At 60.3% G+C, this 56,760-nt stretch carries 53 protein-coding genes and 2 tRNA genes (1 of these 55 only partly in view); 35 read left to right on the forward strand and 20 right to left on the reverse strand.

Going from position 1 to position 56,760, the window contains the following annotated elements; all coding sequences use genetic code 11:
• The 7 genes from atpG to argH form a co-directional block, all read left to right on the forward strand.
• Nucleotides 1-776, forward strand: a 776-nt coding sequence (atpG, locus tag FN369_RS01865) for an ATP synthase F1 subunit gamma (RefSeq protein ID WP_142524516.1), incomplete at its 5' end; no start/stop codon positions are given.
• 28 nt (nt 777-804) lie between these two features.
• Complete coding sequence (gene atpD / locus FN369_RS01870) at nt 805-2,217, forward strand: F0F1 ATP synthase subunit beta (protein WP_142524517.1); 1,413 nt, start codon at nt 805-807, stop codon at nt 2,215-2,217.
• The gene (atpC, locus tag FN369_RS01875; protein WP_142524518.1) at nt 2,214-2,627 is read left to right on the forward strand and encodes an ATP synthase F1 subunit epsilon; all 414 of its coding nucleotides are present in this window, start codon (nt 2,214-2,216) and stop codon (nt 2,625-2,627) included. The genes atpD and atpC overlap by 4 nt, the downstream gene beginning before the upstream one ends.
• A gap of 5 nt (nt 2,628-2,632) precedes the next feature.
• Nucleotides 2,633-2,953 (forward strand): DUF971 domain-containing protein, encoded by a 321-nt coding sequence (locus tag FN369_RS01880; protein ID WP_246189481.1) that lies wholly within the window; start codon nt 2,633-2,635, stop codon nt 2,951-2,953.
• An 85-nt stretch (nt 2,954-3,038) separates the two neighbouring features.
• Nucleotides 3,039-4,007, forward strand: a complete 969-nt coding sequence (gene tilS, locus FN369_RS01885) for a tRNA lysidine(34) synthetase TilS (protein ID WP_178087607.1) — start codon at nt 3,039-3,041, stop codon at nt 4,005-4,007.
• Entirely contained in the window at nt 3,986-4,726 is a 741-nt protein-coding gene (locus tag FN369_RS01890; protein WP_142524520.1) for a pseudouridine synthase, read from the forward strand. The genes tilS and FN369_RS01890 overlap by 22 nt, the downstream gene beginning before the upstream one ends.
• Entirely contained in the window at nt 4,723-6,114 is a 1,392-nt protein-coding gene (argH, locus tag FN369_RS01895; RefSeq protein ID WP_142524521.1) for an argininosuccinate lyase, read from the forward strand. The genes FN369_RS01890 and argH overlap by 4 nt, the downstream gene beginning before the upstream one ends.
• A gap of 48 nt (nt 6,115-6,162) precedes the next feature.
• Here the strand turns inward: argH and FN369_RS01900 are convergent, their stop codons facing one another.
• The gene (locus tag FN369_RS01900; protein ID WP_246189482.1) at nt 6,163-7,893 is read right to left on the reverse strand and encodes a cytochrome c biogenesis protein; all 1,731 of its coding nucleotides are present in this window, start codon (nt 7,891-7,893) and stop codon (nt 6,163-6,165) included.
• A 166-nt stretch (nt 7,894-8,059) separates the two neighbouring features.
• On the opposite strand from FN369_RS01900, the gene FN369_RS01905 reads away from it, so the two are divergent.
• The 3 genes from FN369_RS01905 to FN369_RS11010 are packed head-to-tail and all read left to right on the forward strand — an operon-like array spanning nt 8,060 to nt 10,792.
• On the forward strand, nt 8,060-9,319 hold the full coding sequence (locus tag FN369_RS01905) for a bifunctional 3,4-dihydroxy-2-butanone-4-phosphate synthase/GTP cyclohydrolase II (RefSeq protein WP_142524523.1): 1,260 nt from the start codon (nt 8,060-8,062) through the stop codon (nt 9,317-9,319).
• Nucleotides 9,312-10,076 (forward strand): hypothetical protein, encoded by a 765-nt coding sequence (locus FN369_RS01910; RefSeq protein WP_142524524.1) that lies wholly within the window; start codon nt 9,312-9,314, stop codon nt 10,074-10,076. Before FN369_RS01905 ends, FN369_RS01910 begins: the two co-directional genes overlap by 8 nt.
• On the forward strand, nt 10,073-10,792 hold the full coding sequence (locus FN369_RS11010; RefSeq protein ID WP_178087608.1) for a hypothetical protein: 720 nt from the start codon (nt 10,073-10,075) through the stop codon (nt 10,790-10,792). The genes FN369_RS01910 and FN369_RS11010 overlap by 4 nt, the downstream gene beginning before the upstream one ends.
• Here the strand turns inward: FN369_RS11010 and FN369_RS01920 are convergent.
• From FN369_RS01920 to FN369_RS01940, 5 genes are all read right to left on the reverse strand, one after another.
• The gene (locus tag FN369_RS01920) at nt 10,768-11,298 is read right to left on the reverse strand and encodes a DUF1318 domain-containing protein (RefSeq protein WP_142524525.1); all 531 of its coding nucleotides are present in this window, start codon (nt 11,296-11,298) and stop codon (nt 10,768-10,770) included. The two genes, FN369_RS11010 and FN369_RS01920, sit on opposite strands and share 25 nt — an antisense overlap.
• Nucleotides 11,299-11,333: 35 nt before the next feature.
• A complete protein-coding gene (locus FN369_RS01925; RefSeq protein WP_142524526.1) occupies nt 11,334-11,861 on the reverse strand; it encodes an NUDIX hydrolase in 528 nt (175 codons plus the stop codon).
• Between the two features lie 123 nt (nt 11,862-11,984).
• The gene (locus FN369_RS01930; RefSeq protein ID WP_142524527.1) at nt 11,985-12,551 is read right to left on the reverse strand and encodes a hypothetical protein; all 567 of its coding nucleotides are present in this window, start codon (nt 12,549-12,551) and stop codon (nt 11,985-11,987) included.
• On the reverse strand, nt 12,548-13,540 hold the full coding sequence (locus tag FN369_RS01935) for a CHASE2 domain-containing protein (protein WP_142524528.1): 993 nt from the start codon (nt 13,538-13,540) through the stop codon (nt 12,548-12,550). Before FN369_RS01935 ends, FN369_RS01930 begins: the two co-directional genes overlap by 4 nt.
• A complete protein-coding gene (locus tag FN369_RS01940; RefSeq protein ID WP_142524529.1) occupies nt 13,509-14,372 on the reverse strand; it encodes a J domain-containing protein in 864 nt (287 codons plus the stop codon). The genes FN369_RS01935 and FN369_RS01940 overlap by 32 nt, the downstream gene beginning before the upstream one ends.
• 318 nt (nt 14,373-14,690) lie before the next feature.
• On the opposite strand from FN369_RS01940, the gene FN369_RS01945 reads away from it, so the two are divergent.
• From FN369_RS01945 to FN369_RS01980, 8 genes are all read left to right on the forward strand, one after another.
• Entirely contained in the window at nt 14,691-15,431 is a 741-nt protein-coding gene (locus tag FN369_RS01945; protein ID WP_142524530.1) for a MotA/TolQ/ExbB proton channel family protein, read from the forward strand.
• Entirely contained in the window at nt 15,428-15,865 is a 438-nt protein-coding gene (locus tag FN369_RS01950; RefSeq protein WP_142524531.1) for an ExbD/TolR family protein, read from the forward strand. Before FN369_RS01945 ends, FN369_RS01950 begins: the two co-directional genes overlap by 4 nt.
• Nucleotides 15,866-15,901: 36 nt before the next feature.
• Entirely contained in the window at nt 15,902-16,741 is an 840-nt protein-coding gene (locus FN369_RS01955; protein WP_150003885.1) for a TonB family protein, read from the forward strand.
• Nucleotides 16,742-16,835: 94 nt separating this feature from the next.
• Entirely contained in the window at nt 16,836-17,909 is a 1,074-nt protein-coding gene (locus FN369_RS01960) for a beta-propeller domain-containing protein (RefSeq protein WP_246189483.1), read from the forward strand.
• A 6-nt stretch (nt 17,910-17,915) separates the two neighbouring features.
• Nucleotides 17,916-18,461 carry an OmpA family protein gene (locus FN369_RS01965; protein ID WP_142524534.1) on the forward strand — a complete coding sequence of 182 codons (546 nt, stop codon included), beginning with the start codon at nt 17,916-17,918 and terminating at the stop codon, nt 18,459-18,461.
• Nucleotides 18,462-18,541: 80 nt separating this feature from the next.
• Entirely contained in the window at nt 18,542-19,906 is a 1,365-nt protein-coding gene (locus tag FN369_RS01970; protein ID WP_178087609.1) for a replication-associated recombination protein A, read from the forward strand.
• A 103-nt stretch (nt 19,907-20,009) separates the two neighbouring features.
• On the forward strand, nt 20,010-21,758 hold the full coding sequence (locus tag FN369_RS01975) for a VWA domain-containing protein (RefSeq protein WP_142524536.1): 1,749 nt from the start codon (nt 20,010-20,012) through the stop codon (nt 21,756-21,758).
• 2 nt (nt 21,759-21,760) lie between these two features.
• Nucleotides 21,761-24,313: a BatD family protein gene (locus FN369_RS01980; protein ID WP_178087610.1), complete on the forward strand. Its 2,553-nt coding sequence runs from the start codon at nt 21,761-21,763 to the stop codon at nt 24,311-24,313.
• Between the two features lie 245 nt (nt 24,314-24,558).
• On the opposite strand, the gene FN369_RS01985 is transcribed toward FN369_RS01980, so the two are convergent.
• Entirely contained in the window at nt 24,559-25,692 is a 1,134-nt protein-coding gene (locus FN369_RS01985) for a hypothetical protein (RefSeq protein WP_142524538.1), read from the reverse strand.
• Between the two features lie 90 nt (nt 25,693-25,782).
• On the opposite strand from FN369_RS01985, the gene FN369_RS01990 reads away from it, so the two are divergent.
• Nucleotides 25,783-26,634, forward strand: coding sequence for a L,D-transpeptidase family protein (locus tag FN369_RS01990; protein ID WP_142524539.1), 852 nt, complete (start codon nt 25,783-25,785; stop codon nt 26,632-26,634).
• A 130-nt stretch (nt 26,635-26,764) separates the two neighbouring features.
• A complete protein-coding gene (locus FN369_RS01995) occupies nt 26,765-26,917 on the forward strand; it encodes a small basic protein (RefSeq protein WP_142524540.1) in 153 nt (50 codons plus the stop codon).
• A gap of 237 nt (nt 26,918-27,154) precedes the next feature.
• Here FN369_RS01995 and FN369_RS02000 read toward each other — a convergent pair whose 3' ends face one another.
• The 3 genes from FN369_RS02000 to FN369_RS02010 form a co-directional block, all read right to left on the reverse strand.
• Nucleotides 27,155-28,297, reverse strand: coding sequence for a ChaN family lipoprotein (locus FN369_RS02000; RefSeq protein WP_142524541.1), 1,143 nt, complete (start codon nt 28,295-28,297; stop codon nt 27,155-27,157).
• Between the two features lie 7 nt (nt 28,298-28,304).
• The gene (locus tag FN369_RS02005) at nt 28,305-29,294 is read right to left on the reverse strand and encodes a hypothetical protein (RefSeq protein ID WP_246189485.1); all 990 of its coding nucleotides are present in this window, start codon (nt 29,292-29,294) and stop codon (nt 28,305-28,307) included.
• A gap of 220 nt (nt 29,295-29,514) precedes the next feature.
• Complete coding sequence (locus FN369_RS02010; RefSeq protein ID WP_142524542.1) at nt 29,515-30,603, reverse strand: acyl-CoA desaturase; 1,089 nt, start codon at nt 30,601-30,603, stop codon at nt 29,515-29,517.
• Between the two features lie 513 nt (nt 30,604-31,116).
• Here FN369_RS02010 and FN369_RS02015 point away from each other — a divergent pair.
• The 3 genes from FN369_RS02015 (at nt 31,117) to FN369_RS02025 (ending at nt 35,696) form a co-directional block, all read left to right on the forward strand.
• Nucleotides 31,117-34,344: an efflux RND transporter permease subunit gene (locus FN369_RS02015; RefSeq protein WP_142524543.1), complete on the forward strand. Its 3,228-nt coding sequence runs from the start codon at nt 31,117-31,119 to the stop codon at nt 34,342-34,344.
• Between the two features lie 14 nt (nt 34,345-34,358).
• Nucleotides 34,359-35,573, forward strand: a complete 1,215-nt coding sequence (locus FN369_RS02020) for an efflux RND transporter periplasmic adaptor subunit (RefSeq protein ID WP_246189486.1) — start codon at nt 34,359-34,361, stop codon at nt 35,571-35,573.
• A gap of 49 nt (nt 35,574-35,622) precedes the next feature.
• Nucleotides 35,623-35,696, forward strand: a tRNA-Ile gene (locus FN369_RS02025).
• Nucleotides 35,697-35,744: 48 nt separating this feature from the next.
• Here the strand turns inward: FN369_RS02025 and FN369_RS02030 are convergent.
• A complete protein-coding gene (locus FN369_RS02030) occupies nt 35,745-36,323 on the reverse strand; it encodes a BsuPI-related putative proteinase inhibitor (protein WP_142524569.1) in 579 nt (192 codons plus the stop codon).
• 109 nt (nt 36,324-36,432) lie between these two features.
• Between FN369_RS02030 and pgsA the strand changes: the two genes are divergently transcribed.
• The 3 genes from pgsA to FN369_RS02050 all read left to right on the forward strand — a co-directional run bounded on the left by pgsA (nt 36,433) and on the right by FN369_RS02050 (nt 38,135).
• The gene (pgsA, locus tag FN369_RS02035; RefSeq protein ID WP_178087612.1) at nt 36,433-37,098 is read left to right on the forward strand and encodes a CDP-diacylglycerol--glycerol-3-phosphate 3-phosphatidyltransferase; all 666 of its coding nucleotides are present in this window, start codon (nt 36,433-36,435) and stop codon (nt 37,096-37,098) included.
• Nucleotides 37,099-37,205: 107 nt separating this feature from the next.
• Nucleotides 37,206-37,628 (forward strand): DUF1802 family protein, encoded by a 423-nt coding sequence (locus FN369_RS02045; protein ID WP_142524570.1) that lies wholly within the window; start codon nt 37,206-37,208, stop codon nt 37,626-37,628.
• Nucleotides 37,629-37,772: 144 nt separating this feature from the next.
• Entirely contained in the window at nt 37,773-38,135 is a 363-nt protein-coding gene (locus tag FN369_RS02050; protein WP_142524545.1) for a lipid-A-disaccharide synthase N-terminal domain-containing protein, read from the forward strand.
• 38 nt (nt 38,136-38,173) lie between these two features.
• Here the strand turns inward: FN369_RS02050 and FN369_RS02055 are convergent, their stop codons facing one another.
• Entirely contained in the window at nt 38,174-39,193 is a 1,020-nt protein-coding gene (locus FN369_RS02055) for an aldo/keto reductase (protein WP_142524546.1), read from the reverse strand.
• Between the two features lie 83 nt (nt 39,194-39,276).
• Between FN369_RS02055 and FN369_RS02060 the strand changes: the two genes are divergently transcribed.
• From FN369_RS02060 to tal, 9 genes are all read left to right on the forward strand, one after another.
• A complete protein-coding gene (locus FN369_RS02060; protein WP_142524547.1) occupies nt 39,277-39,798 on the forward strand; it encodes a NuoI/complex I 23 kDa subunit family protein in 522 nt (173 codons plus the stop codon).
• A 97-nt stretch (nt 39,799-39,895) separates the two neighbouring features.
• On the forward strand, nt 39,896-40,387 hold the full coding sequence (locus FN369_RS02065; RefSeq protein ID WP_142524548.1) for an NADH-quinone oxidoreductase subunit J: 492 nt from the start codon (nt 39,896-39,898) through the stop codon (nt 40,385-40,387).
• A gap of 19 nt (nt 40,388-40,406) precedes the next feature.
• Nucleotides 40,407-40,715: an NADH-quinone oxidoreductase subunit NuoK gene (gene nuoK / locus FN369_RS02070; RefSeq protein WP_142524549.1), complete on the forward strand. Its 309-nt coding sequence runs from the start codon at nt 40,407-40,409 to the stop codon at nt 40,713-40,715.
• Nucleotides 40,716-40,721: 6 nt separating this feature from the next.
• Nucleotides 40,722-42,497, forward strand: a complete 1,776-nt coding sequence (nuoL, locus tag FN369_RS02075) for an NADH-quinone oxidoreductase subunit L (RefSeq protein WP_142524550.1) — start codon at nt 40,722-40,724, stop codon at nt 42,495-42,497.
• 50 nt (nt 42,498-42,547) lie between these two features.
• Complete coding sequence (locus tag FN369_RS02080; protein WP_142524551.1) at nt 42,548-44,011, forward strand: complex I subunit 4 family protein; 1,464 nt, start codon at nt 42,548-42,550, stop codon at nt 44,009-44,011.
• Nucleotides 44,012-44,062: 51 nt separating this feature from the next.
• Nucleotides 44,063-45,481 carry an NADH-quinone oxidoreductase subunit N gene (locus FN369_RS02085; protein ID WP_246189487.1) on the forward strand — a complete coding sequence of 473 codons (1,419 nt, stop codon included), beginning with the start codon at nt 44,063-44,065 and terminating at the stop codon, nt 45,479-45,481.
• Nucleotides 45,482-45,511: 30 nt separating this feature from the next.
• A tRNA-Val gene (locus FN369_RS02090) sits at nt 45,512-45,583 on the forward strand.
• A gap of 69 nt (nt 45,584-45,652) precedes the next feature.
• Nucleotides 45,653-47,704 (forward strand): sodium-translocating pyrophosphatase, encoded by a 2,052-nt coding sequence (locus FN369_RS02095; RefSeq protein ID WP_142524553.1) that lies wholly within the window; start codon nt 45,653-45,655, stop codon nt 47,702-47,704.
• Nucleotides 47,705-47,829: 125 nt separating this feature from the next.
• A complete protein-coding gene (gene tal / locus FN369_RS02100) occupies nt 47,830-48,915 on the forward strand; it encodes a transaldolase (protein WP_142524554.1) in 1,086 nt (361 codons plus the stop codon).
• A gap of 87 nt (nt 48,916-49,002) precedes the next feature.
• Here the strand turns inward: tal and FN369_RS02105 are convergent, their stop codons facing one another.
• The 8 genes from FN369_RS02105 to aceA all read right to left on the reverse strand — a co-directional run.
• Entirely contained in the window at nt 49,003-49,794 is a 792-nt protein-coding gene (locus FN369_RS02105; RefSeq protein WP_142524555.1) for an inositol monophosphatase family protein, read from the reverse strand.
• Nucleotides 49,795-50,132: 338 nt separating this feature from the next.
• On the reverse strand, nt 50,133-50,561 hold the full coding sequence (locus FN369_RS02110; protein WP_142524556.1) for a hypothetical protein: 429 nt from the start codon (nt 50,559-50,561) through the stop codon (nt 50,133-50,135).
• Nucleotides 50,562-50,740: 179 nt separating this feature from the next.
• Nucleotides 50,741-51,541, reverse strand: a complete 801-nt coding sequence (locus tag FN369_RS02115) for a hypothetical protein (protein WP_142524557.1) — start codon at nt 51,539-51,541, stop codon at nt 50,741-50,743.
• Between the two features lie 8 nt (nt 51,542-51,549).
• Entirely contained in the window at nt 51,550-52,329 is a 780-nt protein-coding gene (locus FN369_RS02120) for a TIGR00282 family metallophosphoesterase (protein ID WP_142524558.1), read from the reverse strand.
• An 81-nt stretch (nt 52,330-52,410) separates the two neighbouring features.
• Nucleotides 52,411-52,725 (reverse strand): RNA-binding regulator, encoded by a 315-nt coding sequence (gene rbp, locus FN369_RS02125; protein WP_142524559.1) that lies wholly within the window; start codon nt 52,723-52,725, stop codon nt 52,411-52,413.
• A gap of 212 nt (nt 52,726-52,937) precedes the next feature.
• Nucleotides 52,938-54,008, reverse strand: coding sequence for a glycolate oxidase subunit GlcE (glcE, locus tag FN369_RS02130; protein WP_142524560.1), 1,071 nt, complete (start codon nt 54,006-54,008; stop codon nt 52,938-52,940).
• Nucleotides 54,009-54,125: 117 nt separating this feature from the next.
• Complete coding sequence (locus FN369_RS02135; RefSeq protein WP_142524571.1) at nt 54,126-55,595, reverse strand: FAD-linked oxidase C-terminal domain-containing protein; 1,470 nt, start codon at nt 55,593-55,595, stop codon at nt 54,126-54,128.
• A 262-nt stretch (nt 55,596-55,857) separates the two neighbouring features.
• Nucleotides 55,858-56,760: the 3' portion of an isocitrate lyase gene (gene aceA / locus FN369_RS02140; RefSeq protein ID WP_142524561.1), read on the reverse strand. It continues 375 nt past the right edge of the window; only the last 903 of its 1,278 coding nucleotides appear in the window; the start codon falls outside the window, past its right edge; its stop codon occupies nt 55,858-55,860.

The raw sequence follows: 56,760 nt of genomic DNA on the forward strand, positions 1-56,760 counted from the left end.
TGCGGCGGGCTCAGCTACGTGCACTCGAAGGCAGGCCGTACCAGAAGCTGCTTGAGGAGATCACCCAGAGTCTCGTTCCACAGGCCGGCCAACTCCGCCATCCGCTTCTCAATCCGCGCCCCGTTTGCCGGCGCGGGGTGCTGGTCATTGCGACCGACAAGGGCCTTTGCGGGCCTTTGAACACCAATCTGTTTCGAGAGCTTTTCCGCCGGCACGGACCGGATCGGATTTATGTCAGCGTTGGTCGGAAGGCGAGGAGCTTTCTTGCCGGTTTGCCGAGCCCCTCGGGGGAAAGCCTCTTGGCAGCCGACTTCGAATTGCGCGACAACCTCACGTTTCGGGAGAGCAAGCGGATCAGTCGTTTCCTTTTGGACAAGTTTTCCTCCGGGGAGATCGACGCGATCGATATCGCCCATTCTCATTTCGTCAACGCCTTGGTGCAGACGGTCGTAATTCGCCCTCTCGTTCCCCTTGCGTCGGATGTTTTGGCGCAGAAGGAGTCGGCAGCCGCTCCAACCGTTCCGGACAATTTCGAGCCTTCTCCGGAGGAGCTGCTCGAGGCACTTTTGCCCTTTTTCGTCGATTGGAATGTTTATCAGGCGATTCTCGACAGCCTCGCGTCGGAGCACAGTGCGCGCATGATCGCGATGAAGAATGCCACCGAAAATGCCAAGCAGCTCGTCGCTGATTTGACTCTCGAATACAACAAGGCGCGTCAGGAGGGTATCACGCGTGAAATCCTGGAAATCGCCACGGCGCAAATTGCGCTCGAGTGAGCTTCTACGCAGATAGGAGAAATCGTTCATGAGCACAGGCAAAATCGTTCAAGTCATCGGTCCTGTCGTGGACCTGGAATTTCCGGAAGAAAGCGTTCCGGCGATTTATAACGCTTTGGTGGTTCGTTTCGAAAGAGAGGGGGCGCCCATCACGCTCACTCTCGAGACCCAGCAGCATCTCGGAGAGGGGTGGGTCCGCGCGGTGGCCATGTCGAGCACCGACGGGCTTCGGCGCGGCATGGAAGCGGAAGATACGGGTCAGCCGATTTCCGTCCCTGTCGGACCGGCTGTGCTTGGGCGGATTTTCAACGTCTTGGGGGAACCGGTCGACGAGCGCGGCCCGGTTGCCGCGACGAAGCGCTATCCCATCCACCGGAGAGCACCCGATCTCGCATCCCAGAGCACCAAGGCGGCGATCCTCGAAACGGGGATCAAAGTGATCGACTTGATCTGCCCCTTCCTCCGAGGAGGGAAAGCGGGCGCCTTCGGAGGCGCCGGCGTCGGCAAGACGGTTGTAATCATGGAGTTGATCAACAACATCGCCAAGGCGCACGGAGGGTTTTCCGTCTTTGCCGGCGTCGGCGAAAGAACTCGTGAAGGGAACGACCTATACAACGAGATGGCGGAGGCCAAGGTAATCAACCTCGAGAATCTCTCCGAATCGAAAGTCGCCTTGGTCTATGGACAGATGAACGAGCCGCCCGGGGCCCGGCTGCGCGTAGGCCTTTCCGCCCTGTCGATGGCGGAATATTTCCGGGACGAAATGAACCAAGACGTCCTGCTCTTCATCGATAACATCTTCCGTTTTTCCCAGGCCGGCTCAGAAGTGTCGGCTCTTTTGGGGCGCACTCCGAGTGCGGTCGGCTACCAGCCGACGCTCGCCTCGGAGATGGGGGCGCTTCAGGAGCGTATCACGTCGACCCGAACCGGCTCGATCACTTCTTTCCAGGCCGTCTACGTGCCCGCCGACGACCTCACCGATCCGGCCCCGGCGAACACCTTCGCGCACCTCGATTCTACGATCGTTCTGGAGCGCTCGATTGCCGAGCAGGGGATTTATCCGGCGGTCGATCCGCTGGCGTCAACTTCGAAGGCGCTTGCTGCGGATATCGTGGGAGAGGAGCATTACAACGTAGCCCGAGGGGTACAGCGCGTTCTTCAGCGGTACAAGGATCTGCAGGACATCATTGCGATTCTCGGAATGGATGAGCTCTCTCCGGAAGACAAGCAGACGGTCTATCGAGCGCGGAAGATTCAACGCTTCCTGAGCCAGCCGTTTCACGTTGCCGAAGTTTTCACCGGGACAAAAGGAGAGTATGTATCGGTTGCGGAAACGATTCGAGGATTCCGAGAAATTCTCGATGGGAAGCACGATGAGGTGCCCGAAGGGAACTTCTACATGAAGGGGACGATCGACCAGGTTGTCGCAGGCGGCAAATGAGCCAACTTCACGTTGACATCGTCACTCCCGAAGGGGTTCGCCTCGCGCAAGATGTGGATATGGTGACCCTTCCCGGGCAGGAAGGGGAAATGGGGGTCTTCCCCAACCACGAGCCCCTGATCACGCGGATCGTGCCGGGCGAGCTCATCCTGCAATCGGGAGGAGAGCGCAAGGTGCTGGCGGTAGGCGAAGGGTTTGTGAGGATTTCCGCCGAACGTGTCACGCTCCTTTCCGATATGGCCCTCTATGAGGAAGAGATCGAGGAGGCGAAAGTAGCGGAAGCCGTCGAGCGGGCGCAGCAGGCTCTGCGTCGAAAGGAGCTTGGCGAAGAGGAGCAGGCTGCCACGGCGGCTCTTCTGGCCCGATCTCTGGCTCAGCTCAAGGTGAAACGCCGGCACCGTTCGGCTTAGCGCCCGTGTCCGCCCCGCTCAGTCTGGTGGATGTACAGGTAATCGGAGCCGAATTGGCCATCCGTTGGAATGATGGAAGAGAGAGTTTCCTCCGGTTGGAGAACCTTCGGCGTAACTGCCCCTGCGCCCTTTGCCAGGGGGAAAGCAGTGCGACCAAAACGTATGCCCCGGCGCCGAAAGCCTTTTCTCCGGAGAGCTTCCTCGTCCGTTCCCTCCAGCCCGTCGGAGGATATGCGCTCCAAATCGTCTGGGGGGATGGTCATGCAACCGGCATCTATCCTTTTTCCTATCTCCTCTCCCTAGCGGAAGAACCGTCGCCCGGGTAGCCCGGCGCCTCGATGCTCTCCCGGGAGGGCTCGGGGCGAGCGCTTGCGCCCCTTCGCTACTCCTCCTATGCTTCTTGCGAAAGCCGTGCAACCGCCAGCCCCGCCTTCCCATCTTCTCCACGCGATTCTCTCGGTCGTGGAGGAGCTGCCCTCCCGACTTCTCGTCGGAGTTTCCGGAGGCCTCGACTCCTGCGTTCTCCTCGATGCACTGGTCCTGTCCGGGAAGCGGCCGATCGTTCTCCACTTCGATCACGGGTGGCGTCCCGAAAGCGGCGAAGATGCCGCCTTCGTCGGCCGCTTGGCGGCATCGTACGGATTGCCCTATCGGCAAGAGAAGGCGCCTTCGGCTGCTCGAGATTCCGAGGCAGCGGCAAGGAGAGAGCGGTACGATTTCTTCGCGCGAGCCTCCCGTTCCTTGGGTTGCTGCGACCTGGCATTGGCCCATCACGCGGACGATCAAGTGGAAACTCTTCTTTTGCAGCTTTTGCGCGGCGGCGGAACGCACGCACGGGGCATGCGCGAGTTCGAGCTGCGGAATGGCTTGCGCCTCCATCGACCTCTTCTCTGGATCGAACGAAAGGAGATGCGAGAATATGCAAAAGCTCGAAATCTCTCCTGGCGCGAAGACCGATCCAATCAGGATTGCCGCTATCTCCGGAACCGGGTCCGCCATGAATTGATTCCTTTTTTGGAGGAGCGTTTTTCTCGCCATGCGCGTCGTGCGCTGCTTCGCTTCTGCCGAGTCCGAATTGACGAAGAGGAATGGATGACCGGACTGGTTCGTCAAAGGGCCGAGGAGGAGGGACTTTCGGTCGTGGAGTTGCGAAATGCCCCGGTCGCCGAGCAGCGGCGGTGGATTCATCTATGGCTGCGTCGGCGGGGCGTACCCGACGTTTCCCTTGCCGACGTCGAATCGGTACGCTGGCTCGCTTCCGAGCCGCGGGGAGGCAAGCAGCTTTCCTTGGGCGGAGGGTGGAAAGCGATTCGGTCGGACGGAGCGATTTCTCTTAGACGGAAAGAGGAGGGAGAGCCATGCGTCTCAATCAATTCTTAGCTCGCTGCGGCCTCGGATCCCGCCGGGGGGTGGAACGACTGATCCTCGAGGGCAGAGTAACCGTCAACGGTTCGATACAAAATCGGCTGGCCAAGCATGTCGAGGAGGGAGACGCGGTTGCCCTCGACGGCCGCCCCGTACGCCCGTCGTCCAGCCTGACCGTTCTCCTGCACAAGCCGAGAGGGTTCCTCTGCACTTCCTTCGATCTTCGGGGGAGGCAAACCGTCTACGATCTATTGCCTCCGCGCTGGAGAAATTTGCGCTACGTCGGTCGTCTCGACCGGGATAGCGAAGGGCTTCTGCTCTTCACGAGCGACGGTAGCCTTATCCAACGACTGGCCCACCCGCGCCATCAGATACCGAAGGTCTACGAGGTAGAATGCAACGCTCCTGCCGATGTTTCCAGAATCGCGATCCTCCTTCGCGGATGCCGCTTGCAAGGACGTGTTGTCTCCCTGGATTCCTTCGAGCTCCTCGGCTCCCGGCGCGTTCGGGTCGTGGTCCATCAAGGGCTCAAGCGTCAAATCCGGCTCATGTTCCAATCCATCGGATACGAGGTAGTTCGGCTCGTGCGCGTCGGCTATGGCCCCCTCTCTCTCGGCTCGCTTGGCAGCGGGCGATACCGACTCCTCTCGGGAGCCGAGATTGCAGCCCTCCTGCAGCCCTCGTTCCCCGCTCGGCCGGAGAGCCGAGCGCGCCGCCGGAGCCATTCGGTATGAATGCCCCCACTCCCCCTTGGGGAGGGCGTTTCCAAGAGACGCCCGACGCCCTGCTTCGACGATTTTCCGAATCGGTCAGCTTCGACCGGCGTCTCTACCGGCACGATATACGCGGGAGCATTGCTCACGCGACGATGTTGCGGGAAGCGGGCCTACTCAGCGCCGAAGAAGAGGAAGAAATCGTGTCTGGACTACGGGCGATCGAGGAAGAGATCGCCACGGGGGTCTTCCGTTGGTCGACCGATTGGGAAGATCTTCACATGAACATCGAGCGCGCTCTGATCACGCGCACTCCCGCGGGAGCGAAATTGCATACGGGCCGCAGTCGCAATGATCAGATTGCCACGGCCTTACGGCTCTGGCTGAAGGAGGAGATCGATTCCGACCGGGAGGCGGTTCGGGCGCTTCAGCGGGCGCTCGTCGATTGGGCGGAGCGCGATTGCGACGTTCTGCTTCCCGGCTATACCCACCTCCAGCGGGCGCAGCCGGTCTTGCTCGCTCACCATCTGCTCGCCTACGTGGAAATGCTCTCCCGCGACTCGGATCGCCTTTTCGAGAGCCGGCGGAGGACAGATGTGCTTCCGCTCGGAAGCGGTGCGCTCGCCGGAAGCACTCTCCCGCTTGACCGTCGGCGCGTAGCGGAGCTGCTCGATTTCTCGGATGTAGCGCACAACTCCATGGATGCGGTGAGCGACCGCGACTTTGTCGTGGAGTATCTCTCCGCTCTTGCCCTATTGGGCGTCCACCTTTCCCGATTTGCCGAAGACTTGATTCTCTGGTCGACCAGCGAGTTTGGGTTTGTCTCGCTTCCGGAGGCGTTCACCACCGGCTCGAGCTTGATGCCACAAAAAAAGAACCCGGATTCCCTTGAGCTCGTCCGCGGGAAAGCGGCGCGCCTTTCCGGAAACCTTCTTTCGCTTCTAGTGCTCCTGAAGGGTCTCCCTCTTACCTACAACCGCGATTTGCAGGAAGATAAGGAGCCTCTTTTCGACAGTGCCGACACCATCCTAGGGTGTCTTCGGATCCTGGCGGCGCTGATCCCCGGGATTGTCGTCCACCGAGATCGATGCGAGCAAGCCGCGTCCGATCCCGGTCTCCTTGCCACCGATCTAGTCGACTGGCTCGTCGAGCATGGAATGCCCTTTCGTGAGGCGCATCATGCGGTCGGCCGATTGATTGCCTTCTCCGAATCGAAAAACGTCCCCCTTTCCCGATTATCTGCGGAAGAGATCGCCCCGGTCCATCCCGACCTTCCTGAAGCGTGGCCTCTCCTCTGGAACCCTCGGGCCGCCTTGGAGAGGAGACAGACCGAGGGCTCCTGCCGCCCGACTTTCGTTCGGAAAGAGATCGAAAGGTGGCGCAGGGAATTGCATTCGGAAGCTTCGTAGTCCTTACGGCGCCCGGCGTGCCCCGATGCTGAGGGATCGAAAAACCCCTCAGGAACGGCCGATCTCCGATGCCGAGATCGGAGCGGCCTCTCCTTTGCCATCGCCTCTTCGCTGCCACGCAGCCCATCCGCACCAGAGCACGAACAGGAATTGAGCTAGGGCAAAGGCCGCTACGGGACCGACCGCTCCGCTGCCGAATCCATAGCTATGGAGCCCCTTGCCGAGGACGAAGTTTACACCGTACCAAGCCATCAAGACGCTCAGGAAGCAGAGTACGGAGCCGGCGGCGAGACCCAGCTCGCCCCACCAGCCGGCGATGCGTCCGTGGAGGAGGGCCAAGTAGCAGAGGAGGGCAACCAGCGCCCAGGTTTCCTTCGGATCCCAATCCCAAAAGCGTCCCCAGGAATAATTGGCCCAGACTGCACCGAGGACGACCCCAGTCGCGAGAAAGAAGACCCCGATTTGGAGACAGCGGTAGATATACTGCGCCAGAACGTGTTCCCCCCGCTTCCTTCCGGAACCGAGGCGCAACCAGCGCCATAGATAAAGATCTCCCAATCCGAGGGCCAAGCCGAATGCCGCATAGCTTAAGGTGACGCTCAAGACGTGGACCGTAAGCCAAAAATTATTCCGGAGAACTGGGACCAACGGTTGGAGGGAGGGGTCGAATATCAGAGGTTGTGTCTGGACGAAAAGGAGGCAGAGAACCGCGATCGGCATGGCCGCAAGGAGGAGATAACGGGATCGGTAGATCGCTTCCAAGACAAGGGCGAAAAACACGACGCCGAAAGCGACCCAAATGATCGACTCGTACATGTTTGTAACGGGAGGTCTGCCGGCCAAGACGATGCGGCAGGCGAAGCCGTAGATTTGGAAGAGAAAGCCGGCCAACGCCAATGCCCAGCCGAGACCGTAGCCGATCCGTCTCCCCCAAGCTGCGGTCAGGGCAAGGGAGATCGCGGAGGCGGCATAGCAGATCCAGGCCCACTGCCAAGGGCGAAGCTCGCGGTAGGTCTCTTCGAAACGGAGCTTGCCGGCGTCCGGATATCGGGACGGATTGAGACTACGCAATTCCTGGGCAAGGGCCGAGGCGGCCATACCGGCTTCGCGTTGATTCTTCGAGAGGACGGCGGCGCGCATCCGCTCCCAGAGCAGATCCAACTTGGCCGTGACTTCCGGCGGATAGGCCGCCTTCGCTTCGGGAAGCGAAAGCCACCGGCCGTCCGTTCCCTCGGGCTCCGGCACGATTGTCAGGGCCTCTCCCGAAACGATGCGCGAAAAAAGATCCATGCGTTCCGTGAGCCCGCGTAACGCCCGCTCCAGCCGAGCTTGAGGCGAATCCTGAGCGTCGCCCGCCGTCTCGCGGGCTCCGAGCCGCAGCGTAAGTGCGCGCAAGGCTTGGTTGCCTTTCAGCTCGTCGAAGGAGAAGCGCGTGCGCGAGGCCGGCAGTCCCAGCGCCTCCCGCAGAAGCGGCTCGCCGACCAGAAGGATCGGCTCTTTCTCCCATCCCTCCGGAGAGAGCCAAAGGGAAAGCAAGAGGGGTAGGGACTCCATCTTTCCTCGATTGGGCAAAACCAAGCTCTGCTTTCCGGAAAGAAGGAGACAGCTTTCGCTTGCGAAGCTCGTCAGGGGTTTCTTTCTTCCATGATCCTGAACGGCAATCTGTGCAAAGTCCCGTTCCCAGCCGGTTTGGGCCGCCGCGTCCGGAGAGCAGAGGATCCGCAGAAAGAAAAACCAGGAGAGAGAGAGGAAAACCGCACGCATCAATTGCCGAGACAATAATCTTCTCGTATATAGTATGCAATCTCCCGAACGAGAGAGATTCGTTTCGCAAATGGGCAAGCCCTCCGTCGCCGTCGGCCTTCGAAAGATACTGCTGGTATCGCGAGGCTTGCCTTCCCCCGCATGAGGGTTGGCGCAAAGCAGGCCGAATTCCTTCTTTCCCATGATCCAATCGTCGTTCTCTTCGATTGAAGAAGCCCTCGACGAGCTTCGCCGAGGCAAGTTGCTGATCGTCGTCGACAACGAGGATCGGGAGAACGAAGGGGACTTCATCGCTTCCGCGGAGCTCTGCTCGCCGGAGACGATCAACTTTATGGCGCAGCATGGCCGGGGGCTGATTTGCGTTCCGATCACTCATGAACGGGCGGATCAACTCAACTTGCCTTGGATGGTTGCGCCGCAGCAGAATACAGCGCTTCAGGGGACTCCCTTTACGGTTTCGGTCGACTACACGATCGGCACCACCACCGGAATTTCGGCGGCCGATCGAGCCAAAACGGTCCGCGCCTTAGCCGATCCGCATGCGGCACCGGCTCACTTTTGTCGTCCGGGTCATATCTTCCCCCTCCGCGCGGCTGAGGGAGGGGTACTGCGCCGGGCCGGCCACACCGAGGCCGCCGTCGATCTCATGCGTCTGGCCGGCCTTTTCCCGGCCGGAGTGCTGGTAGAAATCTTGAATCCCGATGGAACGATGGCCCGGGTGCCCGATCTCCTGCGGGTGGCTTCTGAGTTTCAGCTGAAGATCGTCACGATCAAAGATCTGATCGCCCATCGATTGCGGAACGAGTCCCTGGTGGAAAAGGCCATCACGGTCTCTCTGCCGACCGTCTTCGGCGAGTTTTCTCTGACCGCCTTTCGCGACGTGCTGAGGGGCGACGAGCATCTGGCGCTGACGAAGGGGAACTGGTCTCCGGAGGAAGCCGTGCTCACCCGAGTGCACTCTCAATGCCTCACGGGAGACGTGTTTCACTCCCTACGCTGCGATTGCGGAGAGCAGCTCGCCCTTGCCTTAGCGCGAATCGAGCGGGAAGGGAAAGGCATTCTCCTCTACCTAAGGCAAGAAGGCAGGGGGATCGGTCTGCTGAACAAGCTCAAAACTTACAAGCTGCAAGAGGCCGGACTCGACACCGTAGAGGCGAACATCGCTCTTGCGTTTGCTCCGGACAACCGGGATTACGGAATCGGCTGCCAGATTTTGCGTGCCTTAGGCGTGCATCGCCTACGGCTCTTGACGAACAATCCGGTCAAGCGTATCGGGATCGAAGGATATGGTCTGGAGATCGTGGAGCGGATTCCTCTCCATGGGGAGCCGAATCATTATAACCGCCGATACCTGCAAGCCAAGGTGGACAAACTCGGCCATCTCATCCCGAGCGAACTACTCAACGGAACTCCTTCGGGAAAACGACCGATCGATGGTTGAGCCTCAGCCCCCGGCCCCGTGCCGTCCGTTCCGGAGCCATCCGGCGCGCTGGCTCGGATTTGCGGTTCTGTCGACATTTTTGCTGATGAGCGAGCCCGCCTTGACGGCGGCGCAAGAGGCCGCCCAGCAGGAGTGGATCGTGATCAGCGGAGGACCGGCGCTTCGATTTTTCGAGCACGGCAAAGCCGATTCCCACGACAAGTATTGGGGCAACTTCATAAGGGCCGCCGTGGCACGACTCGAACAGTTGCAGCTGCAAGCGGAGGGAAAGTCGGGGGTGACCATCTCCTGGCTCGTCTATCGTCCAGCCTATGCGTCCCGCAGCCGAGAGGAACGGCTCGACATCCTTCCGAAGATCGTCGACCAAGCCAACGTACTGAAGATCCCTCTCTACTGGTTCGACACCACCGAACAGCTCATCAACTATCTGAACGCGGGACATGATCGGAAGGTCATGCCCATCGGCAGCTTGGATTACTTCGGCCATTCGAACCGGGCCTGCCTGATGTTCGATTACAGCACCTATTTCGATAACATGTCGAAGGAATGCCTCCATGAAAAAGACCTGGGTCAGATCCAACGAAAGGCGTTTCTCCGCCGGGCGGCCGTCAAAAGTTGGGGCTGTCATTCGGGAGAGGACTTTTCTCAATGGTGGAAGAGGAGGTTTGGAGTTCCGATGGTCGGCGCCGTAGGGCGAACGGACTATGCCACGGCGAGCCTGCCGTATTTGTCTAAGGGAGCGAAATGGGCTCAATGATTCCGGCGGGGGGCGCTTCCGAGCTTTCCCCTCCGGCAGGCCTTGCAAACGGGCCCGCTCCGGTTCCGCTCGGTTCTCGATTCTCGGGATTTCTCTTCTTGTGGCGCCGCTCTCTCCCGCTCGGCACCCTTTCGTTCTGCCTCGTTTCCCTACTGCCGCTGCACGCCGAGGAGCCGCCTCCGCAGGTTTCCTCCCAGCCTCCGCCGCCTCTCTCGGCTTCCCCGAGCCCCAATGAGGCGCCGGCGGTACCCGCTCAGCCCGTCCGCCCCGTGTCCCAACAAGCTCCAGAGCCCTTGAATCCGCCGCCGGGAGTCAGAATCGAAGAGTTCATTGGGCATCGTTCCTACGACAAGGATGGCAGCGGATGGGGTTGGGTCAAACGCGTGAATGAGCCCTGGTCGGCGGCCAGATGGGTGGTCTTCGAGGAAACTCCCGGGGGCGTCGTCGCTCCTTGGCGACTGCTCAATAAAAAGCGGACGGCCGACAACGACTTTGAATACCGGCTTCGCGGTTATTTGGCTCCGTTTTCCGTCTATGACCCCCATACGGACGAGTTTCTCGCAGTGTTCGTACCCGAAAGCGTGGAGCCGATGGGCCCTGCCGCGCCTCCTCCGGAACATCCCGGCCCCCCTCCGCATCGAGTGCGCCTCCCCGACTCGTCCTCTCCGGTCTCCGTGTCGGACCCGAACATTCAGCCGCCCGACGCTCTCCGATGAGTGTCGGCCGGTCGAGCGGCTTCCTGCCCCGGATCTTCCTTCTTGGCCCAACTTCCATCTGGCTGCTGGACGTACTCTCCCGGGAAGGCGTCGTCCCTCCACCGTTCCCCGTAGCGCGCTTCGATTCGAGTCAGGCTTTTCTCTTCTTTCTTGGCTTCGGTCGAATAGAGGAGATAACGAGCGCGATTCTCTTCCTCCACGATTCGGTCCACATAGGAACGGTAGACGCTCTCCTCGGGTTCCTTCAGAATCTGAAGATAGCCGTTCCTCGTCTCCCCGACGATGTGCGCATTCTTCAAGGCCTGCACCTCCGACATATGGATTCGCCGCTTCTGCTGCAGGTTCGCTGCAGCGGCTCCGTCTCTCGACTGCAACGGAGGACTGCGAATCTCCGTATCGACGTCCACGTCGAAGAGCAGGGGGTTGGGAGAGGAGAGGCGGACTTGGGCGCATGAGCCCAAGGCGGCCACCGAGCAAACCAGGAAGAGCATTTTGCCGACCCGCATCGGGCTAGCTCGCTCTCCGAGAAAGCGGCCATGCCTTACCGCATTCCACGAGGGAGAAATTGGTGTCGTAGTCGGCTCCAGAGGTGGACAAAGACCGGAGAAAAGCGAGCTGGACCGACGAGAAGCTCCTGATCCAAATCGCGAATTTCCAGGAAACGCCCTTCGGAAATCTCTCCCGGATGGAGACAAAAGGGTCCGTCGGACTGCGCCTGGTAGACCCAAATGAATTCATTTCCAGTCTCCTGCTTGGCGGCGAGCTTGCAGACCGGGCGGAGAGGAATGGGATCCGTGATGCCCAATTCCTCGCCCAGCTCTCTCCAGGCTGCCTGATCGTATGTTTCCCCCGCAAGGACATGCCCGCTGCAAGAAGAGTCCCAAAGCCCGGGATTGAGGTCCTTCGTGAGCGAACGCTTTTGCAAAAAGAGCTCTCCGCGCGCATTGAAAACGAGCGTATGAACCGCTCGATGGCGCAGCCCGTAACGATGGACCCAGGAGCGCGGCTTGCGACCTACTACCCGATCCGTAACATCCACGATGTCGAAGAGCTCGAGAAGGGCATTCATTCGTCGGTCCGCGTCTCTCCTTTCCTGCTCTTTTTCGTTTTTTCCGGCAAAATTCCCCTGTCTGGTCACTCCGGCTCTGCCCCGTTGCTCCCTCCGCTTTCCGAAAGGGACCATCGCGCCCGCTCAGCCGCTGCCCGATCGGTTGGTCCCATTGGATGAGCTCTCCCTGCGACGTCGTTCGTCCAAGCGTCGCAGGGCGCCTTGTAGGCGAGCCAGAGAAGGAGAGAGAGGCACCTCTTCGTCAGGGGGCACGGAAGGGCTTCTCGCTGGATTGGTTCCCAAAGGCACGGCTCTGGCCGGAGAGGCGGGAGGGGAAGGAGATGCCGTTGTGGCTACTTCCACCACGACCGTTGGCCTCTCCGTCGGGGTTGGCGGTTGCAAAGGAGAAAAGTTCCAGAGCCGAACCGCTATCCCGCAGATCACGGCGCCAAGCGTAGCAAGAAAGAGGGTGCATAGAGGAAGTGTGAGACCGACAAAGAAAAAGGTCACGACGGAGACGAGGACGGTGCCGCCGAAGAGCGCGCCGATCGCCGGGAGTGCGCCGACGGCGGGCAACCGGACGAAGAGCCGGGCTCCCCAAAGGCAGAGAGCAAAAGCCATTGCGGCCGCGACGAACCAAGGAAGAGGACGGACGAACTCTCCTTCGACGATCTGCCGGGAGATCTGCATCTGGAGTTCTACCGGCGTCATTTTCCCCAGCGGCGTAGCCAATTTCGGGACGATGGCACCGTCCGTAACCCCGATCCACACCTGTCGGCCGGAAGCGGCGGCAGCTCATCATCGCTGAGCTGCCCACGGATTGCCTGATCGGCATAAACCAGATAGCTATCGAAATCGACGCGCGGGATCGTCTCGGGCGATCGGCGATAGCGGAGGGTGATCCGTCCTTGGGCATCCACCGGGATCGTGCGGATTCGCTTCCCCTGCCGGTCTCGAAGAACGATCGCATGGCCGAGGCGCACGCTCGTTTTCGCTAAGTCCGCTCCGAGGTAGACCGCGGCCGCCTGCAAGGACAAGGAGGGGACGAGAGCGTCCTTTACACGGAATACGAGCGGCAAAGAGCGAACCTCTCCAGAGCCGACATCCAGATTGGCGAGCCCTACCGAGCCCTCGCTGGCAAAGGGTCCTCCGGGCCAAATGACCGAACGGTACTCCGTCAGGGTGCCCAGCCTCGGCGAGCCCGAGAGCCGTACCGCTCCCGCGGGGAGGGGCTCCCCCTGCTTTTCCTCCAGCAGCGCATCCCCGGCGAAACAGACGTGGTCGACGCGGTGGACGAGAGAGGCAAAAGTCTGATCGAAGGAACTCATCTTCGCCCCTTTCTCGCTCAAGAGAACCTCGAAGACGACGCTTTGCGGGAGCTGCGCCACCAATCCACGGAGGCAAAGGGCGTATTCGAGCCGAGGCCATGGCCAAGGACGGTCAGCCGGAATATGCTCGATGGCGATGAGGGCGAAATGGCGGCTTTTCGAATCGGACGGGGGGAGATCTTCCCATCGGGTGATCATTTCTTCCCACTCCGAAAAGAGTCCCTCGTAGGCGAAGACCGCCAAGATGACGGACCAGAGCAAAGCGAGCAGCCCTGCAAGCTGCAATCTCTTTTTTTCCGTCCGCCGCCATGCGGTTTCGGCGGAAGTGGAAACGCCGTCGTCAGTCTGCGTCTGGCTGCTTGTCTCTTTCACGTTCCTGTTCCGCACGAACCATTCTTTCCGACTCTCTTTGCCACTGCCGGACTCGACCCTTCAGCGCGCGAGCCTCCTTTCTCATCTCGGCCAGGCGCGCCCGAAGCCAAGCCTCGACCTTGGGTCCCACGGTTGTCTCCCAGCCTTTCCGACCGCAGCCCCATGCAGGATCTTTTCGATAGTTCCGCAATTCTTGCAGAGAGCGTAGCAGGGTTTTCTCCGCTCGACCCACTCTTTCCGCAAGGCAGGAGAGAGGCTCCTTCTCTCCCGGTGTGCTGTCATTCCCCAAGCAAAAGGATTCCAGGAGCTCCAGGTCCCCCGTCTGGTAGGCGAGCTGAACGGCCCTCCACTGTTCCATTCGTCTCGTATCGCCGTTGCCGTTTACATCGGGATGGAGCCTTCTTGCCAGGATCCGATATGCCTTCTTTAAACGGCGTTTCTTTTCCGCGATCGCGCCGCCGTCGCAGAGTCCCGAACCCAAACGTTCGTCCGGCGGATCCTTTTTCGCCTCTCTCGACTCTGGCTCCTGCGCCGGCCGCTGCGAGCGGCGCTTTTCCAACACCTTGCGATAGGCCAAGGCCGGCCCTTGCCCTTTGAGCCAACTCATCGACTCGACTTCGAAGACAAGCCACCGCAACTCGTGGAGATACCCCCCTTCGCGGGCGATCTCGCGAGTCAGTTCCGGAAAGTGCTTTTCGGTCCAGACATGGAAACGCTCGCGTTCGCGGGAGAGGAATCGGTGGATGCGCTCTTGCGCCCGTCCGAGCCGCTGCTGGATCCGCCGGTAGCGCTCCTCCCAATTTCTCCGGATCGATTGCTCCTCGACGAGCAAGAGCGAGCGACAGGGTGGGGAATACGAGGGCGAGGGCCAACTTCGGTATCGGGACCGCCGCAAAGACGAGCCGCCGTTATGCAAGTTTTCTGGATCCTCCTTCCTGCCAACCTAGACCGAAGATCTCCATTCTCGAAAGAGAAGATCGGCTCGTGCGGCCATTCGGGGATCGGAAAAGAGCCGATCGCCGACGATGGCGACGCCCCGAGGAGGGTTAGGGGGTGATTTCGAAGATTGCCATCCTGCCATGAGAGCCACGGTCTCCGTACGCGGTCCGTTTGACGGGAAAGCGGCGAACGCGCATGCTCACTCCAGATTATGGAAAGCTTCGGCTTGGTCAACTATTTTGCCTCCGCCGGTCTGCTCTACGCTTTTGAGAAGGCGACTCCGGCGAGCAAACTGATCCTGCTCCTGCTCGTTCTTGCTTCTTCGCTGAGTTGGACGGTCATCATCGTAAAGCTCGGCCAGCTCCGTTTCGCCCGCCGTCAGACCCATCGTTTTCTCCAACGATTGCGTGCTGGAGACTGGTATCTCCCATTTGTCAACCAAGAGCGATTTTCTGGATCGCCCGAGCATGCCATCTATTCTTCCGCCTTTCGCGAGCTCCTCCGTCAAGCCTATCCTCCCTCGCGCCACGGAGATCCACCGCTCGAAAAACTGCTCCCCGGAATTTCGGTCAAGCCGGCGGCCATGAAAGCGGTCCAGGGAGCGATCGAACGTGAGATCGGCATTCAAGGATTGCTCCTGGAAGAGCAGATGGTGCTTTTGGCGACGGCCGCATCCGGCGCCCCCTTCCTTGGCCTTTTGGGGACGGTTTGGGGGGTCATGGACGCATTCAGCGACATCGCGATCGTGGGAAAGGCGTCCCTCGCGGCCATGGCGCCGGGAGTTTCCGGCTCTCTCATCTGCACGGTAACCGGTCTTCTGGTGGCGATCCCGGCTCTTTTCGCCTACAATTTTCTCGTTGCGACCATTCGTTCTCATACCATACGGATGGAGAATTTTGCGGCGGAGTTGCAGAGCGAGTTGGAGCGATCTTTCCTGGAGCCCGAGCTATGAAACGCTTTTCCGAGAGGACGTCGGCGCGAGGCTTTGCCGAGCTCAACGTGACTCCGATGCTCGACTTCGCCTTCACTCTCCTAGTGATCTTTCTGATTACCACACCGCTCCTGGAAAGCGGAATCGACGTTTCTCTTCCACAAGCGGCCCCGAATCGTCGGTCTCCCGACCCACGATCCGTCCAGACTCTCACGGTGACGGGGAAGGGGAGCCTCTTTTGGAATCGCGAGCCGATTACGATCGCGCAGCTTCCCGCCAAAGTAGCGGAGGCCCTTCGTGGTCAACCGGATCTCGCGGTGGCGGTTCGAGCCGACCGAGACCTTCGGTACCAAGACCTGGTCACCGTCTTCGATACCCTGCAGGCCGGCGGGGTTCCCCAAGTGGCTCTGGTCCATACCGATGAGCCGTCGGGAGATCTTCCTGCCCGCCCTTGACGCGGCGCTCCTTCTGCCTTCAGTATAAGAGACACCGTGCCGCGCGACTCGATCCCCCGCGAACGATCGCTCCCCGCCGTGGAGTCATCCCAGGTTCGGTCCTTTCGGCGAACCTATCCTTTGGTCGCCTTTGGCCATTTACTCGCGCTGCTTCTTCTCCTCTTGATCACCAAGTTCGTCGCGACCCGGCCCGCTTCTCCGGGCTTCTTTTCTCCCGTGTCCGTGGGCAATCCGCAGGGGGGCTCCTTGCCGACGCCTCTCTCTTCTTCCTCGCCGCCCCATTCCGCAACGCGAACGCCCCCGGCGGTGACTGAGATAGAAAGGTCCTCCAAGGCCGTTTCGTCGCCGAGCAAGGCCGATTCCATCCCTAGCAAGCCGGCATCGGTCTCTCCCCAGAAAAAGCATATCGAGGCCGTTCGGAAATCGCCCGTTCGTCCGAATTTGGTCGAGGTCACCCGCTCGCTTCCCATCGGATCGGCTGCGGCCAAGCCGCCTGCAATGGTCCCTCATCGCGCCGCCGAGGCGGTGAAATCGAGCGGGTCTCCACGCAATCCGAGCGGAGCCGGAGAAGCAAATGCTTCCTCTTCCGGCTCCCCGTCATCCGGCCCGAGCTGGTATTATGCCCTCATTCGAGATCGTCTCTATGCGGCCTGGGACCAGCCTCTCCATCTAGCGGCCCAAAACCTGGTTGCAAAGGTCCAGATTTTCGTTGCCAAGGATGGCCGCATCTCTAAACCTGTCCTTCTTGGTTCATCCGGCAATGAGGAGTTCGACCGCACCGCTTTGGCAGCGGCTGATCAAGTCGAAACGGTTGGAGAGGCGCGTCCCTCCGACGTGCCGGAGACCGTTACGGTTACCTTCCGCATGGTGCGCTGATGCGCTATCTCCTCGCGGAGGAAGAACCGCACCGGGACTCCTCGTTCTCGTTCTGGTCCTTTCGTCGATCGTTTCCTCTTGGGGCCAGGTAGAGGTGACGGGGGGCAGGGTAGCCGTCGCGCTGCTCCCTTTCGGCGGTCCCGACGGGGCCAAAGCCCATTCGATCGTCAGCGCCGATTTGACCAGAACCCTCCTGATTGAGGTGGGTTCCGGCAAAAGCGAGCGCTTCGAGGCGTCGGCGACGGTGGGAGCCGGCTCGCTTGCCGGTCGCATCGTCGACCGCCATCAAAAGACCCCGCCGGTGGAGCGGACCTTCACCGGCGATCTGCGCCTGATCGCCCACCAATTCGCCGACGCGATCACGCAGCAGGTCACCGGCGTTTCCGGCTTCGCGACCAGCCGAGTCGCCTTCATCTCGCAGGAAACCGGATACAAGGAACTCTACGTCATGGATATCGATGGAGCGAACGTGCAACGTCTGACGGCGGACCGGTCGATCAGCGCCCATCCTCGGTGGAGTCACAACGGGGCGCTTCTCGTTTACACGTCTTATCGAAGCGGGTATCCTGACGTCTATATTGTGAAACTCGGCAAACGAACCCGAAGCCGAGTCGCTTTTTTCCCCGGCATCAACTCGGGCGCCGCCTTTTCCCCGGACGACCTCATGCTGGCGCTCACCCTCAGCAAAGACGGCAATCCCGAAATTTACCTCATGCCGGTCGATGGTGGCACTCCCCGTCGGCTGACGCACAATCGGGCAACCAATACGTCTCCTTGCTGGTCTCCTGATGGGAAAGAGATCGTCTATACTTCGGATGAACGGGGCAGCGTGCAGCTTTTCGTGATCCCGGCGCAGGGCGGGTCGGCCCGCCGTCTGCTGACCGGCAATGCCTATAGTTCCGAGCCCGATTGGTCTCCCGACGGGCAAAAAATCGCATACGCCGCTCGAATCGGAGGGGAATTCCAAATCGGAGAATATGAACTTTCTTCTGCGACGGCGACATTGCTGAGCAGCGGAGGCGGGGAGGATCCATCCTGGACGAGAAACTCCCGCCACTTGGTTTTTGCCCATGGCGGTGCCCTCTATCTCATGGATTCGGTGACCAAGCTGATCGCGCCCCTCCCGAACGGCCTTTCTCGTTGTTCCGAGCCCTCCGTTTCCCCCTGAACGCACATGAATCCATCCCGATTCCTCCACTGCCTACGCGCGACGATCGCCTCTCCCGAGATCCTTCTTTCTTTGGTCCTTGCCGTTGGAGTCGCTGGTTGTGCTAGACCCAAGAAGGGCGGAGGCGTCTCGGCGCCGGAGGAGGAATCCCTTACCACCTCCCCTCTGCCAAGCCGTGGGGATTTCAACCCGGAGAGCGACGTCAACTATGCTCCGCTTCATGCGGAGACCGTTTATTTCGCCTTCGATAGTTCGGCCATTCCGAGCGGAGAGCGAGGGAAGCTGGAGAAGGCGGCCCAATGGATGGCGGAAAATCCGGAGAGGAGTCTCCTCTTGGCGGGCCACTGCGACGAGCGGGGTACCGAAGAGTATAATCGGGGCCTCGGGGAACGTCGGGCGCTGGCGGTACGCGAATATCTCATCGGCCTCGGGGTCTCTCCCCAGCGGCTGCATACCATCAGCTACGGAAAAGATCGGCCGGCGACACCGGGCCACACCGAAGCGGATTACGCCCGAAATCGCCGGGTGGAGTTGGGCGTCATCGAAAAATAGCGGCTCGTCTATCTCGGCCTTCCCTAGGCGTAGGTAGCGCATGTTTTGTCGCGAGCGCCGAATTGCGGTATCATCCAAGCGTGGACGAACTCTTCCCGACGGCGAGCTTCACCAAACCGACCCAATCGAGAGCCGTGCCTCTAGCGACTCGGCTTCGACCACGCAGCCTGGATGAAATCGTGGGACAGGAATCTTTGCTCGCGCCGGGGAAACCTTTGCGCCGCTTGGTCGATGCCGATCGGCTTGGTTCGGTGATTCTTTTTGGACCGCCGGGCAGCGGCAAAACTTCTTTTGCCGAAGCCGTTGCCTGTGCGACCAGACGACCTTTCGCTCGACTCAACGCCGCGGATTCCGGCGTCACGGAGCTTCGAAAGATCCTCGAGCGCGCATCTCTCCACTACGCTCGGCGGGGCGAGCCGACGGTCTTCTTTTTGGACGAGATTCATCGTTTCAATCGAGCGCAACAGGACAGCCTCCTTTCCGGCGTCGAAGAGGGGGTGATTCGGTTGATCGGGGCGACAACGCACAATCCTTGCTTCGCTCTTTCCGCTCCGCTTCTTTCCCGCTCCCAAGTATTCGAATTTACCCCGCTCTCCTTGGCTCAATTGGATCGGATCCTCGTCCGCGCTCTGGAAGACTCCGAGCGCGGTCTCGGTGGCTTTCGATGCCGTCTCGATCCGGCGGCCAGGAAACACTTGCTTGCTACGGCGGAGGGGGATGCTCGGCGGCTCCTCAACGCGGTGGAAGTGGCCGTTCTCACCACTCCTCCTTCCGCGGACGGGTCTATCGAAATCGACGTGGAAGCCGCCGAGAACTCGTGCCGACGGAAGATGCCTCGTTATGATCGGGAGGAAGACGAGCACTACGACACGATTTCGGCATTCATCAAGGCGGTTCGAGGAGGAGATCCCGATTCGGGCCTCTACTGGCTCGCAAAGATGCTCGTTGCCGGGGAGGACCCGAGATTCATCGCCCGCCGGCTCGTGATTTTGGCGTCGGAAGACGTTGGCCTTGCCGAGCCCTCCGCCCTGCCTCTCGCTGTCGCTGCCAGCCAAGCCGTCGAGCAGCTCGGTATGCCGGAGTGCCGAATTCCCCTGGCCGAAGCGACCGTTTATTTAGCGACCTTACCGAAGAGCAACGCCGCTTACGCGGCGATCAATCGAGCGATCGAAGCGGTGGAAAAAGGCGAGACGGTCGCCGTTCCGCTCGCTCTGCGGGACAGTCACTACGCAGGGGCGGCCCGGATGGGTCGCGGGGTCGGTTACCAATACAGCCACGCCTATCCCGAGGCGATCTCTCCGCAGGGATACGGAGTCGCTCCCGGTACCTTTTACCATCCCACGGATCGTGGAGGAGAAAAGGAAATCGCCGAACGCTTGCAACGATGGCAGGCGCTTCGCTCGCAAGCGGTGCAGCAGCCGCCGACCCAGCGCCCGGAGCCTTAGTCCTCATGTTTCCCCTTCCCCCTCGCCCGCCTGGACGCCCATTTTCCGCGGAGGAGCGGACCCCGCTCCTCGAAGCAAATCCTAGCCACACGCTCTTGCTTCCATGATCTGGCGCTCTCCTCTTTGGCTCTACCTAGGGCTTCCTCTCTTGGCCTTCGCGCTGCTTCTCTTCTGGCGGACGGAAGCAAGACTTTCCGCAGGGAAATCCTTTCTCCAGCTCGTTCCCACGGAGGGTCGATGGGCGATCCGCAGCGGCGGGCAGGCCATTCGGCGCTGGCCTCGGTTTTTTGTGCTGGCGGGCTTGTTCGTTCTTTTTGCATTAGCCCGCCCCCAGGGGGGACAAAGCCCTCGGCAGCTCCTCCGTCCGTCGACCGACCTGATCCTCGCCTTGGACCTCTCCCGGAGCATGACCTCTCCCGATCTTCCGCCCTCTCGCCTCGATCGTGCCAAGCTGTTGATTCGAGCATTCCTCCAGCAAGCCCAGGGACAACGAGTCGGCCTCTTGGTCTTTTCCAACTCCGCTCAACTGGCCGTCCCGCTGACCACCGATTACGGCGCCATCGAGGGATTGCTGACCGAACTGACTCCGGCCAGCCTGCCGGAAGCGGGGACCGATTTTACAGCTCTTCTGGCCGAGGCATACGAGGCATTTTCCCAGAGCGATGCCGCTGAGAAGGTGCTCCTCCTCCTCAGTGATGGGGAAGATCACGGGAGCGGCTCGAAAGAAAGGCTGTCGCGGCTCGCACGGTTGGGGGTGCGGATCGATGCGATCGGTCTCGGAACGAGTCGAGGGGGGATGATTCCGGATCCCAGGGGAGGATTCCTGAAGGACGAGCAAGGGCATCCGGTGCTCTCCCATTTGGAGTCGAACCCGCTCCGCGCCTTGGCTTCCGCAACCGGCGGCCGCTATTTTCGGGGAGATCGGTGGGTGACGCTGTCGGAGATTTTCGGCTTCGATTCCGCGGCAAAAGGATCCCGAATGGAACAAGCGGAGGGCCGGGCCGAGCGATTCGCCTATTTCCTCTTGCCCGCCCTTCTCTGTTGGTGCGCCGGCCTTCTTTGGGAACTTCCCGCTTTTCGTTCCTCGTCCCGAACCGCTCCTCCTCCGGCTCGCCCCCTGGCTGCGAACTCCAAGGTGCTCCTCGCCTTTTTCCTCACGCTTGGAGGACTTTGGCCGCTGCCCTGCTTTTCCCAAGCGCGCTCGGCTCCGAATTCCTCCGGTGCCGGCGGGGAAGAGGACAAGCTTGTTCGCTGCGTCCAGGCTCTCGCGGGGAAAGAGCGTCTTTCCGCTTCCGACTATGGCGCCCTGGCGCGCGAAACGATTTCTTGGTGTCGTGCCGGCAAGGAAGAAGGATTGTCCACAGGGGTGATTCAGGATGGGTTGACCGCGGTCGATCGAGGGGAGCGGCTCGACCCACGCTTGCTCCCTTGGGAGCAGATGCGCAAGGAGCTTCAAGCTCTCCTCGAAGCGGCTCGGGCCGCGAACGCACCATCCGAAACTTCCTCTTCTTTTTCCCAGAATCGGGGCTCGTCCTCTTTGCACTCTCCGCGCTTCCGTCCCTCCGCGGCCGGGCATCCCTCCGGAAATCGGAGAATGGATCGGCAGCGCCCCACTCCGGGCTCATCCGAGGAAAAATCCTCGGGATCCTCCGCCGCGTCGCCGCCGGGCTCCCTCGACCGCAAGGATGGGGCAGAGTCAGAGGCGCGGCGTTCGCTTCCGGAGGGGCAGAGTGGGGCTAGGGCGCGCTTGCACCAAGTCGAGCGGCTCGACCGTCCTGCGATCCTCTTCGAGCGGATGCGGCAAAAGGAAGCCGAACAAGCGGATAGCCCGCCGGAATTGATGGATTGGTAAAGGTGAACCGGTTTTTCGTTCTTTTTTTGGTTCTTTCCTTTTCCCATGCGCTTCTCTACGCCCAAGGGGCTCATTGGCTGCCGCCCGAGACCAGAGCCACCCTCGATTCCGCTTACCAAGTGAAGCTGGTCGTTGAAGGAGCGATTCCGCAGAGCGATCCGGAACTCCCCGCGATTCCCTATGTGGAAACCGGATTCCCGAAAAAGGAGCTTTTGGCGAATTCCGGAAGCGGAGGAAACTCTTCCATTGTCTATTCCTATATCCTCCAGCCTCTTCGCACCGGCCCTCACACACTGCCCGGCTTTTTGCTCCCGACGGATCGAGGCTTGGTCTCCGTGCCCCCCTTTTCGTTTTGGGTCGGGGAGCCTCCCTCCTCCCCCTCCTTCGTCTCTTCAGCCGACGCGTCGCTCCTCCTATTCCGGAAAGAGGTGTGGCAGGGAGAGCCTTTCCCGGTCGAGTATCGGCTTCTCGCCCATGCCGGTACTTTCCTGGAAATCACCGGACAACCCGAGTGGACCCCTGCCGACGTGCTCGTTGACCGGTGGAGCCGCCCGGAAAGAGTCAGCGGGGATTGGCGGGGCAGTTTTTTCAGCGGCCTTCGCTACTCGGCTCTGGCGATCGCGCTCAATCCAGGAAAGGTTTCCCTTTGTCCGGTGAGCCAACATGTGAACATGGAAACAGGAAAGTTCGGCCAGGGCCTGTTTTCCCAAGCGATCATCCGTCCGCTGGTTCTTCGGACTTCGGCCCTCACCCTGCAGGTCAAACCGTTGCCGACGCCGCCGAAAGAAGGATTCACCCAAGCCGTAGGCACGTTCCGCCTGATCAGCGAACTCTCCGCTGCCGAGACCCAAGTGGGAGAGCCGGCGACATGGACTCTTCGCATTGACGGCACGGGGAACTGGACGACCCATTGGAATCTTGTTCCGCCGCCGATCCCTTCCGGACTGCGGGTCATCGAGCCTGCGCCGCGGCGCCAAAGCGATCCGGATTCGCTTTTTTCTGGCTCCCTGGTCCTCGAACGCATCGTCGTGGCCGATCATCCTGGCCGATACACGATCCCTCCTTATCGATTCACCTACTTCGATCCCCTTGCCGGATGCTATCGAACGGCGCAAGCGGCGCCCGCCGTCTTGACGGTGACTTCCGCCTCTTCTGCCGCCGCTTCTCCCCCGGAGCGTCCTTCCTCTTCCGGGCCGACAGCCTACTCGAACGGATCGCCGGCCCCAAAACGGTTGCCGGAGGCACCGCTCGTCGGTTCCTCCGCCGCGCTCGCTCCTTTGGAGAATCGCTGGCTCTTCCTCGAAGCGGGCGGAGCGGGCGCAACGCTACTTGCCCTTTGGTTCCTCTTGGCCTGGCGACACGCACGGCGGGCCGATCCTATGGAGCGGCGACGCGCCGGATTGCGCCGCCTCCGCCGGATTCATCGCCAGATTCGCCGCGCGACATCGGTGGGAGAGCGACAAGAGCAGCTCTTCCACTGGCAGGCGGCCATCCGGGATGCCTGGCTCGTCGTTCCAGCCGTGCCGGGGGTCGCGGAGCTAGGGGCGGCTCTGGAACGAGCTCAGGTTGACTCGTCTACGCGGAGGGCTTGGACAGAACTCTGGCAGGAGGCGGAGATCCATCTCTACGCGCGAGAGGCGACCCTTCCTTCCGACTGGATCGGACGATCGGAAGAAGAGGCACGGCGCATCCGGATTCCTCGACAATCCTGGAAGGGGACATTCGCGCGCAGGCATTTCTTCCCTGCGGTGACGATCTGGATCGTTCTCCTCTCCTCGTCCTGGGGGATAAGCGCCCTGGAGCTCTACCGTTCCGGTCGCTTCGAGCAATCCGCGGAGCTCTGGGAGCGAAGCTTGCGAAGAAATCCGACCGACTGGATCGCGCGGAACAACTATGGAGCCGCCCTCTCCCAGGAGGGGCGGTGGCAGGAAGCTCTCGCGCAATGGTCCTCGGCTTTCCTGCTCTCCCCTCGCGACTCCGCCGTTCGCGCGAACTTCGCGCTCGCTCTCACCCATTGCCCCGGCGTCGATAAGCGACTCTCGGCCTTGGTAAGCGGTCCCGTCTGGTTTCGCTGGATCGGCGGTGCATCCCCCGCGGAATGGCAGCTTCTCCTCGCGATCGGGCTGCTCGTCCTCTTTGCTTCCGGGGTTCTTCTCCTGCTCTCGCGCTATGGGCTCGCTCGACCAGCTCTCCCGCTGCGCAACACCCTCCTCGCCGTCGGCCTGAGCCTATCGACGATTGCCCTGAGCGCAGTGGCTCTCTATGGACCCATGGCCGATCCTCGGGCCGGCCTTGTGATCGAGGATGCTTCCTTGCACTCTATACCGACCGATGCGGAACAGCAGAGCGGTCCGGTGATCGCTCCGATTCTGGTCGTCGTCGGAAAGCCATTCCTTCACTGGATCCAGGTGCGTCTTTCCGACTCACGCTCGGGGTGGCTGCGCGCAGAGGCGGTCGTCCGGTTCTTTCGTCCCTCGATTCCTTCGCGCGCGCACCGTTCCCCTCGACGCGTCGGGAGCGGAGAATCCGCCTTCCCTTCGTCTTCTCGATCCTGATCGGACCTCCGCGCAAGCTTTCTGCTGCGCATGCGGCTTGCGAGCCGGCCGTGCCTGCTGCGTCGGATCGGGTTTTTGTCCGCGCCGGATCTCTTCCTGCGGCTTCGGCAGAAAGCCAAAGCGTCCGCCTCGCATCCAAGCTCGTGCGCCGCGCCTAGGGCAGAAGCTTTCCAAGGAAGGCGGGTGCCTTGGACCATTGGTAGGCAGGCCGGCGATAGGCAAGACTCTGATTTGCTCCCGGAACGTCAAAGTCGGCCCAGCAAGCGGCCGATTACCTTTCGGGCATCCAACGCCTCTTCCGCGAATGCCCGCGCTCCTGCGGCTTCTTCGGCGTAGTGGCTTTCGACCCTTTCGATGGCGCGCGCGGCCTCGTCTATCGAAGAAAACGGGTGCAAGCCGCACGGCGGCCTCAGCCGCGTGCTCCAGCCGGTTTCCTGGAGCACCACCGGCTTCCCAAGGGAAAGATAGCAGGCGCTTCGATCGCTGAACCAGCCGCAGTTGGAAATCCGATAACCGCCTTTGACTACGGAAAACTCGCCGCGGCTGTCGTTTAAGAACGCGCGATACTGTTTCCAATCCGTAGTGATGTCGCTGCTCGAAACAATCTCCCATCCGGCCGCCCGGAATCTTTCGGCAATCTCCTCCTCCGCGAGATCGCAGGCGATCCGAAAAGGGACATCGACGAGCCGAGGGAGAGCGAGGACTCTTTCCCACTCCGGAGCTTTGTTCGTAAAGACCCATTGTCCCCAGCGGACTTCCGGATAGGCCCGCCAGTGGGTAACCGTAGTCCAGCTCTTTCCTCCTCCCGGAAGTGCCGTCCAGGAATCGAGGACAACGGGCGGTAGCGTGGTGAGCCAGGGCACTCCAAGATTGGGTGCGCGGACGTCTTCTTGATCCATACGGAGCCCTACGGTCACAAAGACGTCGTGACCGGCGAGGCCGAGGTCGCAGCCGTACTGCCGCGCCCAGATTGATGTGAAGACCGGATCGAGGTCGAGGTAGATTCGCCGCTTGGGCAGATCTAGAAGCGACCGCCGGCGAAGGACGCCCGATATGTTCAGGAGGAGATCGGCCTCTCGGGCATAGGCGCGCAACTCCTCCCACTCTTCCCTTTCTCCTTCTTGAAAAAGGGTCGCTTTCCCGCACCATCCGAATTCCGCGATCGCCTTTCGCCAATAACTCGCATTGACGGCCCGATCGGGAGTAGTTCGCTTCCCGGCGGCATCGATGCATGCCGAGGCCGGCAGCTCTTCCACCAACCACGTGTCCCAACCCAACGATCGGAATCCGAGAGCCCACTGCAAAAATGCCCAGGTTACCCCCGCGGAATTTCGGGGATAGCGAGCAAAGGCGGTCGTAAGGATCGCCCGGCCGCTCATCCCCTTGTCCTTCCCCCGCCGGATCTTTCGACGGCTCCGAAAAAAGGACTTTTCCCCAGTCCCCTCTTCCCGCTAGAGTCTCGGAAGTTCATGCGATGCGTAGGCCTTGGCGGTAAGCTTTGTATCTGCGCTCTTTCGGTCCTTCTTTCAAGCTGCGTCACCTCCACGAACTACAAGCCCGCCACCCTTGTCCGCGTGAGCGTGCACGATCAAGCTCTCGAGGTAGTACAAAACGGCGCGCCGACGCACCGCTTTCCGGTTTCGACCTCCCGCTTCGGGCTGGGCGACCAGCCGAATAGCTTTCGGACTCCCTTGGGCCGATTCGTGGTTCAGAATAAAATCGGCGACGGGGTCCCATTGGGCGGGAAGTTTTATCACCGAAGATATACGGGGGAACGGGTCGACTTGAAGCACGGATCGGCAGCCGGCCATGACAGCTTGCTCACTCGGATTCTCTGGCTGCGCGGCCTGGAGGAGGGGAACCGCAATGCCTATAGCCGGGGAATCTACATCCATGGCACCAACCAGGAGTCCCTGGTGGGTCAACCTGCAAGCTACGGTTGTATTCGGATGCGGAATCGGGACGTCCTTGCCCTTTACGAATTGGTGCCGGTGGGAAGTTTGGTCGTGATCCAACCCGGTCCGCTTTCTTCGGAGTCGCGGCTTGTCTCTACGGCCGTCGCGGCAAGACCAGCGGCTTTCCTTTCTCAGCCCGCGGAGGCGAATCTCGCACCTCCTGCGCCGAAGGCTCTTCCCGTACAGGGACAAACCCATACGCTGCCGCCCGCTCCATCGCCTCGAGTGCACCGGTCGGACTCTGTTTCCTCTCGATCGAAAAGAGGCCATGCCGTCTCTCAGCAAGCCCGCAGTCGGCAACCGCATCGCGGCCATTCGGCTCGGAGCAAGCATCTGGCAAAAGCTGCCCTTGGGAAAACCAGTTAGGTCCGACGGAAGCTCGGCGATTGGCGAGTTCGGGCAACCGCTGAGAGCGCATGCCGAGCGGGTTTTTTTCGTGACAAACACTCTCCGCTTTGCGATGAAGTCGAGTTCACGTTCCTGTAAGGAGAAGGACATGTCGCAACACCGGAGTCTTCGCAGAAGTTCGTCTCTCGCGGCAAAGCGGAATGTACTCAAGCGCTTTGAGCGGGTCGCACTCCTCAAAAAACGTGGTCGATGGAAAGAAGGGATGCGTGTTTTCGGATTGCCGAAGACGAACCCTCTGTGAGCCGGTTTCTAGGACTGACTTTTGCTATGAGGGCTGCGCTCGCGGCTTCGGCTTGAGCATGCGACGCTCGTAAGAACCGGCGAGCGCTCGGCGAATCGCCTCGCCGGCTCGAGCAACCTCTTCCGCTTCGAAGGGAAACGGAAGTCTCTCCGTTCCTTGCGCAACTACGGGAGGCAAAGGTGGTTCGATGGCCTTGAGCGACGAAGTGCAGCTTCTGCAACCACTCGAACTCCTTTCTCACCGTGATTCGCTGTCCCTCCGGAAACTCTTCCTGGCAGGAAGCGATTTTGGCGGAATCCAGAGGTAGTCGGCGAGCGGACGGCCGATGAACTCGAGCGCGGCGTGCGGAATCGGGAGGGGCTGCTGCGGATTCCGAATCGAGGATGGAGCGCGGATTCGGGGCGTCTGCGAAGGGGCAACGAGCAGAAGGATGCGATGAGGGAGAGGCGAACGGATGGCTACGTGCTCCGGTAAGCCCAGGCCGAAACGCAGATGGCCCGCTCCGCAAAGGACCAGCGCATGACAATCCTTCCCCCGGGAGCTGCGGAGAGCGGAGACGATCCGCTGCGCCATCCAATCATCGCGGATTTCCTGAGCTTCCGCGGCTCGCCGGAGCCATGAGCGCGTCATCCCGGGATGGATCGGTAAGAGAAGCAAGAGAAGACGCTGGTAGAGCGGATCGAATCGAATTCGGGTGAGGCCGGCGCGTTCCCGTTCGGCGGGAGTGATCGATTGCCACCCTCGGCGGGCGATCCGGCGGAAAAGGGGAACCGGGCCGTCGAGGCCGAAGATCGGGATCCGTTTTGCGCGAGCGATCCGCAAGAGGCCGCGGTAATCCCGGTAGTTGCTCCACCGACTGGCCCAATCGATCCGCTGCGAGAACTCCTCAAACGAAAGTTCGCCCTCCAGGAAGCGGGAGAGAAACGGTTCGTCCTTCGGTTCGAGCATCTCGAGAAAAAGGAAAAGAGGAGCGCCTCCGGAGGCCAGGGCGGAGAGAAGCTGCTCTTCGATCCGGTGGTGAGAGCGAGCGGTATGCATCTCCCCTAAATACGTGATTCGGGCCGTGCGCAAATCAGAAAGGAGATCCGTTTCCGAAACCGGATCTCCGGCGAGTAGGTCAATCCAGCCCTGCCCGGATGCTTCTCCGGAGCAGAGAAGGCAAAAGAGAGCGAGCCGGACTACCGCTCTGGGAAGCGAAAGCAAAGGATCTACCTTTTTGAGGACGCCACCGCTCAAGGGGACGAGCGCGGAGAAGTTTCCGACGCGGATAGGCGGAGGGTACGAATCGCGGCGATTCGCTCCGCCGTCCGAAAGGGATCGCCTAACTGACAAACGAAGCGCTCTACCTCGTCGAGAAGGCCGTCGGAAAAAGAGCGCCATTCCCACTTCAGCAATAGCGCCAACAACCGGCGCATCCCGAAAAGGGCCAGCGAATCTGCGCAAAGACCGGTTGTGCGGCCGCCAAACCGTCGGAGAGGAAACCGGCACGAAAGAGAACCAAGAGGATCAGATAGGCGACGGGCCCGTATCCACGCTGAGTCTGAAGCCGGTTGCAGAGGGCTGTTCGGAAGCGAGTTCTCTCGTCATCAGAGGTCAAGCGGGACAAGAGACGAAGCAGCGCTTCCGCATTGGGAGAGGTGACCTGCCGTCGCGCGGATTCCTCTGCCGGGTTCTCTTCCGTCTCTCCGTTTTCGCCGCCGTCTTCCCGGGGTGCTAAAACGCTACCGAGCTGGGCGGGTCCCCGAGAGCGAAGCTCGACGAGCTCGAATTGCAGCACCGAGGCGACATTCTTTTCCATCGGATCCGGGATTTGAAATCCCGGTTCCTGTGGAAGCTCGATTTCGCCGAGGATCGCTGTCAGCGGACGAAGGATCAGGTGAACCGGCACAGAGAGTTTCCCTTCGCTGCGCAGAGAAAAGGCGACCCAAAACTCGTTGGTTCCGGTCGGAGGGAGGCCACGCAGACCGATCTCCAAGGAGAGATCGACCGCACCCTGTGGCGGAACCTCGATTTCACGATTTGCCGGCTCTTGGGAGGAGAGGATCGATCGATAGCAGAGATCGGACCCGGCTCGAGAAGAAATCAGGCGAACGTCGAGCAGCCGAAAGGGCTTGCGGGTGTGGTTCAGGAGAGTACCGCCTGCGCAAAGATAGGAAAGCTCCCTCTTTTTGGGGAAGAGGGCGACCCACCAGCAGCGCTCTCGCTTCCATTGCAACTCGACACCGAAACGTCCCGTGAAGGGATATAGGCGATAGACCCAGTCACGGGCCGAATCCGCAGCTATGCCAAGCACCTCCGGGGAGAGCCACTTATCGAACCGAGCGAGCGGATCGGAAGGCGCCGGCTTCTCGGGCGGTGCCGATGGGGAATCAGCCACGACTGTTACTTGTACTCGATTCTCTTCGGTATGTCGAGGACCCGCTGCCGGACATCCTGCCGGAAGAGCGCCACGGACGGAGAGAGTTGCCCAGAACTCTCCGGGAGAGGCTATTGCTCGGAAAGCTCGTAACCGTGACGAGGCACCAGGAGCGGATCCACGGGCGATGCGGAAGCGGCCTCTGCGTCATTCGCAAAAGAGCGCTTTCGAAAGATGCTTGCTAAGACGCCATCAAACTCGTTCCCGGCTTTAAGTGGGCCAAGGCGAGTCGGATCTCTCGGCGAATCATGAGAAGGGCTTCTTGCGGAAGGCGCTTCTTTTCCTCGAGCGCCGCGCTCAACTCCTCCCGGTAGGTGGAGAGGGAGGCGGCCACTTGGTGGAGGCACTCGTACCATGCCGCAACCAGACGACCCATGGAATCGCGGGCGGGCAAGCGGGAGAGATGCGAATGGATCCTATGCTGGGCTGCTACGAGTTCCGCCAAAAGGATGCGCTCCGAAGGAACCCGCCGCAAGTTGGTAACGAGCCCGATCCGATGGAGCAGCCAAATCGTCCATTTTGTCGGATCCCACTGCCAAGGTTTCACGCCGTTGCGGTAGTCGTGCTGAAACTCATGATGGAAATTGTGATAGCCCTCTCCAAAGGTGAAAAGCGCCATGATCCAGCTATCCCGAGCGGTGCATCGAGAGGAATAAGGCTGAGCGCCGACCAGATGGCAGAGGGAATTGATGAAAAAGGTCATCTGCTGTACGGCGACGACCCGGGCGACGCCACCGACCAAAAATCCTCCCAATGCCCCGATCCATCCGGAGTGAAGGGCTCCCAAAGCGGTAGGCAGTCCGAAGCCCACGAAAAATGCCACCGGTACGATAAATTTATGCTGCCATCGGCAGAGCGGATCGGAGAGCAGATCCCGCACGTTGTCCAGTGACCGCTCCGGCTGGAGTTTCACGAAGAGCCATCCCATGTGCGCGTAGAAGAATCCTTTGCGGATATCATAGGGATCCTCGTCGTGGTCGACGTGCTTGTGGTGATACCGATGATCCGATACCCAAGAAATCGCCGAACCTTCGAAGGAGGCCGCCCCAAAGAGCAGCACGAATAAGCGGACCGGCCATTTCGCCTGGAACGACCGATGGGAAAAAAGGCGGTGGTATCCGAGGGTGATGCTCAATCCGGTCGCCAAGAATAAACTGAGGAAAAGCGCCCACTGGTACCAATCGATGCCGTAAAAGAGGGCATAGGCCGGGGTCGCCGTTACAGTGAGGATCAAGGTAGAGATCAGAAAAATGGTAGTCGGCCAATTCATAGGATTCCAGGAAAGCTTCGTTCCGAAGATAGCCTCATGAGTGATTGAATGTCAGGTGTTTTCCGCCAGAAAAGCACAAATCGAAACTCATCTGGGTCTTGACGCGATTGATCGCGCAACAATTCTTTTGTCGTTTCGCTTAGCGTCCAATACGCCTGATGGACGGAGAGAGCATCACCCGCAGCATTATTCTCGTCGCTGGGGGAGTAAATGGATCTAGTAAATGGATCTCCTAGCTCGGAACCGATCTTTCTTCCTTACGATACATCCTGCGGATCCGTTGCACAAGGTCGGCGTGCCGTCGTCCGGCGGTTCATTCCCCACCGAAGAGCCGGACGGCAGCCTTGCGAGAGAAGCCGATCGAGCTTCCCGATCGCCGTGATGCCTTGGATTTCTCTTTTTGAGGCGAGCCGCCGAGCTTTCCGCTTTGGACAACGCGATTGTTGTCGTCGCCACTCTGGGGTACGATGCAGCTAGAAGGAAGCGATCCCGCCGAGGCAGAAGGGAGTGGCCATGTGGCTTGTTCGAACCGCCTTAAAGAAACCCTATTCGGTTGCGGTGCTCGGGATCGCAATCGTCTTCTTGGGGGTTTTCTCGATTCGGAGGACGCCCACCGACGTCTTCCCGGAGATCGACATCCCCGTGGTGATCATCGCTTGGCAATACCTGGGCCTAGTGCCGACCGACATGACCAACTACATCACGACCTTCAGCGACTACCAGATCGCCAACTTCGTCGACGGCGTCAAGAGAGTCGAGTCGAACGTCTTCTTCGGCTTCTCCGTCACGAGGGTCTATTTTCAGCCGAACGTCAATATTTCCATAGCTATCGCCGAGATCACCGCAGTTCTGCAACCGCTGATCAAACGAATGCCGCCCGGAACCACGCCCCCGTTGATTTTTCGTTTCAACGCCTCCTCGGTGCCCGTCGTTCAGATCGCCGTCTCGAGTCCGGTTCTTTCGGAATCGAAACTCTACGACTACACGGTCTGGCAGCTTCGCCGAGATCTTCTGGCGGTGCGCGGAACCCTTCTCATTCCCCCATGGGGCGGCATCGTCCGGTGGATGACGGTGGACTGCGACCCCAACCAGCTCCTGGCCCGCGGCTTGACGGCCCAAGATTTGCTGAACGTCGTCAACGGACAGGTGATCGACTACCCGTCGGGGGATGTGAAGATCGGAGACCGCGACTATTTCGTGACTCTCAACAACGTCCCGAAAGACATCTTCGAGGTGAACAACTTCCCGGTGAAGCTTGTTCCGGATCCGAACACCTCGGTCGTTCGGAAAAACATCAATGACCGCGTCGTCTACGTCCGCGACGTCGCAAACATCCACGACGGTGGGGTGCCGCAATGGAACCTAGTCCGTCTCAACGGACGACACGGAGTCCTGATGACGGCGCTCAAGATTGCCGGCGGCTCCACCATTCAAATCGTCGATCAGATCAAAGCGCTTTTGCCGGAAATTCGGCGGGCAAATCCCGAGGTCGAGATCCGAGAGCTTTTCGACCAGTCCGTTTACGTGAAGGCGGCGATCCAAGGGGTGGTCGGCGAGGCAGCGAGCGCGGCGATCCTAACGGCGGCTATGATCCTTCTGTTTCTGGGCAGCCTCCGCACCACCTTGATCGTCGTCTCGTCCATCCCGCTTTGCATTCTTCTCTCTCTGTTCGTCCTCAGCAGCCTGGGAAACACTCTGAATCTAATGACCCTCGGAGGGCTCGCGCTTGCCGTCGGCATCCTCGTGGATGACGCGACGGTTGCGATCGAGAACATTCACAGAAATCTCCAGCTGGGGAAGCCCTTCCGGCAGGCGATCGTCGATGGGAGCCAGGAGATCGCCGCACCCGCCTTCATTGCGACCCTTTCCATTTCGGTCGTTTTCACCTCCGTCATATTCCTGGAAGGCCCGCCTCGGTTCCTTTTCATCCCCATGGCTCTGGCCGTCGTTTTCGCGATGGTTTTTTCCTATTTTCTTTCCCGGACACTCGTTCCGGCGATGGCCGTCCTCCTGTTGCGCGAGGAATCCGAAAGGGAAGGACAGGAAACGGATTCAGCCATGCGGAGGTTCCACGGGGCATTCGTCCGGGTCTTCGATGCGTTCCGCAACGGGTATGCGCGCATCCTCGCGTTCTTTCTCGCTCATCGGAGGCGTGTCTTCGAGACCACAGCGTTGCTGTTCCTCATGAGTCTCCTTGTGGTGCCGTGGATTGGTCGCGACTTTTTCCCGGTAGCCGACGCCGGGATCCTGCGGCTCCACGTTTATGCCCCTACTGGGACCAGGATCGAGGCCACGGAAGGAATTTTCGCCGACATCGAAAAGACCATTCGAGAAGTCATCCCTCCCGAAGAGCTGCAAACGATCGTCGACAACATGGGAATCCCGATTTACTTCATGTCGACGCTGGCCCTCTCTGATTCGATGAACGAGGGAGTCTTCGACGGCGAGATCTTCCTTCAGCTTCGAGAGCACCATCGCCCGACCGCCGAATACGCCAAGCGGCTCCGAAAGCTGCTTCCGGAGCGGTTTCCGAGTTGCGAATTCTTTTTCCAGCCGGCGGACATGGTCAACGAAGTGCTCAACTTCGGCATCGCTGCTCCGATCGATATCCATGTGAGCGGTTTGGATCTCGACCTAGCCTACAAATTCGCCAGCGAGATCCGCGATCGAGTCCGATCGGTACCAGGGGCTGTCGACGCCCATATCCACCAGCGAATCGACTATCCCACCCTACATCTCGAAGTGGATCGAGTCCGGGCCGTCGAGATGGGGTTAAAGCAGGTTGATATCACCAACAACGTCCTCAACAATCTTTCCAGCAGCTTTATGGTGAGTCCGACCTATTGGGTCGACCCTCGGACGACGATCAACTATCCCTTTCTGGTCTTTACCCAGCAACGGAAGATCTCCTCGATTAATGACCTGCTCAACATGACGCTTGCGCCGACGACGACGGAGGCGGTTCCTCCGCCCGCATCGACGCAGACCCTCCTCGGAAATGTTCAGAATGCGGAACTCTTGGCGAACGTCGCTCAGCTAAAGGAAACGCTTCAGCCAGCCATGATGAGCCGCTCCACGATGAAGCCGGTCTTCGATGTTTTAGCGAATGCCCAAGGGCGCGATTTGGCGGGCGTGGCAGCGGATATCGAAAAGATTCTCCGGGACGTGCGGCAGAAGCTTCCCCCGCTTTATCGGGCCGAGGTGATGGGGCAAGTCGTCAGCATGCACGACTCGTTCGCTCAGCTTGGATTCGGTGTTTTGTTTGCCATCGTGTTGGTCTATCTGTTGCTGGTCACCAATTTTCAATCGTGGCGAGAGCCCTTCATCATCCTTTCGGTTCTCCCCATCGGGGCCTGCGGGATCATCTGGATGCTCTTTTTGACGGGCACGACCTTCAGCGTTCCCGCCTTGATGGGCGCCCTGATGACCGTCGGAGTTGCGAGCTCGAACAGCATCCTTTTGGTTACCTTTGCCAACCAGCGCATGGCTGAAGGCTTGACGGCGGTCGATGCGGCCGTGGAAGCCGGGAAGATCCGTCTCCGGCCCGTTTTGATGACGGCCGGGGCGATGATCGTGGGGATGCTGCCGATGGCCCTAGGGGTGGCCGAGGGAGGCGAGCAGTATGCCCCTCTGGGACGCGCGGTCATCGGAGGATTGCTCCTGGCGACCGTTGGCACCCTGATCTTCGTGCCGGCCGTGTTCGCCTCGATTCGAAGCCCCGGGGCGGCGAAAGGGCGCTAGGCGGAACGGAGGAAATGGTGCGAAAAGAGCCAGCGGATCGTCACCGCATCTTCTTTCGGCTCATCCCTTCGTTGCGGCCGGGAGATTTTCCCGGATTTTGGGAACGGATCAAGAGATCGATCGTCGGTTTTGCGCAAAAGCGGCATCCTGGCTGGATCATAGGAGGAATGTTGGGACTCCTGCTGGCGGTCGGTCTGGTAAAGCGGGCCATGAATTGGGCCTCTTTGCGAGGCATGGTCGAGGAGAGCAAAAACATTTACGTGCAACTGGTGAATCCCGAGGCGGTGCCCGCGGCGATTCCGCTGGAGCTCCCGGGCACGACACAGGGCTTCTACGAGACCCCGATTTGGGGGAGGGTAAGCGGATATGTAAAAAGCTGGTATCACGATATCGGCGAACGGGTCAAAGAGGGCGATCTGCTCTGCGAGATCGACGCGCCGGAGGTCGACCACACGGTCTCCAACCTGAGAGCAAAGGCGGACATCGCTCGAATTAACTACGAGCGCTGGAAGGCGCTCGTTCGGACCCGGGCGGTTTCCCAAGAGGAGTACGATGTCCAGCGGACCGGGTATGAAGCGGCTCTGGCCGAGCTCAACCGGTGGATCGAGTGGCAGAAGTTCGAAAAGGTGACCGCTCCCTTTTCCGGGGTCATTACGGCTCGGAACATCGACGTCGGAACTCTCATAGCAGGGCAGGGAGAATTCCCGTTCGGAGCGATGCGGCAGCTCTTTCGAATGGCGGAAATTTCCCTTTTGCGCATCTATGTCGCCGTTCCCCAAGCCTACGCTTTTGCAATCCGGGAGGGAATGCTGGCGAAGGTAGCGATTCCGGAGATGCCGAAAGAGATTCGGAATGCTCTTGTGGTCCGCACGGCGATGGGTCTCGAGCCGGCCTCGCGAACTCTTCTGACCGAAGTCGACTTGCCCAATCCCGATCAGAAGCTCCTGCCCGGGCTCTACGTGCTCGTCACCTTTGCGGTTCCGAGCCGCGCTCCCTTCGTTCTCCCTGTCAACACGGTCTTCGATCGCGGCGACGGCCATTATGTCCTCGTCGTAGATGCGGGCGATCGATGCCATCTCCGAAAAGTTGATCTCGGAAACAACGACGGCTACAAAGTGGAGATTCTTTCCGGGATCCAGGCGGGGGAACGAGTGATCCTGAGTCCCCCCGATCGGGCGAAAGTGGAGGGGGCCACGGTCACCGTCGTCTCGACGCAGGAGGACCGGTAGGCGAAGACCGGAGCGAAAAAGTAGAGTGCGCCCTTGCGCGGTCCGGGACGGGTCTGTAGCTCAATCGGTGAGAGCAGGGGACTCATAATCCCTTGGATGCGGGTTCGACTCCCGCCGGACCCACTTCGCAGAGGGACTGCAAAATCCATCGGCCCGGACGCGGAGAAACGGCTACGGCACGACGGTAAGGGACGTGGCTGCCGAGACTTCCGGGTAGCCGGCCAGGGTCATCTCGATGCGGTAGGTTCCCGGAGTGAGCGGACGATCGAGGTCCTGGATCGGCAAGACATCCGTAAACGTCAGACAATCGCCCGGGTCGAGCATAGACATCCCCTCGATGGCCAGAAACTCCTTATCCGCAGACCAGACGTAGAGCGGCTGGTTTGCCGCATCCCGCAAAACAAAGTCATAGCGCTGGGCGTTAGGAAAATTGAACGCGTAGGTGCGCTTCCCTTTGTTGAGCACCTGAAAGGTGAGCCGCAGCGTAGCCGACTCGAGTCGATCGTGCAGTAAGGCCAGAGAGAAGGGATTCCGTTCCACCTGAAGCCGAGCTTCTACGTTCCGCAGATTCACCTGGTTGGCCTTCTCGATTCGTTTCGGGTCGCCGAAGCGGAAGGAAAAGAGGCTCCAATGTCTCCTCGGGGTGTCGTCGATGATGTTGGGATGGGTATTCTTGCTCGGGCTCACGTCGATGGCCCAGGCAGGGGCACTCGCAAGCAGGCAGAGAGCGAGAACCAGCGTCCGTTTCACCAAAAAAAGTTTACCGAATGCAGCGCAAGCGTCGATCCCTTTTCTCTAGCCGCGGGCGATAGGTTTCTCTTGCTCCGGCGGGTGGCTTGAGCGATTAGTGCCGGAAGCGGTGCCGACTGCCAAACAGTGGAACCTCCCGAACCAGATCAGCCTGGGAAGGCTTTGCATCTGCGGGCTCTTCGTCGGGGACGTCAGCGTATCGTGGAGCTACTCCGCCACGACGGCCCTTTTCCTCTTTGCGCTCGGGAGCCTCACCGATTGGGTAGACGGCTGGATCGCGCGGAGGAACAACCTCGTCAGCGACTTGGGCAAGCTCTTGGATCCTCTAGCTGACAAGATCTTGATCTGCGCCGCCTTTCTGGCGCTGCTCGAGCGGGGGATCGTCCCACTTTGGGCCGTTGTCGTCATCATGGCTCGGGAGTTTTTGGTTACGGGGCTGCGCGCATTGATCGCCGCGCGAGGGGAGGTTTTGGCCGCTGGCCCTTCCGGGAAATGGAAGACCTTGGCTCAAATGGTCTACGTGCTCCTGGTTTTAACGCAAATGGCTCTGGCGGAGCTGGGGATGGGCAAGTGGATGAGCGACCGGCTCTGGGGAATTCTGACCGCTGCCCTCCTCTGGTTGGCAGTCACGATCACCTTTGTCTCGGGCGTCCTCTACTTTTATCGTTGTCGTGCTCTGGTCTTTTCGGAAGAAGGCCTTGTGGAAGGAGGGAGAGAAGCTCTTGGTTGCCGGCCCTGCTCTGCGGGCTCGGGGAAACGGATGGCCCGCTCTTAAAGAAGCGGAGCCCGTCGTCCGAGCTTTGGGAAGCGGATTGCAGTCCCTGATCCTCCGAAAGGGAGGGATCGTGGAGAAACGGCGCGGCTTCGCGACGGAGCACGCCGATTTCTGGTTGCTGCCCACTCCATGCCCAAGCGGAGAAGATTCAGCCGGGCTTCCAATTCTTAGTGGAAGAGCGCGAGCCAGCGGAGGCGGAAGAGGTGGAACTGCAGTTCGTAGCCCGCCTCGTCTGGTCGCGCTTTCTGTCCGATTGGCGGAGCGTGAGCCGGATCGTCCATTTGCAGCTTTGGAACGAAGATCTCCTTCGGGAGAGATTTGCCTACGGAGAAAAAGAGGGATTACATCTACTGATGGTCCGCGTTTATCGGACCGAAAAGGGGAAATACCCTTGGGATCGCAGCCTGGGGGGCTGCCGGTCTTGGGTGAAGGTGGAGCGTCCATGGGGCGAAGAATTGACCCCGGTGCTCTCCGAAGCGGAGTTCGGCTCACGGGAACGGGAAGTGCGCGCTGCGGTCGAAATTGGATGAGATTGGATGAGGGTAGGCGCCGGTCTTCTCGGATTTCGGATGGCGAAAATCGAGGGGGAGATGCGGGAAGAGAGCCGGGGAGTTGTAGGGCTTTTGTCGCTCTCCGCAAGGCGTGGAACTCCGGGAAAGAGAGGGAGAAAGGGAATGAGTGAGTTTTTTTGGGCAGACAGCTCCTGGTTGGGGGTTCACTGGAGCGTGATGAAGGTGATCGGTTGGGCGGGCAATCTCCTTTTCTTCTCGCGTTTTGTCATTCAATGGCTGGCCACGGAGCGGAAAAAGACGGTGGTCGTTCCGTTGGCCTTTTGGTACTGCAGCCTCGGAGGCTCGCTGCTCCTCTTGATCTATGCGCTGTCGCGACGAGATTCGGTCTTTGTCTTCGCGTATCTCTTTACGTGGATTCCCTACATCCGGAACCTCTACTTTGCCCATCGGGAACGACGACTGAGCGTCGCTCCCGTTGCGGCCTCCTCGCAAGCCGAGACGGTCTCCCCGCCCGGCGGCGGATAATGGATGCTCTTGCGCGAGGAAGCTCCGACGGATCGAAGTCAGGCCGAGGCGGCCCAAGTCATGGTGCCCTTGTAGGCTTCTTGGGGTTCTTCGATTCCGAAGTTCCCGGCGATGAGCTCCTCGATTCGGTCGAGCTCGCTCCGGGTGAGGGGGGGAGAGTCGGGGGCTGCGGCGAATTCCTCGAGCTGCTCCAGGGCGTAGATGTTGGGGAGGCAGGAGAGAATTCGCGGCTCGCAAAGAATCCATTGTAACGCGGCCTGCCCCAGAGTCCTTCCGGGCACTTCCAGAAAGCGGAGCTGCTCCACCTTTTTTAAACCGTTGGGAAGCCAATGGGCCGGTCGATGGTTGCGATGGTCGCCTTTCGGGAAGGTTGTCTCAGCGGTGTACCTACCCTCGAGCAAGCCGCTCGAATGCGGAACCCGCACGAGGAAACGGGGGTTTTGATCCGGAGCCGCGTCCATCAGCGGCCGCCCCGGAAAGGGTTCGAGGAGGTTGTAGATATGCTGCACGACGTGCGGCCGGCGGCGGCGGAGAGCCTCGATTCCTTCGTAGAGCCAGCCGATCGCCGGCCCGAGAGCGATGCCGTACGACCGAATTTTCCCTTCTCGGCGGAGAGCGTCGAGAAGCTCCCAGATACGGTCGTCGTCAACATGCTCCATCCGGATGTTGTGGAGCTGGAGATTGTCGATCGTCTCCCGCCGGAGACGCCGCAAGGAGCTTTCTACGGCTCGCCGGAGGAAGCTCTCCGAAAAATCCTGGGGGAGCTCGCGTTGGCCGGGACCGCGGGAAGAGCCGGAAAAGTCGTATCCGACCTTGGTAGCGACCACCACCCCGCTCGATTCGCCGCCGAAGGCCTTACCGAGCAGCTCCTCACCGTAGCCGTAGCCATAGACGTCCGCCGTGTCGAAGAAGTTGATGCCCAAATCGAACGCACGGTGAAGAAAATCGAGAGCTTGCTTTTCGGTATATTCCCCCCACCATCCGGTGGATAGTGTCCAGAGGCCAAAGCCGACTTCCGAAACCTTTTGTCCCGTCTCGCGCAGCAACCGGTACTTCATAAGCTTATCGTGTGACAAACACCCGTGGCAGGAAAAGAAAAAAGGCTGACAGCGACTTCGTTGCCGGTAGAGTAGGAAGGATTATGATCGTCGTTCGCAGGCCGGATCTTTCCTGGGTGGAACAGCTCTATCTTCCTGGATTCTGGGAGGGATTGAAGATCACGTTGCGCCATTTCGTGGCTAGGTTATCGGGGAAGACGCATATTACGCTGCAGTATCCCGAGGAACGCCCTCCCATTCCTCCCGGTTATCGAGGGGCGCCCGTCTTGGTGAAGGATGAGGAGGGTCGGGAAAAATGCGTGAGCTGCCAGCTTTGCGAGTTTATTTGCCCCCCGCGCGCGATTCGGATCGACCCCGGCGACATTCCGGAAGATTCCCCCTACGCCAAAGTAGAGAAAGCGCCCAAGGAGTTCTGGATCGATATGACGCGTTGTATCTTCTGCGGCTACTGCGAGGAGGTCTGTCCGGAAGAGGCGATCTTTCTTCTGCCGCAAACCTATTCTTTGAACGGCCGGAGCCGCGGAGAGCTTCTCCACGACAAGGCCAAGCTCTACGCGATGGGAGGCGTGTTGCCTCGGCCGATCCGGAAGTGGGCTAACAAGTAAGCCGCCGGACGGCGCCCCCTGGAAGTCGGAGAGTTTTCAGAATCGCTCTTGATTTTCTGTGGGGAGTCGCTAACGACGGAACAGTCGGAAAGAAGGGATGGAAGGATTTTTATTCTGGTTTTTGGCCTTCGGCTTATTGAGCAGCGCTGTTGCGGTGATCGTGAACCGGAGCCCGGTCGCTTCGGCTTTGGGTCTTGTCACGATGATTCTCGCCTTGGCCGGGCTTTTCGGGCTTCTGGGGGCATACTTCCTAGCGGCTGTGCAGGTGTGGGTCTATGCGGGCGCGGTCATGGTGCTCTTCCTCTTCATCATCATGCTGCTCGACTTGAAGGCGGAAGAGGTCACTCCCCTTCGCCCCCTCGGTGTGGGGGCGGGTCTTCTGACGATAGTCCTCCTGGGGATCGGTTTTTGGCGCGCCATCCCGGCTTCGGCATGGGAAACGAGCGGGGCGGGGGCCGGGGAAGCGAGCGACGCCGCAAGCATCGGGCACTTGCTTTTTAGTGCGTATGTGCTGCCCTTCGAGGGGGTTGGCCTTCTCCTGCTCATCGCGATGATCGGGGTGATCGTCTTGAGCAAGAGCGACGTGTAAAGAAAGAGACGAGGAGGGGATGGGAACAGTGACGCTGGGTCATTACTTGGTGCTGAGCGGGCTCCTTTTCGCCATCGGCTTGGCTGGGGTCATCATTCGGCGCGATCTTCTGATCATGTACATGTGTCTGGAGATCATGCTGAATGCCGCGAACCTCTCCCTGGTCGCCTTTAGCCGGTTCTCTCAGCAGATCCGGGGTCAAGTGCTCGTCTTCTTTGTCATCACCGTGGCGGCGGTCGAAGTGGCGGTCGGACTGGCGCTTCTGGTCTCGCTCTACCGGATGAAGCGAACGACGAAGGCCGAAGAGATCACCGCATTGAAATTTTAATCGCTTATGGCTTGGTTGCTCCTGTTAGCTCCCTTGGTTTCCGCATTTCTGGTTTGGGTGGCCTTTCGCCGGCACCCGCGAGCCAGCCAAGCCGTCTCGATCACGGCGAGCTTGATCACATTTTTGACGGCGATCGGGATCGCTCTCGGCAAGATCGAGGCACCGGCCTCGCTCGCCTGGATCGATCTCCCCGGGCTTCGCGTCGAGATCGGAATGACCTTGGACTCCCTGGCTCGGCTCATGCTGCTGATGGTCACGGGGGTTGCCTTCCTGATCCACGTCTACTCGCTCGGTTACATGGCGGAAGATCCCGGCCGAGGCCGGTTCTTCGGGGAGCTCTCGCTCTTCCTCGCCTCCATGATCGGGATCATCGTCTCGACCAATTTCATCATGATGTACATCTTCTGGGAGCTGGTGGGAGTGAGCTCCTATCTGCTCATCGGTTTTTGGTTCGAGAAAAACTCGGCCGCCGATGCCGCTCGAAAGGCCTTCCTCGCCAACCGCGTCGGCGACTTCGGCTTTTTGCTGGGGATCCTGACGTTTTGGGCGACCTGCGGGACCGTGGCATTCGATCCTGCGGCGGCGCGCGGGTTGGCGGGTAACAGCCTTGCTCCCATCGCAGCGCTCCTTCTCTTTTGCGGCTGCATAGGGAAGTCGGCTCAGATTCCTCTCCATGTTTGGCTTCCTGACGCGATGGAGGGCCCGACCCCCGTCTCCGCTCTCATTCATGCGGCCACGATGGTGGCGGCGGGGGTCTATATGCTCTGCCGGATCTTCTTCGTTTTGGAACTCTCTCCCGAAGCTCTCTCCGTCATTGCGTGGACCGGAGGGATCACGGCGCTGGTGGCGGCTTTGATCGCGACTCAGCAGAACGACATCAAGAGGGTGCTTGCCTATTCCACGATGTCGCAGCTCGGTTACATGGTTCTTGCCGTGGGATGCGCCGGAACGACAGCGGCCATGTTTCACCTGACGACCCATGGATTTTTCAAGGCGCTCCTCTTCATGGGGGCGGGTTCCGTGCTCCATGCGTTGCACCACGAGCAGGATATTTGGAGGATGGGCGGAGTCGGCCGAAAGATGCCGTTGACCTTCGCGACATTCGGGATCGGCGCGGCTGCGCTGGCCGGCATTCCGGGACTCTCGGGATTTTTTAGCAAAGAGGATATTCTCCAGACTGCGGCACAGAGTAAGCCCGCTCTGTTTTGGATCGCGGCCTTGACCGCTGCCTTGACGGCCTTCTACATGACGCGAATCACCTTGGTCGCATTCCTGGGAAAGCCGAGAACGGAGGTTGCGACGCACGCCAAGGAATCGCCGCTGGTGATGGGGATCCCCCTGATCATCCTGGCCGGGCTCGCCATCGTCGCCGGCTATCCCTTTTTCGGGATCCTCCACTACCTAGGGGCGCAGGAATCGGCAGAGAAAAGCCTCCTCGTTCCTGCGGCGTCCTTGACAGCCGTGATTCTCGGTCTGACGGCCGGTGCCGTCGGCTATGGGCGCGCGACTCGCGAGCGCATTGTGATCCCACTCTTGGAACGGAAGTTCTATTTCGACGAGATCTATGACTGGACCATTCTCAAGCTGCAGGAGGAAGCGGCTCGGCTCCTAGCCTGGATCGACCAATGGATCATCGGGTTCTTCCTGGTCCGGGGCGGTGCTTTTCTCGTGAGCTTGGGGGGAGAGATGCTGCGGCTGCTCCAAGCCGGAAACCTGCGAGAATATGCCTTTTTCTTCGCGTTGGGGGCAGGGGGCATCCTCCTTCTGCTCTTCGGCCACTGACCGGCGGGCAACGGAATCGAATCCACTAAGAAATACACCTTCCTTCGCCTATGTCACCCTTGACGATCTTGCTCCTCGTGGAAGCCTCCGCCATCGGACTCATTCTTTTCGGCGCGCCTCCGAAAAAAGTATCGATGGCAGCCGCTGCGGTAAACTTTTTGCTCAGTCTCTGGCTCTACGTCCAGTTTCCCGCCGGTCTCGGCGGCTACCAGTTTGTCGAGAGCCACAACTGGATCGCCCTCAGCGGGCTTCCGGACATTCGATATCACGTCGGGGTCGACGGCTTGAGCCTTCCGCTGGTCCTACTCACCACCCTCGTGACGCTTGCCGCGGTTTGGGTGGCACCGGCGCAAATCAAGCGCGCCGCCGAATTCTATAGCTATCTCCTCTTGTTGTCGCTCGGCGCGCTCGGCGCCTTCGTTTCGCTCGACCTCTTTTTCTTTTATGCCTTCCATGAATTTGCCTTGATTCCGACCTTTCTCCTCATCGGGATTTGGGGAACCGAAAATCGGCAATTCGTCAGCATTCAGCTCACGCTCTATCTCGGCTTGGGCAGCCTCGTTCTGTTGGCGGGGATCATCGCGCTCTTGGGAGCTTTGCCGGCGGGAGCTCGTACCTTCGACATCCCTCGGCTGACGGAATACTTGCGGGAGAATCCGCTCCCTCCAAATCAGCAGCTGCTCCCCTTCGCACTGCTGGCCGCGGGTTTCGGAACCCTCGTTTCCCTCTTTCCCTTCCATTCTTGGGCTCCTTTCGGCTACGCCTCGGCTCCCGCTTCGGCGGCCATGCTCCATGCCGGAGTGTTGAAGAAGTTCGGCCTCTACGGCCTTCTTCGGGTGGCCATGCCCCTGCTGCCTGGCGGAGCGGAGGCATGGAAACCCTGGATTTTGGCCCTCCTGCTTGGGAACATCCTCTTTATCGGCTTTTCCACGATCGCGCAGAAAGAGCTACCTGCGATGCTCGGTTTTTCGAGCGTGATGCACATGGGCTATCTCTTCCTTGGCTTGGCTTGTTGGAACGTGCTCGGTATCAGCGGGGTGGTCTTTCTCATGGTCGCTCACGGCTTGAGCGCGGCGCTCCTCTTTGCCGTGGCGGGCGAGGTTCGGGAGCGCGCAGGAGAAATCCGCTTCTCCGAGCTCGGCGGCCTAGCTCGGAGGATGCCCTTCGTCGCGGTTGCGTTTTTGGTCGGTTCGTTTGCCTCGGTAGGGGTCCCAGGGCTCGCAAATTTCCCTGGCGAACTCCTGATCTTCTTCGGTTCCTGGAGGAGCCAGCCCCTCTTTACCGCCGTGGTGGTCTGGGGAATCGTCATTTCGGCCGTTTACCAGCTCCGGGCTGTGCGGTCTGTCTTTTACGGCGATCTGCCGCAGCACCTAATACAGGCGAACGACGTAGAAGGCTCCGGGCGGATCCCCTACATGCTGCTGATGGCTGCGCTGTTGATTCTCGGAATTTGGCCTGGAACGCTTCTCGGAGTGGTCGGCTCCGGAGTAAGAGGTTTTCTTTCGCTCTACTAGCGAGGAAGCGGAAAGGGAGCTAGGGAGAAGCCCATGCACGAAGGATTGTGGATGATTGCCGCGCCCGAGGTGATCTTGGTGGCGGGAGGAGTGTTTCTTTTGCTTGCCGAGTCCCTGGCCAAGCTCGAATCCAAAGCGGTCGGCGTCCTGGTGCTGGCAGTCCATCTGATCGCCGGGCTTTGCCTCCTGCCATTCATCACCACGAGGGCGGTGATTTGGGATGGACTCTATACCTGGGATCGCTTTGCGGTCTCCGGGAAAGCGTTCTTTCTGGTCGTCGGAATGCTTGTCACCTACTTGAGCTTGGAAGGAGAGGCCAAAGTCCCGGCGGCACGGGCGGAATTCTACATACTGCCCCTCTTTTGTACCGCCGGAATGGCCCTACTCTGCTCCGTTCGGGATTTCGTCCTTCTTTTCGTCGCGCTCGAGCTGGTGACGGTCACCCTCTTCGTCCTGGTCGCCTACCGGCGGTCCGACCCCGCTTCCTTAGAGGCGGGCGCGAAGTATTTGATCGTCGGCGGTTTGGCGACCGCGTTTCTGGTGATGGGGATCGCCTACATCTTTGGCGCAACGGGATCGACCCAATTCGACGCGGTAGCCGGCTTCGCGGAAAGCGAGGGGGTGGGTCCGGTGCTCCTTTTCGGTCTGGCTTTCCTCTTGGTGGGACTGGGCTTCAAAGCCGCCGCGGTTCCCTTTCATATTTGGGCGCCGGATGTTTACCAAGGAGCCCCGACTCCGATCACCGCCTATCTTTCGGTGGGCTCCAAAGCGGCGGGCTTCGTGGTCTTGCTCCGGGTTTTCCTCCTGCCCTTTTGGAATACCGACTTCCAGCGCCATTGGGTGCCCTTGGTCGCATTGCTGGCGGCGCTCTCGGTGGTTCTCGGAAATTTGGCGGCGCTTCCGCAGCGGAATATAAAACGGCTCCTGGGGTATTCGAGCATTAGCCACGCGGGTTTTCTGCTGATCGGAGTCGCCTCGCATAGCTTTCTCGGATTTGCCTCGGTGCTCTACTACTTGATGGCCTACCTGGCGGCGACTTTTACCGCGTTCCTGGTCCTGGTTCTCCTCGAGCGGGAAAAGGGAGGGGAGACGATCGCCGACCTTTCCGGCCTCGCACAAAGGAGTCCGCTATTGGCTTGGTCGATGGCCCTTGCGATGGTTTCGCTGGCCGGCATTCCACCTCTGATGGGATTTTTCGGTAAGCTTCTCGTCTTCCTTGCTGCGTGGGAGAGCGGGCTTCACTTTCTGGTCATAGTCGGTGTGGCTGCGGCGGCCGCCGGAATCTACTATTACGTGATGGTCGTGCGGGCGATGTTCTGGAGCGATCCGGTACACCAAGGCCCGATCGCCGTCCATCCGGCGACACGGGGGTTGCTTCTAGCGCTCAACGTCGGGAGCATCCTTTTCGGATTTTACGTAAAGCCGATTCTTGCCTTGGCGGCTGGTGCGGTGGTCGGGTCCGGAGGTTAGGTCACTCCCGCAGCGCCCCGTAGAAGCTGAGGGCAGTTAGCTCAGAGGCAGAGCGTCTCGTTTACACCGAGAGGGCCGGGGGTTCGAATCCCTCACTGCCCAGAGCGAGCAAAAGCGGAAAAAAAGGGATTGCTCCTTGGCGAGAGCGGATTATTGTCAGCGCGCGGCCCCATGCGACAGTGCCTAATTGACCATGCGTTAGGGCTTTCCATCAGCTTTGCCCTCCTCGGAGTGGCTGCGGCCGTCGTTTTGGCGATCCAAGTACGGGGGATGGATGCCGGCAACGAGCGGATGCGGGAGATCGCCAGCGCCATCCAGGAAGGAGCGGCGGCGTATTTGAATCGCCAGATGCGGACGGTGGCGGGAATTGCCGCAGTCCTCTTTCTTCTGATCGGATTCTTCAAGAGCTGGTGGGCCGCTGGAGGCTTCCTCCTGGGCGCGGGCTGTTCGTTTTTGGCGGGATTCATCGGCATGCGCGTCGCCGTGCTTGCGAATGTTCGAACGGCGCAGGCGGCGACGGTCGGACTCCAGCGCGCCATGCACGCCGCCTTTCGGGGTGGGGCGGTTACGGGCCTGCTGGTAGTCGGACTCGCGCTCTTTTCGGTAGGCACATTCTATTTCCTGTCGTCCTCCTACCAGGGTCTTCGAGAGACCGTATCGGCTCTCGTCGGGCTGGCCCTCGGCGCCAGTTTGATCAGTGTCTTCGCGCGCCTGGGTGGGGGCATTTACACGAAAGCGGCCGATGTCGGCGCCGACCTTACCGGAAAGATCGAGCAGCGTTTGGAAGAGGACGACCCCCGCAATCCCGCGACCATTGCGGATAACGTTGGAGACAACGTGGGAGACTGCGCCGGGATGGCTGCCGACGTTTTCGAAACCTACGTCGTCAGTCTCATCGGGGCCGTTCTTGTCGCGGCGATCAGCTTGGGCGGGGATCCCGCGGCGATGATGTATCCGTTTCTGGTCGGCTGCATTACCATCCTAGGCGCGCTTTGCGGGATCGGATACGTGACCTTTTCCAAGGCCGCTCCGGGAAAGGCGCTGGTCCGTGGGGTCATTGCGAACGGAGTCGTTGCTTCGGCCCTCTTTCTTCCTCTTTGTCTCTGGCTTTTCCCCAACCGGTGGGCCCAAGAGTATAGCTGCTCGGTCATCGGGGTGCTGATGACGGCCGCCATGGTCATGATCACCGACTACTATACCAAGACCACGGCAAAACCGGTGCAAGGCATCGCGCGGGCTTCCCAGACCGGTCACGCAACCAACATCATCGCTGGCTTGGCCTTGGGGATGGAAGCGACCGCGCTTCCGGTCCTCTTCATTGCGATCGCCGTCCTAGCCACCTATTGGCTCGATCAGCTCTACGGCGTGGCGATCGCGGTTCGCTGCATGCTGAGCATGGCCGGAGTCGTCATTTCGTTGGATAGCTTCGGCCCCATCACCGACAACGCGGGGGGCATCGCCGTCATGAGCGGACTGCCGAAGCAGACGCGCCAGATAACTGACGAGCTCGACGCTGTGGGGAACACGATGAAAGCCGTCACCAAAGGCTATGCCATCGGCTCCGCGGGATTGGCGGCTCTCGTCCTCTTCGGCTCCTATGTGGAGGAGCTTCGACATTACAGTTCGCAGGCCACGGCCGAGGGACTGCAATTCCGACTCCAAGATCCCAAGGTGATCGTGGGACTCTTCCTCGGCGCTCTCCTCCCCTACCTGTTTGCCGCCCGGAGCATGGCGGCGGTGGGCAATGCAGCGGGAGCCGTCGTGCAAGAGGTTCGGAAGCAGATTGCGGAGATCCCGGGCCTTCTCCAGGGGACGGCGCGTCCCCTCTACGGCCGTTGTGTCGATATCGTGACGAAGGCCGCATTGCACGAAATGATCTTTCCGGCGCTTCTGCCGTTGATTCTTGTCGTCGCGATCGCGGTAATCCCCGGACTTGGTCCCGTCGTGCTCGGAGGGGCTCTGATCGGCACGATCGTCACCGGTCTCTTCGTCGCGATCTCCATGACCTCCGGGGGCGGCGCATGGGACAACGCGAAGAAATATATCGAGGAAGGCCACTACGGCGGGAAGGGATCGGAAACGCATGCCGCCGCCGTAACGGGTGACACCGTGGGCGATCCTTATAAGGATACCGCCGGGCCTGCGATCAACCCGATGATCAAAGTCGTGAACGTCCTGGCGATTTTGGTGATCGGGATCTTTGCTCGTTACTGGAAACTTTAAGACGAGGTTTGACCCGCGGTCGGGGCTGGCTTAGGCTTTTGTAAAGCGCCTCTCGCATCGCCTCGAGCGAAAGAGAGGCCGCTCCTTCGGAATCGACAACCCGAAGATCTTGGACATAAACCCCCATGAAAGCGACGCAAAAACTCCACGAACTCGGTCAAAGTCTCTGGGTAGACAATATCTCGCGAAAGATGCTCGATGACGGGACCCTGGAGAGATATATCCGGGACTATTCGGTCACCGGCCTCACCTCGAATCCGACCATTTTCGACCACGCGATTGCAAAGAGCCATCGGTATGATGAAGCAATCCAGGAGCATGCCTCGCGGGGCCTTCAGGGAGAACCTCTCTTTTTCGAATTGGCCATGGAGGACCTGCGGAGAGCGGCGGAGCTGTTTCGTCCTATCTATGAAACGACGCAAGGAATCGATGGTTGGGTTTCCTTGGAAGTGTCTCCGCTTCTGGCGTACGACGCCAATCGCACTCTGGAGGAAGCAAAGCGGCTCCACGGCAAGATGGGTTGTCCCAACCTGTTGATCAAGATCCCGGGCACCCGAGAAGGTCTGCCTGCGATCGCGGGGGCGATCGCCGACGGCGTTTCCATTAACGTGACGCTCCTCTTCTCGGCGGAACACTATCTCGCCGCCGCCGACGCCTACATGACCGGTCTCGAGCGGCGAAGGGCGGCGGGGCTTCCCTTGGATGCGGTCGCTTCCGTGGCCTCCCTATTCGTCAGCCGGTGGGACAAGGCGATTCTGGGCAAAGTTCCCGAGCGTCTCCGGAACCAGTTGGGGATTGCCGTGGCCAAGCAGACCTATCGAGCCTATCGGGAGCTTCTCGCTTCCGATCGCTGGCGGTTGTTGGAGAAGGCCGGGGCCAGGCCGCAGCGGCTTCTCTGGGCCAGCACAGGAACCAAAGATCCATCGGCATCCGATATCCTCTACATTCGTGCTCTTGCGGCCCCCGACACGATCAACACGATGCCGGAAGAGACGCTTCTGGCCTTTGCGGATCATGGAGAGATCGGAGAGCTTTTGCCGGCCGACGGCGGCGATGCCGCTAGGCTGCTCGCCGAGTTTCGTGACGTTGGAGTCGACGTTGCTGCGCTGGCCGCACAGCTCCAACGAGACGGAGCCGATTCCTTCGTCTCTTCCTGGAAGGATCTCCTTCGCTCGCTCGCCGAACGGAGCGCCCTTTTGCAGCACGCCTAGCGGGTTGCGCTTCTGGGGAAAGCGCGACCCTTCCGGCGGCTTTTTGAGGCGTTGTTCGAGAAAGAGGAGCGGATGGCGTCGGACGAGCTACTCCTCGAGGCGCAACCCGCTTAAATCGAGTACGCCATTGGTGGCCGTGACGCGGAAGGTATCGCTGCCCGCATTGGGAAACTGGTGGATTGTGCCGCCCGCACTCTGGAGAAGCAGGACCCCGGCCGCAATATCCCAGAGATGGATCTCCTGTTCTAAGTAGGCGTCGATCCTTCCAGAGGCCACGTAGGCCAAGTCGAGCGCCGCCGAGCCGGTCAATCGCACCTTCCGAACCCTGGGGACCAGGTATTGAACGAGGCGCAGCCCCTGATCAATGCCCGCCCGGCTGCGGGAGAAGCCGACGACACAAATCGATTCGGAAAGGCGCGCGCGCCCGCTGGAGGTGATCGGCTTGCCGTTTAGGCGTGGGGACCGATTCCCTTCGACGGTGAACAGTTCTTGGCGGATCGGATCGTAGATTACGCCTACCAAGGTCTGACCCTCGTACCGAGCGGCGATCGATGTGCAAAAATGGGGAATCCCGTAAGTGAAGTTGACCGTGCCATCGAGGGGGTCGACGATCCATTCGATTGTTCCGGTCGGCGATCCCTCCTGACCCTCTTCCCCCAAGATCCGATGGTCGGGGAAGTCGGCGAGGATCGTGCGGGAAATCAGATCCTGGCATCGCTTGTCCGTTTCGATCTTGAGGTCGTAGGTCTTCTCCTCGGAGACGACCACCGGCTCTCCGAAATTCCGTCGGAGGAGATCGCCGGCAACCAAAGCCGCGTCGACGGCCGTCCGGGCCAATTGGGCGGAGAGCGCGCAAAGTTCGGGGGAGAGATGGCTCATGGGCGGATTGGGGAAGTTAGAGAAGAAGGGGCGAAGTCGAGCTCCGCTGTTGCGCTTCCGCGGAAAAAAAGAGCAGCGAGTAGATTCGGGAAACACCCTGTTCCGGCATGGTCACTCCGTATACTGCATCGGCTGCCGCCACGGTAGGGCGATTGTGAGGGATGATCAAGAATTGTGACCGGCAACGCGGCGCAAGTCCTTGGTTTTCGCCATGGGGAGGTCCGGAATGCCGAAATGGAAAGATCCAGCGGAGCAAAGGAGGGGAAGCGCGGTCGGGAGCTTTCCTTTCGGATAGGCGTTCTCGCAATTCGGATGGAAAGTCGAAGAGCCGCTTCCCCTTATGGGCAAGCAATTCCCAGCAGGCGGTAGGCCGTCCTCTGGAGCGGAGCGGAATGGAATTGCCCGTTTGCGACCATGGCTTGCAGGGCGCTTCGTCCTTGGCTTCGCAGCTCGTACTGCGCCCAGAGGAGAGCTACGCAGAGAGTTTCTTCCTCGGAAAGTCCCAGCTTGGGAAGCTCGGCATAAGGGCTCGAAAAGGAGAAATAATGGAGGAAGCGAAATTCATTGCCCTGAGAGACAAAAAGGAGGTTGCCGCGCCGCTCGTTGCCTCTCTCGATCACATAAAAGAAAGTGCGTTTTTCGCAGAGAGAGGGTCCCACCAGATCGTGGGTGCAGTCGAAGGCCAAGTAGCTTCGAACGAAGAGTTGATTCCCTTCCGGCAGGGTATCGAGGAAGCGAGCGAGCCGTTCCGTCAAAAAGGGCGTCATTGCGGCTCTCCGTCCTTCCGCGGAGGTCGGAGGCAACAAGAGACATAGTCCGAAGAAAGCGATTGCCGGTGCGATGCCGCACAACCACGAAAGCCGACCTCGGGGCCGGCTGCCTCCTGCAGGGAATGGGAAGGGGGAAGGGTGCATCGAAGTCATGGAGAGCTTTGCCCGAATCTCCTCTACGGACCCGCCGAGGTTTCCGTTGGTTTCGCCCGTCGATAATCCACAAGTTCGATATGCTGGCGTTCATGCCGGGACGCAAAGGGAATTCGAACTTGGTAATGAAACGTCACTGTTTTGGGGACATAGCCCAATGGCGAGATCCGCTGGGCCACGTAGAAGAAATCCAGGTGCTCGAAGCGCACGAGAAACCAGGCGACATTGACCGGTTCGGCCAGGAAAGCCTGCGTTTCCAGGATCGAATAGTCGCGCGCGCTTACGTGCATCTGCCCATGCACATGGTTCAGGAGCTTTTCCAGGGGAGTTCGATAGGGCTCATCGGGCTTTCCGGCGAAGGCGAGGCGATAGGCCGGTTCCCCATGCCAGTTCCCGTGACCGAGCAGGACCACGTGGAAGCGGGGGACGGCTTTCCGGAAAGAGTAGACCGTCTCGATACCTCGCCTGGCCTGCTTCACTTCCGCCTCTGCGGCCGCCCGCTTGGCTTTCTCGTCACCGGGCGCGTCCGTGAGGATCAGCGCATGGCTGTTTGGACGAATTTGGACGACGACACGGGAGCGGCGGCGGGTTGCATTGTCCCGCCCCAGCGCCTCGATGTCGATCTGCTCGAGGAACTGGTAAGCATTCAGCTCGTGCGCAAGCGCTTCCTGTTTCGCGACCATCCGATCGACGATCGAAGAAAGAGAGGGGGGAGAGGAGGGGGCCGGCGGAGCTTCCGCAGCCATCGCGCCCAAAGGGGCGGTCAGCAAGCAGAGGGCCGCGATTGCGCAACCAGAAAACGGCTTCGAGTCGGGAAGCCGCATAGGCACTCCTAAATGGAAAGTTGGATCGGTTCGATCTCGAGAGCCCGCCCGGAAACGTCATCCAGGGTGAGCAAGACGCCGTCGGCTTGGAGACCTTTCGTAGCCAAGCCAAAGCGTTGAGGCAAGAGCGTCACATACTTCTGGATGACCGAATTTACGTCGCGCCCGATCACCGAATCGTGCGCCCCGCAAAACCCCGCATCGGTTAGATATGCGGTGCCTCCTGGAAGAATCTTTCCATCCGCAGTTTGCACGTGGGTGTGCGTCCCCACGACTGCGGACGCCTGTCCATCCAAGTATCGACCGAATGCGATCTTTTCCGAAGTTGCCTCCGTATGAAAGTCCACGAGAATGCAAGGAGTCTCCCGCCGAACGGCTTCCAAAACGGGATGCACCGCCAGGAAGGGGTTGTCCGTCAGCGGCCCCATGAAGGTCCGTCCGAGAACGCAAAGAACGCCGAGTTTTTTCCCGTTCCCTTGGACGACGATCGACCCGCTGCCTGGTGTATTCGGTGGATAGTTGAGCGGGCGGAGGAGACGCGGCTCGTCGGCAAGGAACGGTACGATTTCCCGCTGATCCCAAGCATGATCGCCGAGCGTGATGACATCCGCGCCGTAGCGCAGCAGCTCGTAAGTGATCTTAGGCGTGATCCCGTTGCCGCCGGCCGCATTCTCTCCATTGACGACGACGAAATCAACCGTCGTTTTTTGGCGAAGCCGGACGATCGCTATGCGGACGACCTCCCGACCGGCTTCCCCGACGACATCGCCTAAGAATAATACCTTCACCGAGCCAGCGTCGTCTCTCGCTGACCCCACCGACAGGAGAAGAACGAGAAGAGCGACCTTCCTCCAAGCAACGGGATTCGGCTAGCGCCGATCCCGCTTCCGGAAGCCTCCCGAACCCGATCCGGAGCCCGACGGAGCAAAACGCTCCTCTTTCGGTTTGGCCTCGTTTACGACCAGACTTCTTCCTTCGACCTTCGCTCCATGCAGCTTGTCGATTGCCGCCTTGGCTTCTTCCGGGCTCTCCATCGTGACGAAGGCAAAACCACGGGACTGCCCGGTCATCCGATCGATGATGAGATTCACTTCCGTGACTTTTCCATGCTGGCTAAAAAGCGCCCGAACGTCTTCCTCTCGATGAGAGAAAGGGAGGTTCCCGACATACAGTCTTCTATTCATGCAATCTTTCCTTGATTCAAACACATCCTATCTGCCGGGTCTCCCCGATCGCAGCGGCCCTTGAGGAAAGCACGGCTCATCCTTGATGCCGATCTTCTCTCGCAGACCTCGTTCACGATCCCATATCGTCGGAAAGAGTCAAGGGGAAAGCGGGATCTCCAGAGGCCTCCGATTCGGCGGGAGCGTGGTTCGCGGAACGTGCGGTGGGCCGGCTATAACGTTTCGTAGAGGCGCCCCGGATTGAGAATGCCTTCGGGATCAAAGGAATGCTTGAGCCGCTTGTGAAGGGAGAGAAGGTCGGGATCGATCGGCTGCCGGTGGCATTGGCCGGAGTCGAAAAGCATGGCATGGCCTCCTTTCTCTCGGGCCCAGTTCCAGACCATGGCGGGCTCGGCAAGCCCTTTCCACCAACGCTGCGCTCCGCCCCAATCGAGAAAGAGGGCGCCTCTGCCCGGAGCGAGAGGCAGGGTCGCCGGGGGGACCGAAAGTCTCCAGAGCGGGCCGGGCTCGGAGAAAAAGGGGTGTGTCTGTTCCCGGACGGACTCCCAAAAGGAGTCGGCGTCGGCGAGGCGGTCGCCGCCGATCCGGTTGGTCGCAGCCTGGAGCGCTCCCTCCGTTCCGTGGAAGCGGAGGAAGAGCCGTTCGCCATCGTGGCAGGCGGCGGTGAGCGGAAATGGTTGGGCCGCTAGCTCGACCAGGAGTTGGATGGCCGCTTCCGCGCTTTCCTTTCTAGCAAGGGTTTCCGAGACCGGCGGCTTTGGATGCACTTTGAGGCTGACCTCGAGCAAAGCGCCAAGGGTGCCCTGCGCTCCGGTGAGAAAGCGTGCCACATCGTATCCGGCCACATTCTTGATTACTTCCCCGCCGAATCGGAGAACTTGGCCCCTTCCGTCGAGTACGCGTACGCCCAGGACGAAGTCCCGAGCCGCACCCAAGAAGGGGCGAGCCGGGCCGGAAAGGCCGCAGGCGATGGTTCCGCCCAAGGTTGCGGCCGATCCGAAGGACGGTGGCTCGAAGGGGAGCCATTGTCCGTGTGCGGCGAGTAGGCGGTGAATCTCGACTAGGGGAGTGCCGGCTCGTGCGGTCAGGACCAGTTCGGTCGGCTCGTAGCGGATAACGCCCCGATGCCCTAGCAACGAAAAACGTCGCCCCTCGACGCCTCGTCCCCAAAAGGGCTTCGTATCCCCCCCGATAAGGTAGAGCGGCGTTTTCGCATCGTGGGCTTGCCGCATCCCCTCCGCCAAGGCCGCGGTCAGATCCTGATCCTCATCCTCATTGCCCATATCGTTCCTTTCTCCACGGGATCGGATCGTCAAACGAACTCCTCTCGGTACAATCTGGCTCGGGTAAACGGCGAAAGCCGGAGGAGCTTTCTGGAAGAGGCGACGAGAGCCTTCGCATCAGAACCGCTCGATCTCGGGAAACGGGACTTTCCCCTGATGGACGTGCATGGCCCCCAATTCGGCGCAGCGATGGAGCGTGGGGACCGCCTTTCCGGGATTGAGAATGCCGTGAGGATCAAACGCCGTTTTGATTCGATGGAATTGCCGCAGCTCCGGCGCGCGAAACTGGAGGCACATCGGATCGAGTTTTTCCGCTCCCACGCCATGCTCTCCGGTGATGACGCCTCCGAGCTCCACGCAGAGCTCCAAGATGCGTCCCCCGAGCTTCTCCACCCGCTCGAGCTCTTCGGGCCGACTCGCATCGTAAAGGATCAACGGATGCAGATTGCCATCTCCCGCATGGAAGACATTGGCCACCCGCAGTCCGTATGCATTCGAAAGTTCGGCGATGCGGCGCAGGGCTGCGGGAATGGCCCGACGAGGAATCGTGCCGTCCATACAGTAGTAGTCGGGCGCGATCCGGCCGACGGCAGGGAATGCGGACTTTCTCCCTTTCCAGAGCAAAAGCCTCTCCTCTTCGGAAGAAGAGAGGCGAAGAAAATTCGCCCCGCTCTCCCGCAGAGAGTCCTCGGCGAGGGCAATTTGGTCCTCCACCTCCTCGGGTAAGCCGTCGAGCTCGCAGAGCAGGAGGGCGGCGGCATCCACCGGATAACCCGCATGGACGAAATCCTCGGCGGCCCGAATGGCCAAATTGTCCATCATTTCCAAGGCGGCCGGCATCAATCCTCGCCCGATCAGCAGTCTGACGGCTCGCGCGGCGGATTCGACCGACGGGAAAGCCGCAAGGATGAGCCGCGAGGAGGGCGGCCGCGGCAGGAGCCGGACCGTCGCTTCGACGACGACTCCCAGGAGCCCTTCCGATCCGATGAACAAGGCGAGCAGATCGAAGCCCGGCGAGTCGAAACCCTGCGCTCCGAGAGTCAGCAAGTTCCCCTTGGCGGTCACGATCTTTACGGAAAGGACGTTGTGAACGGTCAATCCGTATTTGAGGCAGTGGAGGCCCCCTGCGTTTTCCGCGATGTTGCCTCCGATGGTGCAGGCGACTCCGGACGAAGGGTCGGGCGCGTAGAAGAGACCGTAGGGAGCCGCCGCCTCCGAGATCGCCCGATTGGTGACCCCGGATTCGACCCGTGCCGTCCGGTTGAGCGGATCGACCGCGAGGATGTTGCGAAAGCGGGCCATGCTGAGGACTAAGCCGTCCTTCCGAGGAAGAGCGCCCGCCGACAAGCCGGTGCCGGCCCCGCGGGGTATGACGGGCAGGCGGACTTCTTCGCAGATGCGGAGGATTTCCTGCACTTGCGCCACCGTCTCCGGGATCGCAACGGCCAGCGGGAGCTGTCGGTAGGCGGTGAGTCCGTCACACTCGTAGGGGCGGAGCTCCTCGGGCTTGGAAAGGAGGGCGCCTTCGGGAAGGGCCTTGCGCAGCCGCTGCAAAATGTCTTCTGGCGGAAGGGCTGCCGGTGAGATGGCCGGCGGCTCCGGCCGCGGGGTCGCTTGCGTCGGCCGGTCGTCCGGGCGACGGAACAACCAAGGGAAACGCAAAGAAATCACAAGAGAGGATTGCTCGGAAATTCCTCCGTTTGCAACTTGGGGCCGAGTCTTGCCGGGTAAGAATTTCTTCGGCACCGGCCGGAAGGTCTACCGCCGCGATCCGGATCTATCGACGTCCTAGGAGATCCTTTTCCGGGACGACTGGCGGCCCGACACCGCTTTTCGTTTTCAAGCCGCTTCAAGAAAACTGTTCTGTCTCGGTGGAGCCGCTCAAGGCGCTCGTTGCGCTGGAGGAGCCGTGAATCGTCATGTTCACCAGATCGAAATAGCCGGCACCGACTTCGCGCTGATGGCGCGTGGCCGTGTAGCCCTCCTTTTCCGCTGCGAATTCGGCTTCTTGGAGTTCGACGTAGGCTGCCATGTGGCGCCGCGAGTACTCTTTGGCTAGATGGAACATGCTGTAGTTGAGGACATGGAATCCGGCCAGCGTAATGAACTGGAAGCGGTACCCCATTTCCGCCAGATCGTCTTGGAAATGCGCAATGGCCGTCTTGTCCAACTGCCTCTTCCAATGAAAGGAGGGGGAGCAGTTATAGGCCAAAAGCTTGCCGGGAAACTTCGCATGGACCGCTTCGGCGAATTGCTTGGCTTGCGCGAGGTCGGGCTTGGAACTTTCGCACCAGAGGAGGTCGACGTAAGGGGCGTAGGAGAGGGCCCGGGCGATCGCCTGCTCGATCCCCGCCCGGACGCGGAAAAAGCCTTCCGAGGTTCTTTCTCCCGTCAGGAAGGGATGGTCGCGCGGATCGATGTCGGAGGTGATTAGGCTAGCCGAGTCGGCATCGGTCCGCCCGATCAAGACGGTGGGCACGTCGCATATGTCCGCCGCGAGCCGCGCTGCGAGAAGCTTGGCGATCGCTTCCTGGGTCGGGACCAACACTTTTCCACCCATATGACCACATTTCTTGGCGGAAGCCAGTTGGTCTTCCAGGTGAATTCCCGCAACTCCCGCCGCGATCATTTCCTTGGCCAGCTCGAAGGCGTTGAGGACGCCTCCGAAACCCGCCTCCCCGTCGGCGACGATGGGCAGAAAGAAATCGATTCGGTGGTCCCCCTCCATCCAAGCGATTTCGTCGGCTCGCTT

It is taken from the genome of Methylacidimicrobium cyclopophantes (assembly GCF_902143385.2).
Classification (GTDB): domain Bacteria; phylum Verrucomicrobiota; class Verrucomicrobiia; order Methylacidiphilales; family Methylacidiphilaceae; genus Methylacidimicrobium; species Methylacidimicrobium cyclopophantes.

What these genes read in the sequence shown, in the direction of transcription:
- atpD (WP_142524517.1), top strand. Translation starts at nt 805, where the DNA reads ATGAGCACAGGCAAAATCGTTCAAGTCATCGGTCCTGTCGTGGACCTG.
- atpC (WP_142524518.1), top strand. Translation starts at nt 2,214, where the DNA reads ATGAGCCAACTTCACGTTGACATCGTCACTCCCGAAGGGGTTCGCCTC.
- FN369_RS01890 (WP_142524520.1), top strand. Translation starts at nt 3,986, where the DNA reads ATGCGTCTCAATCAATTCTTAGCTCGCTGCGGCCTCGGATCCCGCCGG.
- argH (WP_142524521.1), top strand. Translation starts at nt 4,723, where the DNA reads ATGAATGCCCCCACTCCCCCTTGGGGAGGGCGTTTCCAAGAGACGCCC.
- FN369_RS01905 (WP_142524523.1), top strand. Translation starts at nt 8,060, where the DNA reads ATGATCCAATCGTCGTTCTCTTCGATTGAAGAAGCCCTCGACGAGCTT.
- FN369_RS01910 (WP_142524524.1), top strand. Translation starts at nt 9,312, where the DNA reads ATGGTTGAGCCTCAGCCCCCGGCCCCGTGCCGTCCGTTCCGGAGCCAT.
- FN369_RS11010 (WP_178087608.1), top strand. Translation starts at nt 10,073, where the DNA reads ATGATTCCGGCGGGGGGCGCTTCCGAGCTTTCCCCTCCGGCAGGCCTT.
- FN369_RS01920 (WP_142524525.1), bottom strand. Translation starts at nt 11,298, where the DNA reads ATGCGGGTCGGCAAAATGCTCTTCCTGGTTTGCTCGGTGGCCGCCTTG.
- FN369_RS01925 (WP_142524526.1), bottom strand. Translation starts at nt 11,861, where the DNA reads ATGAATGCCCTTCTCGAGCTCTTCGACATCGTGGATGTTACGGATCGG.
- FN369_RS01930 (WP_142524527.1), bottom strand. Translation starts at nt 12,551, where the DNA reads ATGACGCCGGTAGAACTCCAGATGCAGATCTCCCGGCAGATCGTCGAA.
- FN369_RS01945 (WP_142524530.1), top strand. Translation starts at nt 14,691, where the DNA reads ATGGAAAGCTTCGGCTTGGTCAACTATTTTGCCTCCGCCGGTCTGCTC.
- FN369_RS01950 (WP_142524531.1), top strand. Translation starts at nt 15,428, where the DNA reads ATGAAACGCTTTTCCGAGAGGACGTCGGCGCGAGGCTTTGCCGAGCTC.
- FN369_RS01965 (WP_142524534.1), top strand. Translation starts at nt 17,916, where the DNA reads ATGAATCCATCCCGATTCCTCCACTGCCTACGCGCGACGATCGCCTCT.
- FN369_RS01975 (WP_142524536.1), top strand. Translation starts at nt 20,010, where the DNA reads ATGATCTGGCGCTCTCCTCTTTGGCTCTACCTAGGGCTTCCTCTCTTG.
- FN369_RS01985 (WP_142524538.1), bottom strand. Translation starts at nt 25,692, where the DNA reads ATGAGCGGCCGGGCGATCCTTACGACCGCCTTTGCTCGCTATCCCCGA.
- FN369_RS01990 (WP_142524539.1), top strand. Translation starts at nt 25,783, where the DNA reads ATGCGATGCGTAGGCCTTGGCGGTAAGCTTTGTATCTGCGCTCTTTCG.
- FN369_RS01995 (WP_142524540.1), top strand. Translation starts at nt 26,765, where the DNA reads ATGTCGCAACACCGGAGTCTTCGCAGAAGTTCGTCTCTCGCGGCAAAG.
- FN369_RS02000 (WP_142524541.1), bottom strand. Translation starts at nt 28,297, where the DNA reads ATGGCGCTCTTTTTCCGACGGCCTTCTCGACGAGGTAGAGCGCTTCGT.
- FN369_RS02010 (WP_142524542.1), bottom strand. Translation starts at nt 30,603, where the DNA reads ATGAATTGGCCGACTACCATTTTTCTGATCTCTACCTTGATCCTCACT.
- FN369_RS02015 (WP_142524543.1), top strand. Translation starts at nt 31,117, where the DNA reads ATGTGGCTTGTTCGAACCGCCTTAAAGAAACCCTATTCGGTTGCGGTG.
- FN369_RS02020 (WP_246189486.1), top strand. Translation starts at nt 34,359, where the DNA reads ATGGTGCGAAAAGAGCCAGCGGATCGTCACCGCATCTTCTTTCGGCTC.
- FN369_RS02050 (WP_142524545.1), top strand. Translation starts at nt 37,773, where the DNA reads ATGAGTGAGTTTTTTTGGGCAGACAGCTCCTGGTTGGGGGTTCACTGG.
- FN369_RS02055 (WP_142524546.1), bottom strand. Translation starts at nt 39,193, where the DNA reads ATGAAGTACCGGTTGCTGCGCGAGACGGGACAAAAGGTTTCGGAAGTC.
- FN369_RS02060 (WP_142524547.1), top strand. Translation starts at nt 39,277, where the DNA reads ATGATCGTCGTTCGCAGGCCGGATCTTTCCTGGGTGGAACAGCTCTAT.
- FN369_RS02065 (WP_142524548.1), top strand. Translation starts at nt 39,896, where the DNA reads ATGGAAGGATTTTTATTCTGGTTTTTGGCCTTCGGCTTATTGAGCAGC.
- nuoK (WP_142524549.1), top strand. Translation starts at nt 40,407, where the DNA reads ATGGGAACAGTGACGCTGGGTCATTACTTGGTGCTGAGCGGGCTCCTT.
- nuoL (WP_142524550.1), top strand. Translation starts at nt 40,722, where the DNA reads ATGGCTTGGTTGCTCCTGTTAGCTCCCTTGGTTTCCGCATTTCTGGTT.
- FN369_RS02080 (WP_142524551.1), top strand. Translation starts at nt 42,548, where the DNA reads ATGTCACCCTTGACGATCTTGCTCCTCGTGGAAGCCTCCGCCATCGGA.
- FN369_RS02085 (WP_246189487.1), top strand. Translation starts at nt 44,063, where the DNA reads ATGATTGCCGCGCCCGAGGTGATCTTGGTGGCGGGAGGAGTGTTTCTT.
- FN369_RS02095 (WP_142524553.1), top strand. Translation starts at nt 45,653, where the DNA reads ATGCGACAGTGCCTAATTGACCATGCGTTAGGGCTTTCCATCAGCTTT.
- tal (WP_142524554.1), top strand. Translation starts at nt 47,830, where the DNA reads ATGAAAGCGACGCAAAAACTCCACGAACTCGGTCAAAGTCTCTGGGTA.
- FN369_RS02105 (WP_142524555.1), bottom strand. Translation starts at nt 49,794, where the DNA reads ATGAGCCATCTCTCCCCCGAACTTTGCGCGCTCTCCGCCCAATTGGCC.
- FN369_RS02110 (WP_142524556.1), bottom strand. Translation starts at nt 50,561, where the DNA reads ATGACGCCCTTTTTGACGGAACGGCTCGCTCGCTTCCTCGATACCCTG.
- FN369_RS02115 (WP_142524557.1), bottom strand. Translation starts at nt 51,541, where the DNA reads ATGCGGCTTCCCGACTCGAAGCCGTTTTCTGGTTGCGCAATCGCGGCC.
- rbp (WP_142524559.1), bottom strand. Translation starts at nt 52,725, where the DNA reads ATGAATAGAAGACTGTATGTCGGGAACCTCCCTTTCTCTCATCGAGAG.
- glcE (WP_142524560.1), bottom strand. Translation starts at nt 54,008, where the DNA reads ATGGGCAATGAGGATGAGGATCAGGATCTGACCGCGGCCTTGGCGGAG.